Source organism: Streptomyces sp. NPDC055189, from assembly GCF_053606765.1.
Genome location: NZ_JBSGSG010000075.1, coordinates 1 through 47867, shown reverse-complemented (window position 1 = coordinate 47867; position 47867 = coordinate 1). Strand labels below are relative to the sequence as shown.

At 69.7% G+C, this 47867-nt stretch carries 47 protein-coding genes and 2 tRNA genes; 29 read left to right on the top strand and 20 right to left on the bottom strand.

Annotated features, from left to right (window positions below; genetic code table 11):
* Positions 1 to 81: 81 nt before the first annotated feature.
* Entirely contained in the window at positions 82 to 411 is a 330-nt protein-coding gene (locus tag ACWFR3_RS36050) for a DUF6344 domain-containing protein (RefSeq protein ID WP_453738911.1), read from the bottom strand.
* Between the two features lie 337 nt (positions 412 to 748).
* Here ACWFR3_RS36050 and ACWFR3_RS36045 point away from each other — a divergent pair, with 337 nt between their 5' ends.
* Complete coding sequence (locus ACWFR3_RS36045; RefSeq protein WP_003999697.1) at positions 749 to 877, top strand: DLW-39 family protein; 129 nt, start codon at positions 749 to 751, stop codon at positions 875 to 877.
* Between the two features lie 187 nt (positions 878 to 1064).
* The gene (locus tag ACWFR3_RS36040; RefSeq protein ID WP_453738910.1) at positions 1065 to 2402 is read left to right on the top strand and encodes a hypothetical protein; all 1338 of its coding nucleotides are present in this window, start codon (positions 1065 to 1067) and stop codon (positions 2400 to 2402) included.
* A 37-nt stretch (positions 2403 to 2439) separates the two neighbouring features.
* Here ACWFR3_RS36040 and ACWFR3_RS36035 read toward each other — a convergent pair whose 3' ends face one another.
* A complete protein-coding gene (locus ACWFR3_RS36035; RefSeq protein ID WP_453738909.1) occupies positions 2440 to 3831 on the bottom strand; it encodes a serine/threonine-protein kinase in 1392 nt (463 codons plus the stop codon).
* Positions 3832 to 3880: 49 nt separating this feature from the next.
* Positions 3881 to 4429, bottom strand: coding sequence for a helix-turn-helix domain-containing protein (locus tag ACWFR3_RS36030; RefSeq protein ID WP_453738908.1), 549 nt, complete (start codon positions 4427 to 4429; stop codon positions 3881 to 3883).
* Positions 4430 to 4612: 183 nt separating this feature from the next.
* Between ACWFR3_RS36030 and ACWFR3_RS36025 the strand changes: the two genes are divergently transcribed.
* Positions 4613 to 4685, top strand: a tRNA-Ala gene (locus tag ACWFR3_RS36025).
* A gap of 92 nt (positions 4686 to 4777) precedes the next feature.
* Here the strand turns inward: ACWFR3_RS36025 and ACWFR3_RS36020 are convergent.
* Positions 4778 to 5500, bottom strand: a complete 723-nt coding sequence (locus tag ACWFR3_RS36020; protein WP_453738907.1) for a DUF5324 family protein — start codon at positions 5498 to 5500, stop codon at positions 4778 to 4780.
* Positions 5501 to 5760: 260 nt separating this feature from the next.
* Between ACWFR3_RS36020 and ACWFR3_RS36015 the strand changes: the two genes are divergently transcribed.
* Both ACWFR3_RS36015 and ACWFR3_RS36010 read left to right on the top strand, forming a co-directional pair.
* Complete coding sequence (locus ACWFR3_RS36015) at positions 5761 to 6294, top strand: peptidylprolyl isomerase (protein WP_453738906.1); 534 nt, start codon at positions 5761 to 5763, stop codon at positions 6292 to 6294.
* 117 nt (positions 6295 to 6411) lie between these two features.
* A complete protein-coding gene (locus ACWFR3_RS36010; protein ID WP_453738905.1) occupies positions 6412 to 7305 on the top strand; it encodes a rhomboid family intramembrane serine protease in 894 nt (297 codons plus the stop codon).
* Positions 7306 to 7584: 279 nt separating this feature from the next.
* Here ACWFR3_RS36010 and crgA read toward each other — a convergent pair whose 3' ends face one another.
* A complete protein-coding gene (gene crgA / locus ACWFR3_RS36005) occupies positions 7585 to 7839 on the bottom strand; it encodes a cell division protein CrgA (RefSeq protein ID WP_160506128.1) in 255 nt (84 codons plus the stop codon).
* A 92-nt stretch (positions 7840 to 7931) separates the two neighbouring features.
* On the opposite strand from crgA, the gene ACWFR3_RS36000 reads away from it, so the two are divergent.
* The 6 genes from ACWFR3_RS36000 to ACWFR3_RS35975 are packed head-to-tail and all read left to right on the top strand — an operon-like array spanning position 7932 to position 12386.
* The gene (locus ACWFR3_RS36000) at positions 7932 to 8702 is read left to right on the top strand and encodes a DUF881 domain-containing protein (RefSeq protein WP_453738904.1); all 771 of its coding nucleotides are present in this window, start codon (positions 7932 to 7934) and stop codon (positions 8700 to 8702) included.
* A gap of 22 nt (positions 8703 to 8724) precedes the next feature.
* Positions 8725 to 9417 carry a class E sortase gene (locus tag ACWFR3_RS35995; protein ID WP_453738903.1) on the top strand — a complete coding sequence of 231 codons (693 nt, stop codon included), beginning with the start codon at positions 8725 to 8727 and terminating at the stop codon, positions 9415 to 9417.
* A gap of 31 nt (positions 9418 to 9448) precedes the next feature.
* Positions 9449 to 9610: a hypothetical protein gene (locus ACWFR3_RS35990; RefSeq protein ID WP_383284977.1), complete on the top strand. Its 162-nt coding sequence runs from the start codon at positions 9449 to 9451 to the stop codon at positions 9608 to 9610.
* A complete protein-coding gene (locus tag ACWFR3_RS35985; RefSeq protein WP_453738902.1) occupies positions 9607 to 10260 on the top strand; it encodes an aminodeoxychorismate/anthranilate synthase component II in 654 nt (217 codons plus the stop codon). Before ACWFR3_RS35990 ends, ACWFR3_RS35985 begins: the two co-directional genes overlap by 4 nt.
* Positions 10257 to 11603, top strand: a complete 1347-nt coding sequence (locus ACWFR3_RS35980; RefSeq protein WP_453738901.1) for a class E sortase — start codon at positions 10257 to 10259, stop codon at positions 11601 to 11603. Before ACWFR3_RS35985 ends, ACWFR3_RS35980 begins: the two co-directional genes overlap by 4 nt.
* Positions 11604 to 11627: 24 nt before the next feature.
* The gene (locus ACWFR3_RS35975; protein WP_453738900.1) at positions 11628 to 12386 is read left to right on the top strand and encodes a class E sortase; all 759 of its coding nucleotides are present in this window, start codon (positions 11628 to 11630) and stop codon (positions 12384 to 12386) included.
* Between the two features lie 251 nt (positions 12387 to 12637).
* Here ACWFR3_RS35975 and ACWFR3_RS35970 read toward each other — a convergent pair whose 3' ends face one another.
* The 7 genes from ACWFR3_RS35970 to ACWFR3_RS35940 form a co-directional block, all read right to left on the bottom strand.
* On the bottom strand, positions 12638 to 12976 hold the full coding sequence (locus ACWFR3_RS35970) for a peptidase inhibitor family I36 protein (RefSeq protein WP_453738899.1): 339 nt from the start codon (positions 12974 to 12976) through the stop codon (positions 12638 to 12640).
* 194 nt (positions 12977 to 13170) lie between these two features.
* Complete coding sequence (gene pknB, locus ACWFR3_RS35965) at positions 13171 to 15159, bottom strand: Stk1 family PASTA domain-containing Ser/Thr kinase (RefSeq protein WP_453738898.1); 1989 nt, start codon at positions 15157 to 15159, stop codon at positions 13171 to 13173.
* Between the two features lie 168 nt (positions 15160 to 15327).
* Positions 15328 to 16785, bottom strand: a complete 1458-nt coding sequence (locus tag ACWFR3_RS35960) for a peptidoglycan D,D-transpeptidase FtsI family protein (protein WP_453738897.1) — start codon at positions 16783 to 16785, stop codon at positions 15328 to 15330.
* On the bottom strand, positions 16782 to 18206 hold the full coding sequence (locus tag ACWFR3_RS35955; RefSeq protein WP_453738896.1) for an FtsW/RodA/SpoVE family cell cycle protein: 1425 nt from the start codon (positions 18204 to 18206) through the stop codon (positions 16782 to 16784). Before ACWFR3_RS35955 ends, ACWFR3_RS35960 begins: the two co-directional genes overlap by 4 nt.
* 26 nt (positions 18207 to 18232) lie before the next feature.
* Complete coding sequence (locus tag ACWFR3_RS35950) at positions 18233 to 19771, bottom strand: Stp1/IreP family PP2C-type Ser/Thr phosphatase (RefSeq protein WP_453738895.1); 1539 nt, start codon at positions 19769 to 19771, stop codon at positions 18233 to 18235.
* 120 nt (positions 19772 to 19891) lie between these two features.
* Complete coding sequence (locus tag ACWFR3_RS35945; protein WP_453738894.1) at positions 19892 to 20416, bottom strand: FHA domain-containing protein FhaB/FipA; 525 nt, start codon at positions 20414 to 20416, stop codon at positions 19892 to 19894.
* 10 nt (positions 20417 to 20426) lie between these two features.
* Complete coding sequence (locus ACWFR3_RS35940; RefSeq protein WP_453738893.1) at positions 20427 to 21326, bottom strand: FhaA domain-containing protein; 900 nt, start codon at positions 21324 to 21326, stop codon at positions 20427 to 20429.
* A 413-nt stretch (positions 21327 to 21739) separates the two neighbouring features.
* On the opposite strand from ACWFR3_RS35940, the gene ACWFR3_RS35935 reads away from it, so the two are divergent.
* The 4 genes from ACWFR3_RS35935 (at position 21740) to ACWFR3_RS35920 (ending at position 25044) form a co-directional block, all read left to right on the top strand.
* Positions 21740 to 21826, top strand: a tRNA-Leu gene (locus ACWFR3_RS35935).
* A gap of 258 nt (positions 21827 to 22084) precedes the next feature.
* Entirely contained in the window at positions 22085 to 23572 is a 1488-nt protein-coding gene (locus ACWFR3_RS35930) for a DUF2252 domain-containing protein (protein WP_453738892.1), read from the top strand.
* A 153-nt stretch (positions 23573 to 23725) separates the two neighbouring features.
* Positions 23726 to 24610: a hypothetical protein gene (locus tag ACWFR3_RS35925; RefSeq protein WP_453738891.1), complete on the top strand. Its 885-nt coding sequence runs from the start codon at positions 23726 to 23728 to the stop codon at positions 24608 to 24610.
* Positions 24611 to 24696: 86 nt separating this feature from the next.
* Complete coding sequence (locus ACWFR3_RS35920) at positions 24697 to 25044, top strand: rhodanese-like domain-containing protein (RefSeq protein ID WP_453738890.1); 348 nt, start codon at positions 24697 to 24699, stop codon at positions 25042 to 25044.
* Positions 25045 to 25087: 43 nt separating this feature from the next.
* On the opposite strand, the gene ACWFR3_RS35915 is transcribed toward ACWFR3_RS35920, so the two are convergent.
* The 6 genes from ACWFR3_RS35915 to paaA all read right to left on the bottom strand — a co-directional run bounded on the left by ACWFR3_RS35915 (position 25088) and on the right by paaA (position 29994).
* A complete protein-coding gene (locus ACWFR3_RS35915) occupies positions 25088 to 26221 on the bottom strand; it encodes an acyl-CoA dehydrogenase family protein (protein WP_453738889.1) in 1134 nt (377 codons plus the stop codon).
* A 162-nt stretch (positions 26222 to 26383) separates the two neighbouring features.
* Positions 26384 to 27460 (bottom strand): 2Fe-2S iron-sulfur cluster-binding protein, encoded by a 1077-nt coding sequence (locus tag ACWFR3_RS35910; protein WP_453738888.1) that lies wholly within the window; start codon positions 27458 to 27460, stop codon positions 26384 to 26386.
* Complete coding sequence (gene paaD, locus ACWFR3_RS35905; RefSeq protein ID WP_453738887.1) at positions 27460 to 27969, bottom strand: 1,2-phenylacetyl-CoA epoxidase subunit PaaD; 510 nt, start codon at positions 27967 to 27969, stop codon at positions 27460 to 27462. Before paaD ends, ACWFR3_RS35910 begins: the two co-directional genes overlap by 1 nt.
* Entirely contained in the window at positions 27963 to 28712 is a 750-nt protein-coding gene (gene paaC, locus ACWFR3_RS35900) for a 1,2-phenylacetyl-CoA epoxidase subunit PaaC (protein WP_453738886.1), read from the bottom strand. Before paaC ends, paaD begins: the two co-directional genes overlap by 7 nt.
* Positions 28709 to 28999 carry a 1,2-phenylacetyl-CoA epoxidase subunit PaaB gene (gene paaB / locus ACWFR3_RS35895; RefSeq protein ID WP_453738885.1) on the bottom strand — a complete coding sequence of 97 codons (291 nt, stop codon included), beginning with the start codon at positions 28997 to 28999 and terminating at the stop codon, positions 28709 to 28711. The genes paaC and paaB overlap by 4 nt, the downstream gene beginning before the upstream one ends.
* A complete protein-coding gene (gene paaA / locus ACWFR3_RS35890) occupies positions 28996 to 29994 on the bottom strand; it encodes a 1,2-phenylacetyl-CoA epoxidase subunit PaaA (protein ID WP_453738884.1) in 999 nt (332 codons plus the stop codon). The genes paaB and paaA overlap by 4 nt, the downstream gene beginning before the upstream one ends.
* A gap of 225 nt (positions 29995 to 30219) precedes the next feature.
* Between paaA and ACWFR3_RS35885 the strand changes: the two genes are divergently transcribed.
* Genes ACWFR3_RS35885 through ACWFR3_RS35875 form a run of 3 tightly spaced genes read left to right on the top strand, consistent with a single transcriptional unit; the run spans position 30220 to position 33102 of the window.
* Positions 30220 to 31074, top strand: a complete 855-nt coding sequence (locus ACWFR3_RS35885) for a DUF5819 family protein (RefSeq protein ID WP_453738883.1) — start codon at positions 30220 to 30222, stop codon at positions 31072 to 31074.
* A complete protein-coding gene (locus tag ACWFR3_RS35880; RefSeq protein ID WP_453738882.1) occupies positions 31071 to 32306 on the top strand; it encodes an HTTM domain-containing protein in 1236 nt (411 codons plus the stop codon). The genes ACWFR3_RS35885 and ACWFR3_RS35880 overlap by 4 nt, the downstream gene beginning before the upstream one ends.
* A 16-nt stretch (positions 32307 to 32322) precedes the next feature.
* Positions 32323 to 33102 carry a TrmH family RNA methyltransferase gene (locus ACWFR3_RS35875; protein ID WP_453738881.1) on the top strand — a complete coding sequence of 260 codons (780 nt, stop codon included), beginning with the start codon at positions 32323 to 32325 and terminating at the stop codon, positions 33100 to 33102.
* A 15-nt stretch (positions 33103 to 33117) separates the two neighbouring features.
* Here ACWFR3_RS35875 and paaN read toward each other — a convergent pair whose 3' ends face one another.
* Positions 33118 to 34809 (bottom strand): phenylacetic acid degradation protein PaaN, encoded by a 1692-nt coding sequence (paaN, locus tag ACWFR3_RS35870; RefSeq protein WP_453738880.1) that lies wholly within the window; start codon positions 34807 to 34809, stop codon positions 33118 to 33120.
* Between the two features lie 195 nt (positions 34810 to 35004).
* Between paaN and ACWFR3_RS35865 the strand changes: the two genes are divergently transcribed.
* Positions 35005 to 36522: a 3-hydroxyacyl-CoA dehydrogenase gene (locus tag ACWFR3_RS35865; protein WP_453738879.1), complete on the top strand. Its 1518-nt coding sequence runs from the start codon at positions 35005 to 35007 to the stop codon at positions 36520 to 36522.
* Positions 36519 to 37112, top strand: a complete 594-nt coding sequence (locus ACWFR3_RS35860) for a TetR/AcrR family transcriptional regulator (protein WP_453738878.1) — start codon at positions 36519 to 36521, stop codon at positions 37110 to 37112. Before ACWFR3_RS35865 ends, ACWFR3_RS35860 begins: the two co-directional genes overlap by 4 nt.
* Before the next feature lie 4 nt (positions 37113 to 37116).
* Here ACWFR3_RS35860 and ACWFR3_RS35855 read toward each other — a convergent pair whose 3' ends face one another.
* Positions 37117 to 37665, bottom strand: a complete 549-nt coding sequence (locus tag ACWFR3_RS35855) for an Lrp/AsnC family transcriptional regulator (RefSeq protein ID WP_453738877.1) — start codon at positions 37663 to 37665, stop codon at positions 37117 to 37119.
* Positions 37666 to 37854: 189 nt separating this feature from the next.
* Here ACWFR3_RS35855 and pdhA point away from each other — a divergent pair, with 189 nt between their 5' ends.
* From pdhA to ACWFR3_RS35810, 9 genes are all read left to right on the top strand, one after another.
* Positions 37855 to 39009 carry a pyruvate dehydrogenase (acetyl-transferring) E1 component subunit alpha gene (gene pdhA / locus ACWFR3_RS35850; protein ID WP_453738876.1) on the top strand — a complete coding sequence of 385 codons (1155 nt, stop codon included), beginning with the start codon at positions 37855 to 37857 and terminating at the stop codon, positions 39007 to 39009.
* Positions 39006 to 40034: an alpha-ketoacid dehydrogenase subunit beta gene (locus ACWFR3_RS35845; RefSeq protein WP_453738875.1), complete on the top strand. Its 1029-nt coding sequence runs from the start codon at positions 39006 to 39008 to the stop codon at positions 40032 to 40034. Before pdhA ends, ACWFR3_RS35845 begins: the two co-directional genes overlap by 4 nt.
* Positions 40034 to 41551 (top strand): 2-oxo acid dehydrogenase subunit E2, encoded by a 1518-nt coding sequence (locus ACWFR3_RS35840; protein WP_453738874.1) that lies wholly within the window; start codon positions 40034 to 40036, stop codon positions 41549 to 41551. The genes ACWFR3_RS35845 and ACWFR3_RS35840 overlap by 1 nt, the downstream gene beginning before the upstream one ends.
* A gap of 219 nt (positions 41552 to 41770) precedes the next feature.
* Positions 41771 to 42883 carry an NTP transferase domain-containing protein gene (locus ACWFR3_RS35835; protein ID WP_453738873.1) on the top strand — a complete coding sequence of 371 codons (1113 nt, stop codon included), beginning with the start codon at positions 41771 to 41773 and terminating at the stop codon, positions 42881 to 42883.
* Positions 42880 to 44448 carry a molybdopterin molybdotransferase MoeA gene (locus tag ACWFR3_RS35830; RefSeq protein WP_453738872.1) on the top strand — a complete coding sequence of 523 codons (1569 nt, stop codon included), beginning with the start codon at positions 42880 to 42882 and terminating at the stop codon, positions 44446 to 44448. Before ACWFR3_RS35835 ends, ACWFR3_RS35830 begins: the two co-directional genes overlap by 4 nt.
* On the top strand, positions 44436 to 45557 hold the full coding sequence (locus ACWFR3_RS35825; RefSeq protein WP_453738871.1) for a potassium channel family protein: 1122 nt from the start codon (positions 44436 to 44438) through the stop codon (positions 45555 to 45557). The genes ACWFR3_RS35830 and ACWFR3_RS35825 overlap by 13 nt, the downstream gene beginning before the upstream one ends.
* A gap of 39 nt (positions 45558 to 45596) precedes the next feature.
* Positions 45597 to 46574: an NAD(P)H-quinone oxidoreductase gene (locus tag ACWFR3_RS35820; protein ID WP_453738870.1), complete on the top strand. Its 978-nt coding sequence runs from the start codon at positions 45597 to 45599 to the stop codon at positions 46572 to 46574.
* Positions 46575 to 46952: 378 nt separating this feature from the next.
* On the top strand, positions 46953 to 47174 hold the full coding sequence (locus ACWFR3_RS35815) for a hypothetical protein (RefSeq protein ID WP_453738869.1): 222 nt from the start codon (positions 46953 to 46955) through the stop codon (positions 47172 to 47174).
* An 87-nt stretch (positions 47175 to 47261) separates the two neighbouring features.
* Entirely contained in the window at positions 47262 to 47807 is a 546-nt protein-coding gene (locus tag ACWFR3_RS35810) for a bacterial proteasome activator family protein (protein WP_453738868.1), read from the top strand.
* Positions 47808 to 47867 lie beyond the last annotated feature (60 nt).

Here is a 47867-nt window from a genome sequence, read left to right as displayed (position 1 = left end):
CCCCCAACCCATCGGTTGGGGGTCTTCTTCGTGTCTGTGGGGTGCCCTGGGGGACTGCGACCGAGCCGGCCGGGGCCGTGACTACGGCTCCGCGGCGAGCCCGCCCGGATGGGCCTCGGCCTCGATCGCCGTCTCCGTGTCGTCCGTGGGGAGGTGGCGGCAGCTGGGCGATGACCCGTGTGCCTCGGCGCGGATGCGCTGCTTCATCGTGGGCGGCAGGGACCGTTCGTACGCTGCTGCCCAGTAGGCCGCCAGCGGTGCCGTCATGGCCGGCGCGCTCTCGCATGTTTCCGTGGCCTGCTGCGCGGGCGTGGCCGCCGCTGCCGTCGTGGTGAATCCCAGCGTGGCGAAGAGTGCGAGGAAGGCGGTGATGAGCGTGGTCCACAGCTTCATGGCCTTGGAGCCGGTCATGGCGTCTCACTTTCGGGTTGGGCGATTTGCGTACTTTCCTCATGATGTGTATGTGGGGCCGAGAGTGGGGGACCGACGCTCGTGGCGCGTCGATGTTCAGATGAACACCACCCGAATGGCCTTAAAAGGCTCCTGAGGGGCCCGGGAGAGGCCCGGGTGAGGTCAGGAGCCTCGAACGTGTCAGCGGGCCGTGAGGCGCCAAAGGGGCGGCGACGCCCGATTCGACTGCTGTGTTCGGGGCGGGAGTTGGGGTGGATCCAGGTCACCGATCGGTATCGATCGGTGTGTATAGTCGGGCGCCAGAGGTCCCTTACGTCAAGAAAGACGAGGTCGCGCGGTGAAGAAGCTTCTCCTGGTCGCACTGGCCGCCATCGGCGGGCTCCTCGTGTACCGCCAGATCCAGGCGGATCGCGCCGAGCAGGATCTGTGGACGGAGGCGACTGACTCCGTGCCCACGGGTTCGTGAGTACAGACAACAGTCTCGTCACAGGGCCCCGGCCGCTTCTGCGGTCGGGGCCCTGTGCTGTCCGGATCTCTTTGTCTCCTCGCTCTTGCGTGTGCAAGTCATCGCCTTGCGTGAGCAAAGGTTGTTGAGTGTCCGCACGGGCATGAGTGGGCGGGACGGCTGTGGCATCGGGGAGGGGTGGCACGTAATGGGGCGGCTGTGCGGAGGCCGGGCGGCGCTGGCCGCGGGAGCGGCGCTGTGTGTGGTGATGGCACTGCCGGGGGCGGCCACGGCGGCGGGCACGCCGAGCCCGTACGCCTTCGACGACCGGGCCGTGCCGGTCGAAGGCGCGAAGAGCAGCACGGGCAGCGCGAAACTCACGCCCGGAACGACGTACAAGAGCTCCCTCGCGCGCGGAGGCAAGCTCTACTACCAGCTTCAACTCGATGCCAGAGAGACCGTCTACGTCTCGGCCACCGCCGTACCCGGCCTGGATTCACGGGTTGTCTACGGAGACGGCGTCGAGGTGTCCTTGCAGGACGCGAACGGCAACAGGTGCAACTCCCAGGACGCCCGATTCGGTACGTCGCAGAGCCCGCGGCCCGTCACCGCCTGGGCGGTACGGGAGGTCGGCCCCGCCGAGAACCGGTGCAAGGCGGCCGGCACGTACTACGTGGTGGTCGAGCGGAACAGCCGGCCCGGATCCAGTACGGAGACGTGGGACACGGAGCTCCGGGTCGTCTCGGAGCCGGGAGTGGCCAAGGGCGCCTCTACGGTGCCCCCCGAAACGTGGAACTCCGCCTCGCCCACGCCACCCGCCGGTGAGCGAAGGGAACGCAGGGGCGGCACGGGCTTCAACGACGCGCGTGCGCTGCGGACGGGCGCCTGGGGGGACCGGATCGAGCCCGGCCAGACGCTCTTCTACCGCGTGCCGGTCGACTGGGGGCAGCAGATCTCCGCCAGCGCCGAGCTGGGCAGTACGAGCGGTGGCGAGGACGAGTACATCCCCGCGGCGCTGGTCATGTCACTGTCCAATCCGGTGCGCGCACGCGTCGACGAAACGGATACGGCCTACGACGGCAAGCAGAGCTCGACCGCGCTGGACCCCATGGCGCCCGTCGCGTACGAGAACCGCTACTCCCCGATCGACGGCGTGACCGGGACGCGGGTCGCCGGGTGGTACTACCTCGCGGTCCATCTCAGTCCGAAGGTCGCCGGGCAGTTCGGCGAGGGGGCGCTGGATCTGACGCTGCGGGTGGGCGTCGAGGGCACTGCGAAGGAGGCGCCCGCCTATATGGGGGCGGCGCGGCCCGCGGATCTGTTCGGCGTCACGGGGCGGGACGAGGATGCCGCGGAGCGGGGGCTGACGGCTGCAGGGAGCGGGGGCGCGGGTGCCAGTGGGGGCGACAGCGGTGACGGCGGCGGTCGCAGTGGCAGTGGTAGGGGCGTCATGAAGGTGGTCGCCGCCGGCGGGTTCGGCTCCGGGGCCTTGCTGCTGGCGATCCTGGGCGTGTGGACGCTGGTCGGGCGGCGGCGGGCGGCCTGATTCGGGTCCGTTCGACCTCGGTCCGGGTCCGGACCGATCAGGTCTGCGTCAGGGCCCAGAAGCCCACCGCGAAGCACACCAGCGCCGCCAGCAGCATCGGGATCGCCACCTTCGCGGGCGGTCCCGTTCGCTTCTGCCGTCGTCGCCGCGTAACCGGCCGGCTCTGGAGCGGAACCTGTGGGGCTTGGGCGGTGTATGGATAAGTAGGGGCGGACACGCGGTGCGCCCCTGGCATCACGGAGTGTGCCGACTCGTAGGTCTGTAACTGACCGAAGGCCTGCGCCGGGACGTGGACCGGGACCTCGACCGGGACCGGGGCCTCGACCGGGACCTGATTCGGGATCGGAGTCGGCGCCTCGTAGGGGGCGGGGACATGCGGGAACTGAGCGGGGAGCGGGGGTGGCGTCGCCGGTTGCGGCGGCGGAGCCGGAGTCCGCGGCGGAGTGGGCGGGACGCTTCCCGTCTGCGGCGCGGAGAGAGGTGGGGGCGGTACGGACGGTGGTGCGGAGGGTACGGAGGGGGGAGCGAAGTCCGGCTGCGGCGGGGCCGTGAGAGGGCCGTCGGGGCCGAAACCCTTTGGCAGTGGGCCCAGTTGGTCGTAGATCTCGATGATCTCGTCGTCGGGGCCCGGCTCGGGCAGCATCTCGACGACCGAATTCAGCTCCCTGCGCGCGTTCGTGGCCTTGCCGAACCGCGCCCGCGGGTCCGGCTGGAGCAGCATGGCGACGAACTGCCACAGCGGCTCCGGCACGCCCTGTGGCGCGCCTGGCGTGCCGTGCGCGGCGAAATGCTCGATCAGGGCCTGGGCGTCCGGCTTGGCGCCCTCCAGCAGATGCAGGGCCACCAGGCCGACGGCGAAGAGATCGGCGGCGAAGTCCGGCTCGGCACCCATCAATTGCTCGGGAGCGAAGTACCCGGGCGTCCCCACCACATAGTCGGTCGCGGTCAGCCGCGGCTCGCCCTTCCGCATCGAGATGCCGAAGTCGGAGAGCCGCAGATGCGGACGCGCGTTGCCGGTGACCTCGAGCAGGATGTTGGCCGGTTTGATGTCACGGTGCACGACCCCCTCGGCGTGCACCGCCGCGAGGCCGGAGAGCAGCTGGTCCAGGAGCGTGCAGACCATGCGGGGCGGCAGCGCGCCGTAGTCCGCGATCACGTGAGCCAGCGAGCCGCCGGCGACCAGGGCCATGGTGAACAGGACCTTGTCGTCGTCGGCGGCCCAACTGGCGGGCGCGAGCACATGGGGGTGGTCGATCCGGAGCGCTTGTTCCCGCACGAAGCGCAGCAGCGCGTGTGCGTCGCTCTGTTGCAGGACCTTGGCGGCCACATACCGGCGCCGCCGGTGATCCCAGGCGCGCCAGACCGCTCCGACTCCCCCGTGGCCGATCGGGTCGACCAGTTCGTAGCGGCCGGCGAAGACCTCACCCATGGTCGCGCATTGCTTCCTCTCCGGGCCGCCCGGTGGCCCGGCCGGCGGCTCAGCTCTGGTGCGCCTCGTAGTGGGCGACCGCGTCACCGGTGCGTCCGGCTCCGTATACCCGGAGGAACTCTGCCAGTTCCGGGTGGGTCGGGGCGAGGGCGTCCGCGGCATCGATGATGTCGCCCGCCGCCGCGACGGAGCGCAACAGTGACTGGATCTCGCGCACCACACGCTTCACCGTGGGCGCACTCGAAGTCGGCAGCGCCTGCGTGGTGTTGGTCAGGACGGAGCCGCCCTGGGCCTTCCTGATCTCGTCCATGCGGTCGGTGGCCTCGGCGGCGCTCACGCTGCCGTCGGCGACCTGGCCCGCCAGCCCCTGAAGGAGCTGCACGCGCTGGACGACCGCAGGGTTGCCGATTTTGGCGCGCTGCCCGCTCATCAGCTGGGACAGCATGGGCGCGGACAGACCGAGGACGCTGGCGAGGCGTGCCTGGTTGAGGCCCAGATCATCGATGAGACGGCGGAAGAGCGCCCCCAGCGGCTCTCCGTACCAGTTCCGTTGGAGCTCTCGCGCTCTCGCGGTCGTTTCTTGCTGTGCGGCGTCCATTGCGTCTCCCCATCGCTTCCCCAAAAAACCGTGGTTCGCTGCCGCGAACCACGCCGAGCATCTTACGGAGCGTGGTCGTTCACCGGGACCCCCAATCCTTTTGCGAGATCTGGGGGGTGACCCGGTACTCTGGTCTGCGTTGCCCACCGGAGCGATATTCTTCCGGATGGGTGCACCGTTTTCGGGGCCTTAGCTCAGTTGGTAGAGCGCTGCCTTTGCAAGGCAGATGTCAGGAGTTCGAATCTCCTAGGCTCCACAGAAACGCCGTAGGGCGGGACCACCTCAGAGGTGGTCCCGCCCTACGGCGTTGTTCGGGCTTTCGCGCAGGTCAGTGCAGGTCAGTGCACGTCAGCGCAGGTCGTCGCGCTCCGACGCCTCGGTCTCGGCCTGCTTGGCCTGGACCTCGGGGTCGAGGGAGGCCTGACCGCTGCCGTCGACCGAAGTCAGCGGCGTGCTGTCGGGGACCTCCGTGGCGGCCGGCGGCTCGACGAGCCAGTCCGGGTTGGCCTGCTTGTCCCACCACTTCCAGGCGGCGACCGCCCCGCCGGCCACGATGCCCAGGACGATGAGGCCCTTGGCCACGCGCCCGGCACGAGCCCGGCGGTTGTGCTTACGGGTCAGCCGTCGGATCTCCTTGGGAGAGACCTCGCCGCGCAGGGCGGACAGCGCCGCGGACCCGCGGGACGCCGCCTCCTCACGGACGGGCTGGGCCGCGGCCACGGCACTCTCGATCCGCGGCTTCGAATAGTCGGCGGCCTGCCGGGCGGCCTCGCGGGCCTGCCCGGCCGCCTTGCGGGTACGGACGGCGGCTTCGTGCGCGGCGTGGTCGACCTTCGGCGGCACGTGCGCACGGGCCTGCTCGATGCGCGGCCCCACGTGAGCGCCGTACTGGACACGGGCCTGTTCGGCGGCCTGCGACACCTTGGGCGCGAGCCGTGCGCGGGATTCGTGCGCGTAATGGACGGCCTGGTCCTTGGCCGTGCCGGCGTAGGGGGCCACCGCCTCCGCGGCATGCCGCACGCTGTCCCTCGCCGAACCGGTCGCGGCGCGCACGCTGTCGATGCGGGTCACGGGATCCTCCTCCTCGGTGGCTTATAGGTATGTCACCTTTCCACCCTTTACCGGATCATGCCTTCCAGGTGACTCCGAGGCACGAGAGGGCGGGCATCCGGGTGCATCCGGGTGCCATGAATTTGATCAAATCGGTACAAGGAGAGTTCTTCGCCGACAATGCCACGGATCGTCGCGGCGCGCTCCCACTCGGTGACTACTCGTCCCAATCCGGTCCGTGGGAGTATCAGGACGTCACAGAAGACAACGGAAGGCAGACCGTGGCCGAGCAGCTCTACGCCACCCTGAAGACCAACCGCGGCGACATCGAGGTGCTCCTGCACCCCAACCACACGCCGAAGACGGTCAAGAACTTCGTCGAGCTCGCTCAGGGCGAGCGCGAGTGGGTCAACCCGGAGACCGGCAAGAAGTCCACGGGCCGGCTCTACGACGGCACGATCTTCCACCGCGTCATCAGCGGCTTCATGATCCAGGGCGGCGACCCGCTGGGCAACGGCACGGGCGGTCCGGGCTACGAGTTCGAGGACGAGTTCCACCCCGACCTCGCCTTCGACAAGCCCTACCTGCTCGCCATGGCCAACGCGGGCCCGGGCACCAACGGCTCCCAGTTCTTCGTGACGGTCTCCCCGACCGCCTGGCTCACCCGCAAGCACACCATCTTCGGTGAGGTCACGGACCCGGCGAGCCAAAAGGTCGTCGACGAGATCGCGGCCACGCAGACCAACCCGCGCACGGACCGCCCGGTGAACGACGTGGTCATCGAGTCGGTCGTCATCGAAACCCGCGGCGCCTGACACCGGCGCACCCCGCGAGGGAACCAAACCGCCCCGCCCATCCGTAAGGAAGGGCGGGGCGGTGCGTTCGCACGCGTGGGCGTAGCTGTGCCTTCGTACGGACATTGAGGGGACCCCATGGACCAGGCACCCGGCAGCCCGCAGGGGCCACAGGACGCATCGAACCTGCCCGGCTGCTACCGGCATCCGGACCGCGAGACGGGCATCAGCTGCACCCGCTGCGAACGCCCGATCTGTCCGGAGTGCATGATCAGCGCCTCGGTCGGCTTCCACTGCCCCGAGTGCGTGCGCGAGGGCTCGGGCACCGGACACTCACCCGCGGCGAACCAGCCGCGCACCATCGCGGGCGGTTCGATCGCCGCCGACCCGCGCCTGGTCACCAAGATCCTGCTCGCGATAAACGTCTTCGTGTTCATCGCGATCAGCGTGAACAAGGAACTCGTCGGTGATCTCTTCCTGATCGGCGAATGGCCGCCCTACCCGTACGCGCCGACCGAGGGCGTCGCCGAAGGCCAGTGGTACCGCCTGGTGACGTCGATGTTCGCGCACCAGGAGATCTGGCACATCGCGTTCAACATGCTGGGTCTGTGGTGGCTCGGCGGTCCGCTGGAAGCCGCGCTCGGCCGCGCCCGCTATCTCGCGCTCTACGTCCTCTCGGGCCTGGCCGGCAGCGCGCTCACCTATTTCCTGGTCGGTCCGAGCGACCCCTCGCTCGGGGCCTCCGGAGCGATCTTTGGTCTGCTCGGCGCCACCGCGGTCCTGATGCGGCGCCTGAACTACGACATGCGCCCGGTCATCGCGCTGCTCGCGCTGAACATGCTCTTCACGTTCACCTGGCCCGACATCGCCTGGCAGGCGCACGTCGGCGGTCTGGTCGCCGGTGTCGCGATCGCGTACGGGATGGTGCACGCGCCCCGCGAGCGGCGGGAGCTCGTGCAGTGGGGGACCTGTGCCGTGGTGTTGATCGTGGTCCTGGCGGCTGTGCTCATCAGGACCGCTCAGCTCGGCTGACGGTCATTGTTGTCGTCCGATGGTCACGGTTGTCCACAGCGTGTGCCCATGCTTGTGCATTCTGTGGGGAACAACAGTGCCCCTTGTCGCTGACCTGGGTTTCCCCAGGAAGCGCAAGGGGCCTGTGAGGGCTTGCATGTCGATCAGCCAGTCATACCGGCGTCAACGTTCGGGAAGTTATCCACAGATCGTCTTTCTTTTCCCCAGCCGAGGCCGGGATGTGGATAGCGCTGTGGATAACTCAGGGCAAGGCTTGCGCGCGGCCCTGTGGGAACCGCGCTACTTCCACTGGGTGGAGACGCCGAACCCCGCGGCGATGAAGCCGAAGCCGACCACGATGTTCCAGTTGCCCAGCGGGTCGATCGGCAGCTTGCCGTCGGTGACGTAGAAGACGACGATCCAGGCGAGCCCGATGAGGAACATCGCTAGCATCACCGGTGCCACCCAGCTACGGCTGGTCAGCTTGATGTTCGTCGCCTTCTTCGCGGGCGGCGTGTAATCGTCGGCCTTCTTGCGGATCCGTGACTTCGGCACGAGGGTCTCTCCTGTCGATACGGGGAGCTGAGCCCTCCCCCGGGCGTCCGTTAGCGTAGTGCTTCCGCGGCGCTGAAGGAGATAAGGGTACGTTGAGCAATTCTGCCGACTCCCCCGCAGGTCCGGGTCGACGTCCTCGCTGGCGGCCGGTCCGGCTGCTCACGGCCGCCGTTTTCGCGCTCGCGGGCCTCATCTTCTTCACCAGCTTCAACACGGCCAAGGGCACGAACATCCGCACCGACGCCTCTCTGCTGAAGCTCTCCGACCTGATCGAGGAGCGCAGCCACAAGAACGGCAAGCTCGACGAGTCCAACGGCACCCTGCGCGACGACGTCGAGTCCCTGGCCGAGCGCGACAACGGCGGCACCAAGGCCGACGACGCGCGGCTCAAGGCACTGGAGAAGAACGCGGGCACCAAGAAGCTCAGCGGTGAGGCCGTCTCCGTCACCCTCGCCGACGCCCCGCCGAACGCCACCGCCAAGCTCCCCGGCTACCCCGAGCCCCAGCCCAACGACCTGGTCATCCACCAGCAGGACCTCCAGGCCGTGGTCAACGCGCTCTGGCAGGGCGGCGCCGAGGGCATCAAGGTCATGGACCAGCGGCTCATCTCCACCAGCGCCGTGCGCTGCGTGGGAAACACCCTGATCCTCCAGGGCCGCGTCTACTCGCCGCCGTACAAGGTGACGGCGGTCGGCGACCCCGAGAAGCTCAAGACGGCGCTCGCCGCGTCTCCGGAGATCCAGAACTACATGCTGTACGTGAACGCGTACGGCCTCGGCTGGAAAGTCGATGACGACGGGGCGATGACTCTTCCCGGCTACTCGGGCACAGTGGATCTCCACTACGCGAAGCCCGTGGAGTAAGCCGCTGGGGGAGCCTGTGTCGGTGCGAGTGCTCGTCAGGACGTTCAGCGAACTGTGCATCACCGTCGGCACGCTGATCGTGCTCTTCGTGGTGTACGTCCTGTTCTGGACCGGCGTGAAGGCCGACAACGCCATGGACAGCCAGATCGACACGCTCCAGGACCAGTGGGCGCAGGGTTCGGTGCCCGCGCGCACGGACGGCGAGTCCTCGGAGGCGTCGTCCCCGAAGAAGCCTGCCCCCTACGAGGACGGCAAGCCCTTCGCCGTCATGTACATCCCGCGGTTTGGTTTCACGTGGAACAAGCCGGTGCTCGAGGGCACGGGGACCGACATCCTTAAGAAGGGGCTCGGTCACTACGGGGACACCGCGCAGCTCGGCCAGCGCGGCAACTTCTCCGTGGCCGGCCACCGCCGCACCTACGGAGACCCGTTCAAGGACTTCCCGAAGCTGCGCCCGAACGACCCCGTGATCCTGACCGACGGCACCACGTGGTTCACGTACCGCATCGACAAGAAGCCCTACAAGACGCTGCCCGGCGACACCGGCGTCATCGACGCGGTTCCGCGCAAGTCGGGGTTCGATGGTCCAGGCCGTTACCTCACACTTACGACCTGTGAGCCAGAGTGGGGCCACAGCCACCGGTTGATCGTCTGGGCGCACCTCGATGCCACCCAGCCCGTCGAGGCCGGGAAACCAGAGGCACTGCGCCGTTAGTCTGGTGCCGTACGGCTACGGAAGGGACGGCATGTACGGCTGGATCTGGCGGCATCTGCCGGGAAACGCATGGGTGAGGGCGCTGCTTTCGCTGATGCTCGTCTTCGCTGTGGTCTACGTGCTCTTCCAGTACGTCTTCCCCTGGGCCGAGCCGCTGCTCCCCTTCAACGATGTGACGGTGGACGGCCAGTGAGTACCGACGGACGCCCGACCCGCATCCTCGTCGTCGACAACTACGACAGCTTCGTCTTCAACCTCGTCCAGTACCTGTACCAGCTGGGTGCGGAGTGCGAGGTCGTGCGCAACGACGAGGTCGAGCTGCGCCACGCGCAGGACGGCTTCGACGGCGTCCTGCTGTCGCCCGGACCCGGCACGCCCGAGCAGGCAGGCGTCTGCGTGGACATGGTGCGGCACTGCGCCGGCACCGGGGTGCCCGTGTTCGGCGTCTGCCTCGGCATGCAGTCGATGGCGGTGGCGTACGGCGGAGTGGTGGACCGCGCGCCGGAGTTGCTGCACGGCAAGACGTCTCCCGTGGTGCACGAGGGCAAGGGCGTCTTCGCCGGCCTTCCGTCGCCGTTCATCGCGACGCGTTACCACTCGCTCGCTGCCGAGCCGGCCACGGTTCCGGCCGAGCTCGAGGTGACCGCGCGTACGCAGGACGGCATCATCATGGGCCTGCGCCACCGTGAACTGCCGGTCGAGGGCGTGCAGTTCCACCCCGAGTCGGTGCTCACCGAGCACGGCCACCACATGCTCGCCAACTGGCTGGTGGAGTGCGGGGACGCCGGGGCGGTCGGTCGGTCGAGTGGTCTTGCCCCGGTGGTGGGCAGGGCCACGGCGTGACCGCCTTGCGCCCCGAGCGCGATTCCTCAGGCCTGCCGTACGACGACCAGTACGCGTCGTACGGGGAGCAGGGGGCGTCCGAGGAGCTCGGGGCGTTCGAGGCGGCCGTGGACCACCTCGCCGACCCGCTGACCGATCCGCTGCCGGGTCAGCACCCTTCGCCGTGGTTCCGCAGCGGGCCCGCCGAGCCGGAGCCGCAGCCGACCCCGCAGCCGGAGCAGCGGCAGGAGCAGGAGTGGTACGACCCCGCGGGGTACGCCCGCGACTGGCAAGGGGTGCGGGAGCCGACGTACGAGGAGCTGTACGGCGCGTACGCCCCGCAGCAGCCGACTCCGGCGTACGAACCGATACCGGAGGCCGTGCAGCCGCAGCCACGCCCCCAGCCGCCGGTGGACGACGAGACGGTAGGGCTGCGGACGGCGGACACGCGCCGAATAGTCGATCCACACTCCGATCCGCACTCTGAATCACACTCTGAATCACACTCCGAATCGCACTCCGAATCGGACCCCGAGCAGGAGCGCCCCCCGGAGCGCCCCGCGGAGGGTGGCCGGGCCGCCCGCCGCAAAGCTGCCAAGAAGGGCGCTCCCCGCGCCGCCACAGGCTCTGCGGGAGCATCGGCCGCCCCTCTCTCCCGCGTGGAGGCCCGCCGCGCCGAGCGCGCCCGCAGGCCCTCCGCCGGCGCCGTGCTGAGCCGGGGCATCGGTGAACTGTTCATCACCGTGGGCGTGCTGATGCTGCTCTTCGTCACGTACCAGCTGTGGTGGACGAACATCCGCGCCCATCAGCAGGCCAACGGCGCCGCCAGCGACCTCCAGGAGGAGTGGGCGAAGGGCAAGGGCAAGCCGGGCGCCTTCGAGCCGGGACAGGGCTTCGCGCTCCTTCACATCCCCCGCCTCGACGTGGTCGTGCCGATCGCCGAGGGCATCGACAAGTCGAAGGTCCTGGACCGCGGCATGGTCGGCCACTACAACGAGGGCGGCACCAAGACGCCCATGCCGGACGCCAAGAAGGGCAACTTCGCGGTCGCCGGGCATCGCAACACCCATGGTGAGCCGTTCCGGTACATCAACCAGCTCGAACCGGGCGATCCCATCATCGTGGAGACGCAGGACAAGTACTTCGTCTACAAGATGGCGAGCATCCTGCCGCAGACCCAGCCCAGCAACACCTCGGTGATCGGTCCTGTCCCTCCGGGGTCGGGCTTCACCAAAGAGGGCCGGTACATCACACTGACCACCTGCACCCCGGAATTCACGAGTAAGTATCGAATGATCGTCTGGGGCAAGATGGTCGAGGAACGACCGCGCAGCAAGGGCAAACCGAGCGCGCTCGTCAATTAGAACGGTGAGAACGGGGCGGAACCAGTGGCAGCCACGACCGACAACGACGAGGAGCAGACCGAGGAGCGGTCCGAGGAGCAGGCCGAAAAGCCCGCGCCCTCCCGCACACCACGGCCACGGGGACGCGGCCCCATCGCCGCGGCGGTCAGCGTCTTCGGCGAACTCCTCATCACCGCGGGCCTGGTGCTCGGCCTCTTCGTCGTCTACTCCCTGTGGTGGACCAACGTCGTCGCGGACCGCGAGGCGCACAAGCAGGGCGACAAGGTGCGCGACCGCTGGGCGGGCGGCCCGGGGGCACTGAACACCAAGGACGGCATCGGCTTCCTCCACGTCCCCGCGATGGGCGGCGAAATCCTGGTCACCAAGGGCACGAGCAGCAAGGTGCTCAACCACGGTGTCGCCGGTTACTACGAGGACCCGATCAAGTCGGCTCTCCCGCAGGACAAGGAAGGCAACTTCACGCTGGCCGCGCACCGCGACGGGCACGGCGCGAAGTTCCACAAGATCGACAAGATCAAGAAGGGCGACGCGATCGTCTTCGAGTCCCGGGACAAGTGGTACGTCTACAAGGTGTACTCGACGCTCCCGGAGACGTCGAAGTACAACGTGAACGTCCTGAACCCGGTCCCGAAGGAATCGGGCGCGAAGAAGCCGGGCCGCTACATCACCCTGACGACGTGCACGCCGGTCTACACGTCCAACTACCGCTACGTGGTCTGGGGCGAGCTGGAGCGCGTCGAAAAGGTCGACAACAAGCGCACGCCGCCGGCCGAGCTTGGCTGAAGGCAACACGATGTGGAAGGCCCGTAGTCGCAACATCCTCTTGCGACTACGGGCCTTCCACCGCCTTCGTGACGCTACCTCAGTGTCGCCCGTGTCCTGTTACGGCGTCCCAGATCTCCGACTGCCGTCACCTCGGCGTGAACTACCCTGTGGGCGTGCCGAGGCATGGAACGAAGGTGGACAACGCCCGACTGGGGGGACAGAAAATTATTCACCGAATCCCCGAGTCGCAGAATCCATGGGGTGGGGAGCTAAAGCCTCTTGTAGCTGTGAACAGCGAAGCCCGATTGAGCATCCAGATTGGTAAAATCCCAATACGAGTCGTAATGGGTGTCCGACGCGCAATTCTTATCCGGATAGTATCGGACCTTGTGGTCGTTCTTATGCTCCACTGACCGCACCCGGACGTCGAGGTAGCATGTTCCTTTATGGAGTCCCGAAGTCGTCTTCTGGCCTGCATAGTTCTTCCCTGACCAGGTGCACATCTTAGATGAGCAGGACGGGGCTGCATAGGCAGAGTTTGCGACGCCGACGACGAGGGTCCCGGAAAATACAGTCGCGAGTAGCGCCGTGGTGATCTTCTTGTTCATTATCCCCCTAGGTTGAGGTGACAGTTATTGATTTGGTCGTGTCACCTACCTCAATAATGCCAGAGAAGCGTAGCACGAGGGGAGATTGCTCTCCTAGTGGAGGCTGGATTCCTCTATTCTTTGACGGAATACAGTGCAGCCCTGACCTGCTTTAAGTGAGCGGGCCAGGGCCTGTATCTCGTGCGTCGTTGGGGTCAGTCCTCCTCGTTACGGGAGAAGCCCATGCCGCCTTCGATGAGACCGCCTCCGTTGCCCCCGCCGTTGTCGCCGTTGTTCCCGCCTGCCGTGGTCAGGTTGACCGCGCTGCCGGGTTCGGCCTCTTCGTTGGCGGAGGGCTGGGAGAGGACCACGAGGGCGTTGTCGTCCTGCGGGCCGGTGATGGTGCCGACCGTCAGACCCGCGTCCTCGATGGCCTTGCGGGCGTCCTTGAGCTTCTGGCCGGCGAGGGTGGGCACGGTGGCCTTCTCGGGGGCCTTGGCGACCTTCAGCGTGACCGTGGAGTTCGGGTCGGCCTCGGTCTGCGGGGCGAGGCTCTGCGAGAAGACCTTGCCGGGGTCGACGTCGGCGTTCTCTTCTTCCTCGCACGTACCGACGAGGTCGTTGCTCTCCAGTTGGGCCTTGGCCTCGTCGCAGGTCTTGCCGGAGACGTCGGGGACCACGGACTTGGCGGCCTCCTTGGCTACCTCAAGGGTGATCTTGCTGCCCTTCTCCACCTCGGTACCGAAGACCGGGTCCGAGTCGAGGACCTCGTCCGGCGTACCGGAGGACTCCACAGGCTTGATGTTCACGTCGAACTGGTACTTGTCGCTCTGGAGCTTGTCCGTGGCGGCTTCGACGTCCAGGCCGACGACCTTCGGCACCGCGACCTTCCGCGCCCCCGTGGACACCGTCACGCTGATCGTGTCGCCCTTGGTGACCGTGGCGTTCGCGCCCGGGTCCTGGGCGCAGATCTCGCCCTTCGGGTACTTCTCGCACGGCTTGTGCTCGGAGTCGTCGAGCACGAGATCCACGTTCTTGGCCGACTTCTTGGCGTCGGCGAGCTTCTCGCCGACGAAGTTGGGGGCCTTGATCGAATCGCTGCCGCCGCCCCCGGTGAAGGCCCACTTCCCGATCAGGATCGCGCCCACCAGGACAAGGAGACCCGCGACCACCAGGAGGATCGTGGAGGTGTTGCTCTTCTTCGGGCGGCGGCGCGAGTGGTCGTCGTAGCCGTCGTCCGGGCCGACCGGCGGCATCATCGACGTCTGGCCGCCGCCGTTCTGCGGGCGCAGCATCGCCGTCTGCTGGTCGTCCGGGTGGCCGCCGTAGCCGACCGCGCCCATGGCGGCGGTCGCCTGGACGGGCTGGCCGTCGAGGCAGGCCTCGATGTCGGCGCGCATCTCGTCGGCCGACTGGTAGCGGTAGTCCGGGTCCTTGGTGAGGGCCTTCAGGACGATGGCGTCCATCTCCGGCGTGATCTCGCCGTCGAAGACGCTGGGGGCCTGCGGCTCTTCCCGTACATGCTGGTAGGCCACCGCGACCGGGGAGTCGCCCACGAACGGCGGGCGCACCGTGAGGAGTTCGTAGAGCAGGCAGCCCGTCGAGTAGAGGTCGCTTCGCGCGTCCACCTGCTCGCCCTTGGCCTGCTCCGGCGAGAGGTACTGCGCGGTGCCGATGACCGCCGCCGTCTGCGTCATCGTCATCCCGGAGTCGCCCATGGCGCGGGCGATGCCGAAGTCCATGACCTTGACCTGGCCGTTGCGCGTCAGCATGACGTTCGCGGGCTTGATGTCGCGGTGGACGATGCCGTTGCGGTGCGAGTACTCCAGAGCCTGGAGGATGCCGATGGTCATCTCCATGGCGCGCTCGGGCAGCAGCTTGCGCCCGGAGTGCAGCAGCTCACGCAGGGTGGACCCGTCGACGTACTCCATCACGATGTACGGGATGGAGACCCCGTCCACGTAGTCCTCGCCGGTGTCATAGACCGCGACGATCGCAGGATGGTTGAGCGAGGCGGCCGACTGGGCCTCACGGCGGAACCGGGCCTGGAACGACGGATCACGCGCGAGGTCGACCCGCAGCGTCTTCACCGCCACGGTGCGTCCGAGGCGGGTGTCGTGCGCGAGGTAAACCTCCGCCATCCCGCCTCGGCCGAGCACCTGGCCCAGCTCGTACCGCCCGCCGAGGCGACGCGGCTCTTCCATAGCTATTCCAGCCCTCTCCGTCAGTCCTGACCGCACCCTTGTGTGGTCCGGCGGTGTGCTGTCCGGGCATACCGTACCCGGCTCGCCTTACGAGACCCGGCCGCCACCGTCACCCGATACAGGACCGGTATCGCAACGTGCACTGATGTGAAGAAGCCGTGACGCGGGTCACTTCTTGCTGTCGAGAACCGCCTGCATCACGCTCTTGGCGATGGGGGCGGCCAGACCGCCACCGGAGATGTCGTCGCGGCCCGCCTTGCTGTCCTCGACGACGACGGCGACGGCCACCGGCGAACCGGAGTCGGTCTTGGCGTAGCTGATGAACCAGGCGTAGGGGTTCTCGCTGTTGTCGACGCCGTGCTGGGCCGTACCGGTCTTGCCGCCGACGGTCACGTCGGGGATCTTGGCGTTCGTGCCGGTGCCGTCGTTGACGACCGTCTCCATCATGTCCTGGAGCTTCTGCGCGTTCTCCTCGGAGAGCGGCCGGCTCATCTCCTTGGGCGAGTGCTTCTCGATCACGTCCAGGTTCGGCGCCTGCAGCTCGTCGACCATGTACGGCTCCATCAGCTTGCCGTCATTGGCGATGGCCGAGGCGACCATGGCCATCTGCAGCGGCGTCGCGGCCGTCTCGAACTGGCCGATGGAGGAGAGCGCAGTCTGCGGCCTGTCCATCTTCTCGGGGAAGACGGATGCGTTCGAGCGGACCGGCACGAACTGCTCCGCGTTGAAGCCGAACTTCTCGGCCGTCTCGGTCATCTTGTCCTTGCCGAGGTCCGAGCCGATCTTGCCGAAGACGGTGTTGCAGGACACCCGCAGTGCCTCACGCAGCGAGGCGTTCTTGCAGGGGATGTTGCCCTCGTTCGGCAGCGGCTGTGTGGTGTCGGGCATCGTCCAGGGCAGCGGGGACTTGGTGGGCGCGTCGATGTCGTCGTACAGACCGTGCTCCAGGGCCGCCGCGGCGGTCACCGCCTTGAAGGTGGAGCCCGGCGGGTACGTCTCGCGCAGCGCGCGGTTGAGCATCGGCTTGTCTTTGTCCTTGTCCAGCTTCTGGAAGGCCTTGCCGTCCGCACCGGCGAAGGTGGAGGGGTCGTACGACGGCGCGGAGGCCAGCGCCAGGATCGCGCCCGTGGACGGGTCGATCGCGGCGACCGCACCCTTGCCGAGGCCCTTGAGGCCGTTGTACGCGGCCTTCTGCGCGGAGGTGTTGAGGGTCGTGACGACGTTGCCGCCCTCCTTCTTCTCGCCGGTCAGCATGTCCAGGCTGCGGCGGAAGAAGAGACGGTCGTCGTTACCGGTCAGGATGCCGTCCTCGATGGACTCCAGCTGGGTCGCGCCTACGCTCTGCGACGCGAAGCCGGTGACCGGGGACCACATGGAGCCGTTCGAGTACGTCCGCTGGTACTTGAGGTCGTTGCCGTCGCCCGACTCCTTGGAGCCGGTGACCGGCTTGCCGTTCACGATGATGTTGCCGCGCGGGGTGGCGTAGCGCTCGATGGTGACGCGGCGGTTCTTCTCGTCCTTGGCGAGAGTGTCCGCCTGGACGTACTGGAGCCAGTTGTCCCGGACGATCAGGGCAAGGATGAGGAACCCGCAGAAGACCGCGATCCGGCGCAGGGGCTTGTTCACGGTCGGACCACCTGGGTCATCTCGGCGTCGGGGTTCGGGGCGGGGGCGGGCGCCGGTCGGCGCGCGGTATCGCTGATGCGGATGAGGATTCCGATCAGCGCCCAGTTGGCGATCACCGATGATCCGCCGTACGCGAGGAAGGGCATGGTCATACCGGTCAGCGGGATCAGGCTCATGACGCCGCCGGCGACCACGAAGACCTGGATGGCGAAGGCGCCGGACAGACCGATCGCGAGCAGCTTGCCGAACGGGTCGCGGGCGGCGAGGGCGGTGCGCACACCGCGTTCCACGATCAGGCCGTAGATCATCAGGATCGCCATGATTCCGGCGAGGCCGAGCTCCTCGCCGAAGGTGGCGAGGATGAAGTCCGAGTTGGCGGCGAACTTGATGAGGTCGGAGTTGCCCTGGCCGAGGCCGGTCCCGAGCGTGCCGCCGGAGCCGAAGGCCCACAGGGCCTGCATGGCCTGCTCGGAGTGGCCGACCACACCGTCCTGGCTCAGCGTGTACTCGCGCATGGGGTCGAGCCACGCGTCGACGCGCTGCTTGACGTGCGGCTCGAAGGAGGCGACGCCGACCGCGCCGACCGCGGACATCAGCAGACCGAACACGATCCAGCTGGTGCGCTCCGTGGCGACGTAGAGCATGACGACGAACATGCCGAAGAACAGCAGGGACGTACCGAGGTCCGTCTCGAAGACCAGGATCAGGATCGAGATGATCCAGACGACCACGATGGGGCCCAGGTCACGGCCACGCGGCAGGTACAGGCCCATGAAGCGGCGGCTGGCCAGGGCCAGGGCGTCGCGCTTCACCATGAGATAGCCCGCGAAGAAGATCGCGATGACGATCTTCGCGAACTCACCGGGCTGGATGGAGAAACCGCCGACGCGGATCCAGATCTTGGCGCCGAACACGTTCATGCCGAGGCCGGGGACCAGGGGCAGCAGCAGCAGGATGATGGCGCCGACCATCGAAATGTACGTATAGCGCTGCAGGACGCGGTGGTCCTTGAGGAAGATGAGGACGCCGACGAACAGGGCGATGCCGATCGCGGAGTACATCAGCTGGTTCGGCGCCGCGGCACTGAAGTTGGGCAGCTGTTGCAGCCGCTTCGACTGGTCGAGTCGCCAGATGACGACCAGACCGAGGCCGTTGAGCAGCGTCGCCAGGGGCAGCAGCAGCGGATCGGCGTACGGCGCGAACTTGCGCACCACGAAGTGCGAGATGCCGGCGAGGAGACCGAGCCCCGCCCCGTACCCGAGCATGCCTGTGGGCAGTTCGCCGTCGATCGCCAGGCCTACGTTGATGTAGGCGAACAGCGGGATGACGACGGCGAACGCGAGGAGCGCGAGCTCGGTGTTGCGCCTGCTCGGCGCCCCGATCGCGCCGATGGTCGACGTATGTGTAGTGCTACTGCTCATGGCGTGCAAAGGCCCCCAACGGCTGCTTACTGCTTACCGCACAGTGGGACCAGCTTCTCCTCGTCCTCGGAGAAGCTGGGGCCGGGTGTGGGAGTCGGTGCGGTCTTGGACTTGTTCTTGTCGGTCGTGTCGTTCTTGTCGTTCTTGTCCGCCGGGTCGGTCGGATCGTCGGTGGGAGCCTTGGCGGCCAGGCCGGTCGTGCCGCCCGCCTCGCCCTCGCCGGGCTTGGCGTTCTCCCGCTCGGCCTTGCGGCGCTCGGCTTCCTTCTCGCAGGCCGAAGCCTGCAGACCCAGCTCCTCGATCTTGCTCTTGGCGTCGTCGCGGTTGCCCTCGGCGATGGTCGCCTCGACCTGCTTGCGCTGGTACGGCGGCAGGTACTTGAGTTCGATCTTGGGGTAGTCCTCTTCGACCTTCGACAGGCTGACCCACGCGAGGTCCTGGTCGATGCCGCGGTACAGAGCGACGTTGTTCTCGTTCGTGCCTACGAAGTACTGGGTCTGGGTCCAGCGGTAGCCGCCGTACAGGCCGCCGCCGATGACCGCCAGGGCGAGCACGGTGTAGAGCGATCTCTTGAGCCACTTGCGGCCGCCGCCGCGCTTCACGAAGTCCTCGTCGCTGTACGCGCCGAAGTTCGACTCGGGAACGTACCCCGTCGTGTCACCGCTGCCGGGCGGCCCGAAGCCGCCTCCGGAGGGCTGCGGCGGCACCGGACGGCCGAGGCCGGACGCGCGGCCCGCAGGGGTCTGCATGGCGCCGTCGTCCTGCGCCTGGAGCTGGTTCTCGGCGACCGCGCCGACGACCACGGGGGTGTCGGAGAGCTGTCCCGCGAGGGTGTCGCCACTGTCGATGTCCAGGACATCGGCGACGATCACCGTGATGTTGTCGGGGCCGCCGCCGCGCAGCGCGAGCTGGATGAGCTCCTGCACGGTCTCCTGGGGGCCCTGGTAGCTCGCGAGGGTGTCTTCCATCGTCTGGTGCGAGACGACGCCGGAGAGACCGTCCGAGCAGATCAAGTAGCGGTCGCCGGAGCGGACTTCACGGATGGAGAGGTCCGGTTCGACGTGCTCACCACTGCCGAGCGCGCGCATCAGCAAGGAGCGCTGCGGGTGGGTGGTGGCTTCTTCCTCGGTGATCCGGCCCTCGTCGACGAGACGCTGCACCCAGGTGTGGTCCTGGGTGATCTGCGTCAGGACGCCGTCCCGCAGGAGGTAGGCACGTGAGTCGCCGACGTGCACGAGGCCGAGGCGCTGACCCGTCCACAGCAGGGCGGTCAGGGTGGTCCCCATGCCCTCGAGCTGGGGGTCCTCCTCGACCATCAGGCGCAGTTGGTCGTTGGCCCGCTGCACGGCGGTGCCGAGCGACGTGAGGATGTCCGATCCCGGTACGTCGTCGTCGAGGGTGACGAGCGTCGAGATCACCTCGGAGCTCGCCACCTCACCCGCGGCCTGGCCCCCCATGCCGTCGGCGATCGCGAGGAGACGCGGACCGGCATAGCCGGAGTCCTCGTTCCCCTCCCGGATCATGCCTTTGTGCGATCCGGCGGCGAAGCGCAAAGACAGACTCATGCGCACCTCGCCCGTCGGCTCCGGGTACATCCGCACGGTGCCCACCCTCCGGTCGGGAGCGCGCTGGCGTCCAGTGTGTGGACCGCGTCGGCTCGCTCGCTCCGCTCGCTCATTGTCGTACTACTTCCGCAGCTCGATGACGGTCTTGCCGATGCGGATCGGCGCGCCCAGCGGAACGGGCGTCGGGGTGGTGAGTCGGGTCCGGTCCAGATACGTGCCGTTGGTGGACCCGAGATCCTCGACGATCCACTGGCCGTCACGGTCCGGGTAGATCCTGGCATGCCTGCTTGACGCGTAGTCGTCGTCGAGCACGATCGTCGAATCGTGTGCCCTGCCCAGCGAGATCGTCTGGCCCTGCAGGGCGACCGTCGTGCCCGCCAGGATCCCTTCGGATACGACCAGCTTGCTGGGGGCGCCACGGCGCTGCCGCCCGCCGCCCTGCTGCTGGCGCTGGGGAGGCGGTGTTGCCGCCTGCTGTTGCTGGCGTGCGGCCTGCTGCGGTCGCGCGTTCTCACGGCGCGAGCCGCGCTGTGTGACGCGCGTACCGAACAGGTCGCTGCGGATGACCTGGACGGCCACGATCACGAACAGCCACAGAACGGCTAGGAAACCCAGCCGCATGACCGTCAGGGTCAGCTCTGACATTGCCCCCGCTTCACCCTTCGGCTTGCCGGTAAACGATGGTGGTTTGGCCCACGACGATCCGCGAGCCGTCGCGGAGCGTAGCGCGGGTGGTGTGCTGCCCGTCTACCACGATGCCGTTGGTAGACCCGAGATCCTGGATCGTCGAGGGCGTTCCGGTCCGGATCTCACAGTGCCGGCGCGATACGCCGGGGTCGTCGATCCGCACATCGGCGTCGGTGCTGCGTCCCAGCACCAGCGTCGGGCGGGAGATCTGATGGCGATTGCCGTTGATCTCGATCCAGCGCCGCACCTGCGCACCCGGAAGAGGCCCTGCGCCGGGCCCCGCGCCTTGCCCCTGGGGGCGGCTCGGTGCCGGTGAGGCCCCGCCGGGACGGCCGCCGGGCGGCGGCGAGGCGGGCATGGGGGGAGGCGCGCTGGAGGGCTGTGGGTAGCCGTAGCCGCCGCCTGCGCCGCCCGCGGGGGGGCCGGCGGGCCGCTGGCCGGCACCGCCGGGGCCCGAGGGGCCGCCGGGAGCGCGCTCCGGGCTCTGCGAGGTGCTGGACGCGAGCGTGCGGCTGCGCACTCGGTACAGACCCGTGTCGAGATCCTCGGCCTTCTCCAGGTGGACCTTGATGGGGCCCATGAAGCTGTACCGCTGCTGCTTGGCGTACTCGCGGACCATCCCGGAGAGCTCGTCGCCGAGCTGCCCGGAGTAGGGGCTCAGGCGCTCGAAGTCGGGCGCGCTGAGCTCCACGATGAAGTCATTGGGAACGACGGTCCGCTCGCGGTTCCAGATCGTCGCGTTGTTGTCGCACTCGCGCTGCAGGGCGCCGGCGATCTCGACGGGCTGGACCTCGGACTTGAACACCTTGGCGAAGGTGCCGTTGACGAGACCTTCGAGTCGCTGCTCGAACTTCTTCATGACTCCCATGGGGCACCTCCTCCGTCGTAGTCATCCTGGTACTGCTTACTGATCGTATCCACGCGCCGGGAAATCGGCTGGTTCCCCCTGTCCGCCCAGTCGATGAGTGTCGCCTCTCACAAGGCATGCCCGCACCAGGGTTCCGGGATCCTTCCGGGTTCCTCTCAGGCTCCTCTACCAGGGATCGTAGAGGGGGCCTCAAACCAGTGTCCCGCACCCGAGTGCGGAGCTTCGCCGTGTACGGCGGAAGTCGGTCGGTCCTGCCCTCATCTCTACGGATCACCTGGGCAGGTGCCCCCGAATACGGATGTGAATCCACCCTCTCCAGCGTGCTAATCTTCTGGATGTCGGAAGGCGCCCGCACCAAACAGTGTTCGCACACAGTGTTTGCACGGCGGTGAGGGACCCAGGGCAACACCCATGCGCGGGTGGCGGAATAGGCAGACGCGCTGGATTCAGGTTCCAGTGCCCGAAAGGGCGTGGGGGTTCAACTCCCCCCTCGCGCACCATGTGGAGCGGGTCTCCACCAGGATGAAAGTCCTGGTGGGGGCCCGCTTCTCGTTGTGCCGGGGCGGCTCTTGCTCGGGTCCTGGTGGCGGGGTGCTTGGTGCGGTGATGTATGTCACTGGCGGCTGTTCGGGGCGCCGGGTTGTCCACAGGCTGTGGGTTGTCCACAGGCGCTGACGCCTTTCGGCGCCCGGCGGTACCTTCATGCCAGGTGAGGCCCAGAAGGGCCTGCCTGTGCGGTCCGGACGGTGGGGGTGGTCATGGCGGGGATCAGCGGTGCGCGGCTGCCGTACGTGGAGGGGTTCGCGGAGTGGGGGGCGCGGGGGCCGGCGGGGGCTGCGGGGGCTGCGGGGTCGGGGGCTCCGGAGGCGTCGGGGGTTTCAGGGGCTTCGGGGGGTTCGCCGAAGCGGGAGGGGAAGGCGCTGCGGGCGCGCGTCAGCCGTGCCTCGCACGAGTGGTTCGTTGAGGACGACGACCGCCCCGGCCCGGTCGAGGCCGTGGAGGAGACCAACCGCAGCAGGCTCCCCGAGCTGACGCCGATCCGCGTGGGCAGGATGGCCGCTTCCCCCTTCGCCTTCATGCGCGGCGCCGCCGGTCTGATGGCGTACGACCTCGCGCGCACCCCTGTCACGGGGATAGGCGCCCAGATATGCGGTGACGCGCACGCGGCGAACTTCGGCCTGTACGCGGACGCGCGGGGCGGGCTCGTCATGGACCTGAACGACTTCGACGAGACGGGGCACGGGCCCTGGGAGTGGGACGTGAAGCGGCTCGCGGCCTCCCTCGTGCTCGCGGGGCGCGAGGCCGGGGCGAGCGAGGACGCCTGCAAGGAAGCGGCGTTCGACGCGGTGGGGGCGTACCGCCGCACGATGCGGCTGCTCGCGAAGCTGCCCGCGCTCGACGCGTGGAACGCCATCGCGGACGAGGAGTTGGTCTCGCACACGGACGCGCGGGATCTGCTCGGGACCCTGGAGAGCGTCTCCGAGAAGGCCCGGCACAACACGAGCGCCCGGTTCGCCGCCAAGTCGACCGAGCGGGTCGAGGGCGAGGGCGGCTGCGCGGCGCGGCGGCGCTTCGTCGACGCGCCTCCGGTGCTGCGTCGGATACCGGACGCGGAGGCTGCCGAGGTCGCCCGCGCGCTCGAGGAGTACGTGAGCACGCTGTCCGAGGACCGGCTGCCGCTGGTCGCGCGGTACGCGATACAGGACGTGGCGTTCCGCGTCGTGGGTACGGGGAGCGTGGGCCTGCGGTCCTACGTCGTGCTGCTCCTCGACCACCGGGGCGAGCCGCTGGTGCTCCAGGTCAAGGAGGCGCGGCCCTCCGTACTGCTTCCGCATCTGCCCACGGCGGGCTTCGAGGTGCCTGAGGTCGCGCACGAGGGGCATCGGGTGGTGCTCGGGCAGAAGCGGATGCAGGTGGTCAGCGACTTCCTGCTGGGGTGGACGACGGTGGCCGGGCGGGCCTTCCAGGTACGGCAGTTCAGGAACCGCAAGGGCAGCGTGGACCCGGCGGCACTGGCCGCCGACCAGATCGACGACTACGGCCGGATGACCGGAGCCCTGCTTGCCCGCGCGCACGCGCACAGTGCCGACCCGCGGCTGATCGCGGGGTATGTCGGAAAGAACGAAGAGCTGGACACGGCGGTGTCGGCGTTCGCGGTGGCGTACGCGAACCGTACGGAGGCGGATCACGGCGAGCTGGTGCGTGCGGTCAAGGAGGGGCGGGTGGCTGCGGAGGCGGGGGTGTGAGGAGAGGGACGCGCCGGGGTGCGCGGTGGGGGTGCCGTGCTGTGAGGGCTGTGTCCGGTTGTGCCGGGGTGTGGGGGCGCCGCGCGGGCGGGGCTGTGACGGGTGGGGATGCCGTGCGGGCGGGGCTGTGGCGTGGTGGCCTACGCTGGACGGGTGACGACCCCGGAAGCCGAGCCGACGCTGCCCCAGACGCCTGATCCCGATCCTGATCCCGGGACCGCTGGTCGTGAAGCTCCTGACGGGGCGGCGGGGCAGGATGGCGCCGCGCGGCCCGAGGAGCGGCTTGAGAAGGCGGTCCGGGCGGCCGAGCAGGCGCTGATCGAGTACGAGATCGCCGTCGAGACGTTCCGGGTCGAGGTGGAGAACTTCTCCCGGCTCCATCACCAGAAGCTCGGCCCGATGTACGCACGCCTCGACGAGCTGGACGCGGAGATCGCCGAGGCCCTCGCGGCCCGCAGCGGTGACCCGGAGGACCGGCGCAAGGCGGACGAGGCGCGGGCGCGGGTCATGCCGATGCCGGGCGTCGAAGAGCTGTTCCACGGCTGGATGGACGGTGACGGCCTCTATCCGGAAGCCGCCGCGATGCTGACCGATCAGTCGGTGCGGCCGCCGCAGCGGGTGCGGCCCAGCGACGAGGCCCGCAAGCTCTACCGCGAGCTCGTCCGCAAATCCCACCCCGACCTGGCCCAGGACGACCAGGAGCGCGGCCGCCGGGATGAGTTCATCACGCGGGTGAACGCCGCCTATGCCCGTGGTGACGAGGCCTTGCTGCGGGAGCTGTCCGATGAGTGGGCCGCGGGGCCGGTGCCCGAGCAGCGGTGGCCGAACAAGAGCGAAGAGCTCTACGCACGCCTCGAGTGGCTCTCCCAGCGCAAGGAACTGCTCACCCTGGTCGCCCGGGAGCTGGAGGAAGGGGCGATCGGCGCGATGCTGCGGATGGCGCCGGACGATCCGGACCAGCTCCTGGACGAGATCGCCGAGCAGCTCCTTGCGCAGGTCACCGAGCGCGAGGCCGAGCTCGCGCGGCTGAGCTCTTAGCCGGGCTTGCGCGGCTGAGCGCTTGGCCGGGCTTCTGCGGCTGACCTCTTAGTTGACCCCTCGGGCCGTCGGGTAGCGTCAGGGACATGGCTTTCGGATCTCACGTGCCCACGGTCGGTGTCGACGACCTCGCGAGCGGCGACTTTCTCCTTGACGTCCGTGAGGACGAGGAATGGCAGGCGGGCCACGCCGCGGGTGCGTTGCACATCCCGATGAGCGAGTTCGTCTCGCGCTTCGGCGAGTTGACGGAGGCCGCGCCGCAGGACGGCAAGGTCAACGTCATCTGCCGGGTCGGCGGACGGTCGGCGCAGGTCGCCATGTACCTCGTCCAGCAGGGGATCGACGCCGTGAACGTCGACGGCGGCATGCAGAGCTGGGAGGCCGCGGGCCGGCCCGTCGTCGACGACAAGGGCCAGCCGGGCACCGTGGTCTAGTTCGGCCCGAGCCTTTGAGGGCTGCTGCTTCAGCTCTGCTGCCTCAGCCGAGGGGGTGGGCGGCGAGCAGGTCGCCCAGGATCTCCTCGTGCGCCGCTGCCGGGCCGAGGGACAGCTCGAGCTGCTTGGCCCACGCGTGATAGCGGTGCAGGGGGTAGTCGGTGTCGGAGCCGAAGCCGCCGTGCAGGTGCTGGGCCGTCTGTACGACCCTGCGTACCCCGTCCGACGCCCAGATCTTGGCGACGGACACATCGCCCGTGGCGGGCAGGGCGCCGCTCGCACCGGTGCCGATGCGCCAGGCGGCCTGCCAGAGGGTGACCTCCATCGCGCGCAGGTCGATGTAACGGTCGGCCGCCTGCACCGCCACGGCCTGGAAGGTGGCCACGGGGAAGCCGAACTGCTCGCGCTTTCCGGTGTATTCGCTGGTCATGCTCAGCACCGCTTCGCCGAGGCCGAGCGCGAGGGCACAGGTCCCGGTGGTGAGCAGATCGCGCAGCCACTCCCAGGCGCCGTCGGCCTCGATGACGTCGGAGCCGGCGATTCGTACCGAACTCAGGCTGAGCTCGCCGAGGCGCTCACCGCTCGTGGACACCTGCTCGGCGAGACCGAGGCCCTCGTGGACGCGGGGGACCAGGGCGAGGACGGACCTGCCGGCGGATGTGTGGGCGGGCACGACGATGTGGTCGGCGGTCTGCGCCCAGGGCACGGCTGTCTGCGTGCCGTCGAGCAGCCAGCCGTCGCCGTCCTGCCGGGCGGTGACGGAGAGTTCGGCGGGGTCGTGCCCGCTGCGGCCGTTCGCCGCGACGGTCAGGACGAGCTCTCCCCGGCCGGCCTTCGGCAGGATGCGCTGCTTCAGCTCCGCGCTGCCGTACGTCCGCACGGCGTACGCGGCTGCGCTGCTCTCCAGGAGCGGGACCCGGGCGAGCTTCTTCGCCGATTCGCGCAGGACCAGGCAGAGCGCGGTGGCGTCCAGGCCCGCACCGCCGTGCTCGGGGTCGAGGAGCAGGCTCAGGAGGTCGGCTCCGGCGAGCTTGGCCCACAGCGCGCGGTCGAAGTCCTCGGCGACGGCGCCCGGCACGAGGGCGGGGCTCGGCACTCCGTCGGCGGCGACGGAGGCGAAGACCGCCTTCGCCGCCTCGACGGCCGCCTGCTGTTCCTCGGTGAAGGTGAAGTCCACTGCTTGTCCTCCCGTGCACCGGCCCGACGGCTCTGTATCTGAGGCGCCTGCTGTCTCTGAGGCGCCCGCTGTTACGCCCACTGTTTCTGACGGGTCGTCAAGATAGAACAGGTTCTATGGGAAGGGAACAGCGCCGGGGCGGGCAGTACGGGTACGGGCGTCTCAGCGGTCGAAGTCCAGCTCCACCGTGTCCGTGGCCGGATGCGACTGGCACGCGAGCACGTACCCCGCCTCTGTCTCTTCCGGCTCCAGCGCGAAGTTGCGGTTCATCCGCACCTCGCCCGAGACCCGGAAGGCCCGGCAGGTCCCGCACACGCCGCCCTTGCAGGCGTACGGAGCGTCCGCGCGGTTGCGCAGAACCGTGTCGAGGAGGGACTCCCCGTCCTGGACCGGCCAGGTGCCGGAGCGGCCGTCGAGCGTCACCGTCACGGTGCTGTTCGCGGGGGCGGCCGAGGTGGTGGCGGGCGCCGGTGAGGTGAGGCCGTCGTCCACGTGGAATATCTCCTCGTGGATGCGCTCGCGCGGCACGCCCAGGCGGCGCAGGGTCTTCTCCGCTCCCTGGACCAGGCCGAAGGGGCCGCACAGGAACCAGCCCGCCACCTCGTCGACGGGCAGGAGCGCGGGCAGCAGGCTGCCGAGCCGCTCCTCGTCGAGCCGTCCGGAGTCGAGCCCCGATTGCTGCTCCTCGCGGGAGAGCACCGTGACCAGCTGGAACCGCTCGGGCCAGCGGTCCTTGAGGTCGGCGACCTCCTCCAGGAACATCGTCGAGGCGGCGCTGCGGTCGCTGCGGACGAGGCAGAACGTGGCGCTCGGGTCGCGCTCCAGGAGCGTCGTGACGATGGAGAGCACCGGAGTGATCCCACTGCCGCCGACCACTGCCGCATAGCGTCCGGGCGCCGGTTCGAGCGTGAAGCGGCCGGCCGGGGTCATCACATCGAGCTCATCGCCGACGGCGACTTCCTTCAGGGCGTAGGTCGAGAAGGCGCCGCCCTCCACGAAGCGCACCCCGACCCGCAGGGTCTCCGGTTCTGAAGGGCGCTCGGGGTGGGGCGCCGGGGCGCAGATCGAGTACGTACGCCGGATCTCGGTGCCGTCTACGAAGCGGCGGACGGCGAGGTGCTGGCCCGGTGCGTACCGGAACTCCTCGCGCAGTGCGGGCGGCACAGCGAAGGTCAGCGCCACGGAGTCGTCGGTGAGCTGCTCGACGGCCGCTACCCGGAGCTGGTGGAAGCGTGCCATCACAACTCCTTGAAGTGGTCGAACGGTTCACGGCAGGAGACGCATCGGCGCAGGGCCTTGCAGGCCGTCGACGAGAAGCGGCTGAGCAGCTCGGTGTCGGTCGAGCCGCAGTGCGGGCAGCGGACCGAGAGGGTGAGCGGTATCGGCCCGGCGCCGCTGCCGGGTCCGTCGACGCTGTGCGGGCGCGGGGGCGCGATGCCGAACTCCGCCAGCTTGCGACGGCCCTCGGCGCTGATGTCGTCCGTCGACCAGGCGGGGGAGAGCACGGTGTGCACGGAGACCTCCGCCATGCCGCGCTCGCGCAGGACCTGCTCGATGTCGGCCGTCATGGCCTCTATGGCCGGGCAGCCGGTGTACGTGGGGGTCAGCTCGACGTCGACCTTGCCGATGCCGCGGACACGGACCCCGCGCAGCACCCCGAGCTCGGCCAGCGTGATGACCGGCAGCTCCGGGTCGGGCACGGAACCCGCGAGGGCGAGGAGCTCATCCTCGAGCGCGGTGGTCACCATGACGCCCCCGGATGGCTGCGGTGCAGATGCTGCATCTCGGCGATCATCCGCCCGAAGGACTCGGTGTGCAGGCCCTGGCGCCCCGCGCCCGCCGCCCAGGCCCCTTCCTGCGGGCCGGTGGGCACGGTCAGGGTCGCCTTCTCGATGACGGCGGTCACCGAGGCCGTCCAGCTCTCACGCAGCGCCGGCCAGTCGACGCCCGGGGAGCCATCCACGCCGTCGAGGCCCTCCACGGGCTGGAACATCTCTCCGGTGAACCGCCAGAGCGCGTCGAGTCCGCGCTCCATCCGCTCATGGCTCTCCGGTGTCCCGTCGCCGAGCCGCAGCGTCCACTGCTCCGCGTGGTCCTGGTGGTAGGCGACTTCCTTGACCGCCTTCGCCGCCAGCGGGGCGAACGTGCTGTCGCCGCTCGCCAGCTGGCCGTACAACAGGGTTTGGTAGGTGGAGAAGTAGAGCTGGCGGGCGATGGTGTGGGCGAAGTCGCCGTTCGGCTGCTCGACCAGCTGGAGGTTGCGGAAGGCGCGCTCCTCGCGGAGATAGGCCAGCTCGTCCTCGTCCCCCGCCAGGGAGAGCAGGACGCGTGCCTGGCCGAGCAGGTCGAGGGCGATGTTCGCCAGGGCGACCTCTTCTTCGAGGACGGGCGCGTGGCCCGCCCACTCCCCGAGGCGGTGCGAGAGCACCAGTGCGTCATCGCCCAGGGCGAGGGCGGCGGCGGTGGCCGTCGGGGTCAGTGGCGTGGTCACAGGTGCTTCACCCCCTCCGGGATGTCGTAGAACGTCGGGTGGCGATAGGGCTTGTCGCCCGCCGGTTCGAAGAAGGAGTCCTTCTCGTCGGGCGAGGAGGCGGTGATCTGAGCGGACGGGACGACCCAGATCGAGACGCCCTCGCTTCGGCGGGTGTACAGATCGCGGGCGTTGCGCAGGGCCATCTCCGCGTCCGGTGCGTGCAGGCTGCCCGCGTGGGTGTGGGAGAGACCGCGACGGGAGCGCACGAAGACCTCCCACAGCGGCCAGTCGGTCGAGCTGCTCATGCCTTCGCCTCCCCGTGCTTGGCGGCGAACGCCGCTGCTGCCTCGCGCACCCAGGCGCCTTCCTCGTGTGCGTTCCTGCGCTGGGTGATCCGTTGTTCGTTGCAGGGGCCGTTGCCCTTGAGGACCGCCCAGAACTCCGTCCAGTCGATCGGGCCGAAGTCGTGATGCCCCCGCTCCTCGTTCCACACGAGGTCCGGGTCGGGGAGCGTCAGGCCGAGAGACTCGGCCTGGGGGACGCAGATGTCCACGAAGCGCTGGCGCAGCTCGTCGTTCGAGTGGCGCTTGATCTTCCAGGTCATCGACTGCTCGGAGTGCGACGACTCGTCGTCGGGTGGACCGAACATCATCAGGGACGGCCACCACCAGCGGTCCACCGCGTCCTGCGCCATCGCGTGCTGGGCCTCGGTGCCCCGGCTGAGGGCGAGCAGCGATTCGTACCCCTGGCGCTGGTGGAACGACTCCTCCTTGCAGACGCGGATCATCGCGCGGGCATAGGGGCCGTACGAACAGCGGCACAGGGGGACCTGGTTCGTGATCGCCGCGCCGTCCACCAGCCAGCCGATCGCGCCGACGTCGGCCCAGGTCAGCGTCGGGTAGTTGAAGATCGACGAGTACTTCTGGCGGCCCGAGTGCAGCTTGTCGAGCAGCTCGTCACGGCTGGCGCCGAGAGTCTCGGCGGCGCTGTACAGATACAGGCCGTGGCCGGCCTCGTCCTGCACCTTGGCCATCAGGATCGCCTTGCGCCGCAGGGACGGGGCGCGCGTGATCCAGTTGGCTTCGGGCTGCATGCCGATGATCTCGGAGTGGGCGTGCTGCGCTATCTGCCTGACCAGTGAGGCGCGATAGGCGTCGGGCATCCAGTCGCGCGGCTCGATGCGCTCGTCGGCCGCGACCGCGGCGTCGAAGGCCGATGTGTGCGCCGCTGTGCGTGCGGCGTCGGCCGCTGCCCGGTCCGCTTCGGACCGGGCCGTCTGATGCTCGGCTGCTGTCGCCATCGCGGTCCCCCTCGACCTTTAGCTAGCTACCGACCGATCGTTCGGTTCGTCGAGTTCAATGGTGCGGCTCAGCGCCATAAGGTGTCAACCCTGTGGATAACTTCACGGACGCTGTGCCTGGCGCGCAGGCATGAGTACCGTTCCGGTGCGAAGCGGGCGGCAGAGCGTCCTGTGACGGGCAGGCCGACGTGCGCACCACCGTGCGGGAACGGGAATCGGGGCGGAATGGACGCGAACGACAACAACGCCAACGAGTCGCCGCCCCTACCCTCCGGCGCTGTTTCCCTGCCCTCCGACGCCGTGCCCCCGCCCTCCGACGCCGTTGCCGACACCGAGACCGACACCGACACCGTCGCCGACGCCCCGCCGCCGACCACCGGCATTCCGGCCGCGCCCACGGCCCCGCCCCGCAGCGGCCTCGCCGCCCTCTCCCCGCGCCATCAGGTGGCGGGCGTGCTCGCGCTGGTGCTCATCGCCGTCACGGCCTGCGTCCACGTCGGGATGCTCTTCCTCCACGTCGCCCCCTCGAACACCGTCACCAAGCAGCACGGGCAGGCCGTCGACGACTGGATCTATCCCGAGTTCGAGCAGAACTGGAAGCTCTTCGCGCCCAACCCGATGCAGCAGAACATCGCGGTGCAGGCCCGCGCCCAGTTCCGTACGGACAGCGGGACCAACGGAACCACCGGTTGGTACGACCTCTCCGCGAGCGACGGCGCCGCCATCGACGGCAATCTGCTGCCCAGCCACACGCAGCAGAACGAACTGCGCAGGGCCTGGGACTTCTACGTCGGCGCGCACGACGCGCAGAATCGTCCCAGCGGCCTGCGCGGACAGCTCTCGGAGCGCTACATCCGCCGCATCGTGGTGATGCGCGTCGACCGTGAGGAGGCCGGGGGCCCCGGAGCCACCATCGAGCGCGTCCAGGTCCGCTCCAGGACCACGAACGTGCCGCCCCCCGAGTGGAGCGACGAGAAGGTCAGCAGCAAACCGGTGCTCCGCCAGCTGCCGTGGTGGTCCGTGACGCCCGACGACATGCCCCTGGGCAAGGCCCCGAAGCCCGAGGGGGACGCCCGGTGAACCGCTTCGGCTCCCAGCTCGGGCGCGGCATCGAGCGAGTCACCGCATCCGCACTCGGCCCCTACCAGACCGCGGTGGTCCGTATCGGATTCGCCGCCACCTGGCTGCTCTTCCTGCTGCGCGAACTCCCCCACCGCCGCGAGCTGTACGGGCCCGACAGCCCGTGGAACTGGGACATGGCCCAGCAGCTCATCGCGGAGAACGACGCCTTCACGGCCCTGATGTGGTCCGACGGACGCATCTGGTTCGAGGTCGTCTACGCGCTCGCCGTCCTGAGCAGCGCTCTGCTGATGCTCGGCTGGCGCACGCGCACGATGTCCGTGCTCTTCATGATCGGCGTGCTCTCGCTGCAGAACCGCTCCATCTTCATGGGCGACGGCGGCGACAACGTCATCCACCTCATGGCCACCTATCTGGTGTTCACGCGATGCGGACAGGTCTGGTCGCTCGACGCCCGCCGAGCGGCACGCGCGCGTAGGGCTTCGGTCCGGCTGGAGGAGACGGCGGAGCCCGTCGACAAGGTCGGGCCGGTGCTGTGGTGGGTCCTCGGGCTGGGACTCTCCGTGGTGACGTTCATGGGAGAGCTCAGCGGAGGCTGGCTGCTGGTCTTCTGGGGGCTGTGGCTGGCGCACGGCCTGTGGTGGGCCGTCGGACGGCGCGCGCCCGACGGCGAAGCGCGCAGGCTGCTCGACGTGATCGTGAAGATCGCGCACAACGCCGCACTGCTGGTGATCATGGTCGAGGCGTGTCTGATCTACGCGACGGCCGGCTGGTACAAGATCCAGGGCAGCCGCTGGCAGGACGGCACGGCCATCTACTACCCGCTGCGTCTGGACTACTTCTCCCCCTGGCCGGCGCTCTCCGACCTGCTCGCCTCGCACGGCCTCATGGTGATGCTCGTGACGTACGGGACGGTCGCCGTGCAGGTCGCCTTCCCCTTCACCCTCTTCAACAGGCGGGTCAAGAACGTCCTGCTTGCCGCCATGATCTGCGAGCACGCGGTCATCGCCGTCATCCTCGGCCTGCCGTTCTTCTCGCTCGCGATGATCGCGGCCGACGCCGTGTTCCTGCCGACGTCGTTCCTGAAGCGCGTCGGCGGGTGGGTCGCCCGCGCGCGTGGAGCGCTGTTCGCGCGATTCCCGCGCCGCCGCACGGTGCCGGGGCAGCGCACGCAGGACGCGGAACCGGCCGGGGAAGCCGCCGAGCACGCGCGCGTAGGCTTCCCCTCATGAACGGGACGTACGCGGGATGAACGGGACGCACCAGCGTGATCCGGACGATGCCGTGCGTGCCTGGCGAGGGATCGCCGACACCTCCGTGCTGCTCGACGGCTTCCACGCCGTCAAGCACGCACTGCGCTTCGGAGCACCGATCCCCTCGGCTCTGACCAGCGACAGGGCCGCCGTCCTCGCCCTCGCCGACGACCTGGCACCGGACGTGCGCGACGCCCTGGACGAGCTCCTCGTGCAAGTGCCCGACGGCACCCTGCGTGCCCTCGTGCCGCGTCTGCACCCCACCGGGGTGGCCGCCCTCGCGGTACGCCCTTCTCGGCCGGCCAACCTCGATGTGCTGGCCCGCATGCCCAGGACCGCACCGGTCGTCGTCCTCGACGACCCCCGCAATCTGGGCAACGCGGGGGCCGTGATCCGGCTCGCCGCGGGCTTCGGCGCGACGGGCGTCGTCACGACCGGCACGCTCGATCCGTGGCACCCCACGGTCGTACGCGGTGGTGCCGGACTGCACTTCGCCACGGCCGTCGAGCGGATGGACGTCCCCGAGCTGCCGCCGGGGCCGGTGTTCGCGCTCGACGCGGAGGGCGAGGACATCCGCGGCCTCAAGCTGCCCGACGATGCCGTGCTGGCCTTCGGGTCCGAGCGCAGCGGCCTTTCCGCGCAGCTGCGGGAGCGCGCCGACCACCTGGTGTCGCTGCCGATGAGGCCCCAGGTCTCCAGCTACAACCTGGCGACCAGTGTCGGGATGACGCTCTTCCACTGGTCGGCGGGCAGGCCTCCGGGCGCGGAGGCCTGAACCCGCCGCCTGACGTCAGGCGTCCCTGCGCACCTCCACCACGCGGAAGCGGTTGGCCACGAACGCGCCGTCGCACAGTGCGGCGTTCGCAGCAGGGTTGCCGCCCGAGCCGTGGAAGTCCGAGAACGCGGCCGTCTGGTTCACATAGACGCCGCCCGTGAGGTTCAAGGAGAGCTGGGCGCACTCCTCCAGGCAGGTCTCCTCCACGGCGCCCGAGACCTCGTCCGACGTCGTGTACGCGCCGACCGTCATCGCGCCCTTGTCGCGCACCGTGCGGCGCAGCAACTCCACGGCGTCCGCCGACGAGTCGACCGCGACGGCGAAGGAGACGGGACCGAAGCACTCGTTCAGATAGACCGCCTCGGCGTCCGGCTTCGCGCCGTCCAGCTTGACGATCACCGGGGTGCGGACCACGGCGCCGGGGAACTCCGGGTTGCTGATCTCCCGTGAGGGGAGAGCCACTTCGCCGAGTCCGGTGGCGGCCTCCAGGCGGGACTTCACGTCCGGGTTCACCAGGGCGCCCAGGATGCCGTTCGCCCGGGCGTCGTCGCCGAGCAGGCCGTTCACCGATGCGGCGAGGTCGGTGACCACCTCGTCGTACGACTTGGCTCCGGCGTCCGTCGTGATGCCGTCACGGGGGATCAGGAGGTTCTGCGGGGTCGTGCACATCTGGCCGCTGTACAGCGACAGGGAGAAGGCCAGGTTGGCCAGCATTCCCTTGTAGTTGTCCGTCGAGTCGACGACGACCGTGTTCACGCCGGCCTTTTCCGTGTAGACCTGCGCCTGGCGGGCGTTGGCCTCCAGCCAGTCGCCGAAGGCAGTCGAGCCCGTGTAGTCGATGATCTTGACCTCGGGGCGGACGGCGAGAGTCTTGGCGATGCCCTCGTCCGGCCGCTCGGCGGCCAGACACACCAGGTTCGGGTCGAATCCCGCGTCGCTGAGGACCTCGCGCGCGATGCGCACCGTCAGCGCGAGCGGCAGCACCGCGCGCGGGTGGGGCTTGACCAGGACGGGGTTGCCGGTGGCCAGGGAGGCGAAGAGGCCCGGATAGCCGTTCCACGTCGGGAAGGTGTTGCAGCCGATCAGGAGCGCGATGCCGCGCGCCACGGGCGTGAAGCGCTTGTTCAGACCGATCGGGTCGCGCTTGCCCTGCGGCTTGGACCACTCGGCGGCGTCAGGGGTACGCGCCTGCTCGACGTACGCATACGCCACCGCTTCGAGGCCCCGGTCCTGGGCGTGCGGTCCGCCCGCCTGGAAAGCCATCATGAAGGCCTGGCCGCTGGTGTGCATGACCGCGTGCGCCATCTCGTGCGTGCGCGCGCTGATGCGCTGCAGGATCTCCAGACAGACCATCGCGCGCACTTCCGCGCCCGCGTCGCGCCAGGCCCGCATTCCGGCGCGCATCGCGGGCAGCAGCGTGTCGATGTCCGGGTGGGGGTACGTGATGCCCAGCTCAGGGCCGTACGGCGAGACTTCCGCGCCTGTCCAGTCGTCCGTGCCCGGCTGGTCGAGGTCGAAGCGGCTTCCCTGGAGGGCGTCGAAGGCGGCTTTGCCCTCGGGCAGGCTCAGACTGCCGTTCTCTCCATAGGCCTTGGGGTGCTCGGGGTGCGGCGACCAGTACGCGCGTGTGCGGATCGTCTCCAGCGCCTGGTCGAGTGTGGGCCGGTGTGTGGCGATCAGCTGGTGCGCGGTGAGTTCGGCGGCCATATCGGACCAACTCCTCGTCGAGCCGGCTCTTCGTCGAGCCGGCGAGCTGGGCAGGGCAGTGGGCAGGAACAGACGGACAGAGCTAGAGTAACCGAACGATCGGTCGGGACAAGGGGGTCCGCCGAACCTGTGGACAACTTCTCGCCGGACACCCCGCGCCTTCCGGCGGACATCTCGTGCGGGAGGATCGCGAGCATGACAGCACTCGAGCTCAGCAGCCCCGTTGCCGTGGTCGGCACCGGCACCATGGGGCAGGGCATCGCCCAGGTCGCCCTGCTGGCGGGCCACCCCGTGCGGCTGTACGACGCCGTGGAGGGGCAGGCGAAGAACGCGGCCGCCGCGATCGGCGCCCGCCTTGACCGGCTCGTCGAGAAGGGCAGGCTCACGGCCGACGACCGGTCCGCCGCGGGAGCCGGGCTCACGCCGGTCGACAGCCTCGCCGAGCTGGCAGGGTGCGGACTCGTCATCGAGGCGATCCTGGAACAACTGCCCGTCAAACAGCGCCTCTTCGAAGAGCTGGAAGGGATCGTCGGCGAGGACTGCCTTCTCGCCACCAACACGTCCTCCCTCTCCGTCACCGCCATCGCGGGCACGCTCGGGAAGCCCGGCCGGTTCGTCGGCCTGCACTTCTTCAACCCCGCTCCGCTCCTCCCTCTCGTCGAGGTCGTCAGCGGCTTCGCGACCGACGAATCGGCCGCCACGCGCGCGTACGAGACGGCGCGGGCCTGGGGCAAGACGCCGGTGCGCAGCGCGGACACCCCCGGCTTCATCGTCAACCGGATAGCCCGACCCTTCTACGCCGAGGCGCTGCGCCTCCACGAGGAGCGGGCCGCCGACCCGGCCACCATCGACGCCGTCCTGCGCGAATCCGGCGGCTTCAAGATGGGCCCCTTCGAGCTGACCGACCTCATCGGCCAGGACGTGAACGAGGCCGTCACCCGCTCCGTGTGGGAGTCCTTCTTCCAGGACCCCAAGTTCACGCCGTCACTGGCCCAGCGCCGCCTCGTCGAATCACGCCGCCTCGGCCGCAAGTCCGGGCAGGGCTGGTACGCCTACGGGGAGGACGCATCGCGCCCCGAGCCCCACACGGCGGAGCCCGCACCGGCCCCCGCGTCTGTCGCGGTGCACGGGGAGCTGTTCCAGGCTGACGCCCTCGTCGGGCTGATCCGTGACGCCGGGATCGACGTCGCGCACAAGGAGCCCATCGACCCCGACTACGCGGGCTGGATCGAACTGCCCAGCGGCGTGCGGCTGTTCCTGGCCGACGGTGCCGCCGCGCAGGACGCCGACACTTCGGTGATCCACTTCGATCTCGCGCTCGACTACCGCTCCGCGACCAGGATCGCCCTGGCGCCCGCCGTCACGGTGGGCGAGGACCAGCTCCAGGAAGCCGTGGGCCTCTTCCAGGCGCTCGGCAAGCAGGTCAGCGTCATCGCCGATGTGCCGGGGATGATCGTGGCCCGTACCGTCGCCATGCTCGTCGACTTCGCCCGGGACGCCGTCGCGCGCGGTGTCGCAGGCCAGGAGGACATCGACACGGCGATGCGCCTGGGCGTCAACTACCCGCGCGGACCGATCGCGTGGGGCGAGGAGCTCGGCGCGCACTGGGCCATTGACACCCTGGACCGCCTGCACCTGGAGTACCCCACCGGCCGCTACGCGCCCTCTCAGGGGCTGCGCCGCGCGGCAGCGCGAGAGGACCTCACCGCATGACCACCACCAGGCGCGACACGTACACCCCGGAGACCCTCCTGACGGTGGCGGTCCGGGTCTTCAACGATCGCGGTTACGACGGCACCTCCATGGAGCACCTCTCCAAGGCGGCCGGTATCTCCAAGTCTTCGATCTACCACCACGTGACGGGCAAGGAGGAGCTGCTGCGCCGCGCGGTGAGCCGCGCGCTCGACGGGCTCTTCGGGATCCTCGCCGAGGAGCACGCGCGCGTGGGCACCGCCGTGCAGCGCCTCGAGCACGTCACGCGGCGCACCGTCGAGGTGCTGATCGCCGAACTGCCCTACGTGACGCTGCTGCTGCGCGTGCGCGGCAACACGGACACCGAGCGGTGGGCCATGGAGCGGCGCAGGGAGTTCGACCAGCAGGTGGCCGATCTGCTCAAGGAGGCCGTCGCCGACGGCGATCTGCGCTCGGACGTCGAACTGCGCCTGGCCACCCGGCTGCTCTTCGGCATGATCAACTCCATCGTGGAGTGGTACCGGCCGGACGCCCGCGGTGCCTCGTCGGGCGAGCAGGTGGCCGACGCCGTCGTCCAGATGGCCTTCGCCGGACTGCGCAGCGGGAGCTGACGGGTCAGCTCTCCGGATCGAGGTCGTCCTCCTCGAAGACCAGCAACGTACGCGTGCTGAGCACTTCGGGGATGGACTGCAGCCGGGTGAGGACCAGCTCGCGCAGCGCGCGGTTGTCCGGCGTGTGCACCAGGAGCAGCACGTCGAAGTCACCGCTGACCAGTGCGATGTGAGAGGCGCCGGGCAGTGTGCGCAAGTGCTCACGCACCGTGCGCCAGGTGTTCTGGACGATCTTGAGCGTGATGTATGCGGAGGCGCCCTGACCTGCGCGTTCATGGTTTATCCGGGCGCCGAAGCCGCGTATCACACCGTCGTCTATGAGCCGGTTGATGCGCGCGTACGCGTTGGCCCGTGACACATGGACGCGCTCGGCCACGGCCCGTATCGACGCGCGCCCGTCCGAGTGCAGGATGTGCAGGATGTCGCGGTCGATCGAGTCCAGCGGGCGGGGCAGGGCCTCCTGGCGGTTGCCGGACCGGCTTTCCGGACGATCACCGGGCCGGCCCTCCGGACGATCGCCGTCCCGCCCGTCGGCCATTCGTTCAGATGCCATGTCCCCCCGCCTCCCTACCATGGACGTACTGCATCCATCCCAGGCTGTGGAGAACCGTTTGTCCACAGCCTGGAGGTGCCTGTAGCCAAAATGTGCCGACGACCGAACAATCGGTAGGTGAGGCGCCTCACACGGTCGCGCCTCATTGCCGCTCCCCCGAGGAGATCGCTTCCACATGGAGGTGCCGACATGACGGTCATGGAGCAGCGGGGCGTCTACCGGCCCACCCCGCCACCCGCATGGCAGCTCAGGACGGATCCCGCGCCGCTGCTGCCCGACGCGCAGCCGTACCGCGTCCTGGGCACGGAAGCCGCGGGCAAGGCCGACGAGGAGCTCCTGGGCCGCCTGTACGCACAGCTGGTGCGCGGCCGGCGGTACAACACGCAGGCGACGGCCCTCACCAAGCAGGGCAGGCTGGCCGTCTACCCCTCCAGCACCGGTCAGGAGGCGTGCGAGGTGGCCGCCGCGCTCGTCCTGGAGGAGCGGGACTGGCTCTTCCCCAGCTACCGGGACACGCTCGCCGCGGTGGCCCGCGGCCTCGACCCCGTCCAGGCGCTGACCCTGCTGCGCGGCGACTGGCACACCGGGTACGACCCGCGCGAGCACCGCATAGCGCCCTTGTGCACCCCTCTGGCGACCCAGCTCCCGCACGCCGTGGGGCTCGCGCACGCCGCCCGCCTGAAGGGAGACGACGTGGTGGCGCTCGCCATGGTCGGCGACGGCGGCACCAGTGAGGGCGACTTCCACGAGGCGCTGAACTTCGCGGCCGTCTGGCAGGCGCCCGTCGTCTTCCTGGTGCAGAACAACGGCTTCGCGATCTCCGTGCCGCTCGACAAGCAGACGGCCGCCCCGTCCCTGGCCCACAAGGCCGTCGGGTACGGAATGCCGGGACGTCTGGTGGACGGCAACGACGCCGCGGCGGTGCACGAGGTGCTGAGCGAAGCGGTGTCCCGCGCACGTGAGGGCGGCGGCCCCACGCTCGTCGAAGCGGTGACGTACCGCATGGAGGCCCACACGAACGCCGATGACGCCACGCGCTACCGCGGGGACGCCGAGGTCGAGGCCTGGCGCGACCACGACCCGATCCTGCTCCTGGAGCGGGAGCTGACCGAGCGCGGTCTCCTCGACGAGGAGCGGACGCGGGCAGCCCGCGACGACGCCGAGGCCATGGCGGCCGACCTGCGCGAACGCATGAACCAGGACGCCGAGCTCGACCCCATGGACCTCTTCGGCCATGTGTACGCCGAGCAGACCACCCAGCTGCGCGAGCAGGCGGCCCAGTTGCGGGCCGAGCTCGAAGCAGCGGACGAGAACGACGCGGACGGCGAGGAGAGCACGCGATGAGCACGGTCGCGGCGGAACGGGCCGCCAAGAAGGCGGCCAAACCCGCCACCATGGCGCAGGCGCTCGGGCGCGCGCTGCGTGACTCCCTGGCTGAGGACCCGTCCGTGCACGTCCTCGGAGAGGACGTCGGGGCGCTCGGCGGGGTCTTCCGGGTCACCGACGGGCTCACCAAGGAGTTCGGCGAGGACCGCTGTACGGACACGCCCCTCGCCGAGGCGGGCATCCTGGGGACGGCCGTCGGCATGGCGATGTACGGGCTGCGTCCCGTCGTCGAGATGCAGTTCGACGCGTTCGCCTACCCCGCCTTCGAGCAGCTGATCTCCCACGTGGCGAAGATGCGCAACCGCACGCGGGGCGCGATGCCGCTGCCCATCACGGTGCGCGTGCCCTACGGCGGCGGCATCGGCGGCGTCGAGCACCACAGCGACTCCTCCGAGGCGTACTACATGGCGACTCCGGGGCTCCATGTCGTCACGCCCGCCACGGTCGCCGACGCCTACGGCCTGCTGCGGGCCTCCATCGCCTCCGACGACCCGGTCGTCTTCCTGGAGCCGAAGCGCCTCTACTGGTCCAAGGCCGACTGGAACCCGGAAGCGCCGCAGGCCGTTGAACCCATAGGCAAGGCAGTGGTGCGGCGCACCGGGCGCAGCGCCACCCTCCTCACGTACGGGCCGTCCGTGCCCGTCTGCATGGAGGCAGCCGAGGCGGCGGTCGCCGAGGGGTGGGACCTCGAAGTCGTCGACCTGCGCTCCCTGGTGCCCTTCGACGACGAGACGGTGGCCGCCTCCGTACGGCGGACCGGGCGCGCGGTCGTCGTGCACGAGTCGAACGGATTCGGCGGCCCCGGCGGGGAGATCGCGGCCCGCGTCACCGAGCGGTGCTTCCACCACCTGGAGGCGCCGGTCCTGCGCGTCGCCGGGTTCGACATCCCGTATCCGCCGCCGATGCTCGAGCGGCACCATCTGCCGGGCGTGGACCGGATCCTGGACGCGGTCGCGCGGTTGCAGTGGGAGGCGGACAGCTGATGGCACAGGTGCTTGAGTTCAAGCTGCCCGATCTCGGTGAGGGGCTCACGGAGGCGGAGATCACCCGCTGGCTCGTGCAGGTCGGCGATGTCGTCGCCGTGGACCAGCCCGTCGTCGAGGTGGAGACGGCCAAGGCGATGGTCGAGGTGCCCTGCCCGTACGGAGGCGTGGTGACGGCCCGCTTCGGTGAAGAGGGTCAGGAACTGCCGGTGGGAGCAGCGCTGCTGACGGTTGCCGTCGGCGCTTCGGCCGGCCACTCGGACGCGGCTCCGGAAGAGCCGGCGGAGCGGGCCCTGCAGGCGGCTGCCGCCGAGGAGTCCTCCGGCAACGTCCTGGTCGGGTACGGCACGGCTGCGGCGCCCGCGCGGCGCAGGAGGGTGCGGTCGGCGGGGCCTGCCACACAGGTCGCCCCGAAGCCTGCGCCCAAGCCTGCATCGCAGCCCGGCGGGCAGCCCGTTGCGCAGCCCGCCTCGCAGCCCGTTGCGCAGGAGAAGCCCTCACAGCCGCGGAGTCCCGCCGGGCTGTCCGAGGCCGCTGGTCGGGGCACACTCGCTGGTCGGGGCACTCTCCCGCCCGTGGACGGCCCGATACCGGTGATCTCGCCCCTCGTACGGAAGCTGGCCCGGGAGAACGGCGTGGAGCTCCGGGAGCTGGCGGGCTCGGGCCCGGACGGGCTGATCATGCGGGTCGACGTGGAGCGGGTCATCGCGGCGGAACTGACGTCCGTGAACGGCGGCGCGGCGGCTGCGCGGACGCCTGCGCCCGCACCGGTGGCATCCGTGAGCGAGGAGGCGCGCGACACCTCGGCGGGGGCGGAGGTCCGCCATCCGCTGACCGGCATCAGGGGCCTCGTCGCGGACAAGATGTCCCGCAGCAGGCGTGAGATACCGGAGGCCACCTGTTGGGTCGACGCCGACGCGACCGAACTGCTCGCGGCGCGCACCGCGATGAATTCCGCCGTGAAGGCGGGCGGCGGCGGGCAGAAGATCTCGCTGCTCGCGCTGTTCGCCCGTATCAGTGTGGCCGCCCTGGCCCGCTATCCGATGCTCAACTCCACCGTGGACATGGAAGCGCGCGAGGTGGTGCAGCTCGCCGACGTGCACCTCGGCTTCGCCGCGCAGACCGACCGCGGTCTGGTCGTCCCCGTGGTCCGCGCCGCGAACACACGGACCACCGACGAGGTCAACACCGAGCTGATCCGGCTCACGGAGGCGGCGCGGGACGGGAAGCTGACGCCGGCGCAACTGACGGGCGGCACGTTCACGCTGAACAACTACGGGGTGTTCGGGGTCGACGGCTCCACGCCGATCATCAACCACCCCGAGGCGGCCATGCTCGGCGTGGGCCGGATCGTGCCCAAGCCGTGGGTGCACCAGGGGGAGTTGGCGGTGCGGCACGTCGTGCAGCTCTCGCTCACCTTCGACCACCGGGTGTGCGACGGCGGCACGGCGGGCGGGTTCCTGCGGTTCGTGGCGGACTGCGTGGAGCAGCCCGCGGTGCTGCTGCGGGCGGTGTGAGGAGGGCCGGGGCTGTGGCGTGGGGGTGAGCAGAGGCGCTGCGGGATGAGGGCCGGGGCTCGGTGTGGGGAGGCGCGGGGCGCGATGTGGGGCAGCGGTGCGTCGTGGCGCGGGGTGCGGTGTGGGGAGGTGTGGGGCAGCGGTGCGAGTCACGGCACGGTGATGTGAGTCGCCGTACAGAGGGGTGGCATTGATCCTTCGTGCGCCCATACTCGGGGGATGACCGCGCAGAGGGCTCCGGGTGGCGCCGTATCCGCCGCCTCGAACGCCGCTCCCATCGATGCCTCGAACGCCGCTCCCACCGTCGCCTCGAACGATGCCGCGCCCGACGATCGGTACGAAGCTCCGTACGACGCCGTCGTGCTCGCGGGAGGCGGCGCCAGACGGCTCGGCGGTGCGGACAAGCCCGGCGTGCGGGTGGGTGGCCGGGCGCTGCTCGACCGAGTGCTCGGCGCCTGTTCCGCGGCGGGGACCACGGTGGTCGTCGCAGGGCCCCGCCCGACCGCGCGCCCCGTCGTGTGGGCGAGGGAGGAACCCGCCGGGGCGGGGCCGCTCGCCGCGCTCGACGCGGGGCTGCGGCGCACGGGGGCGGCGCAGGTGGCGGTGCTCTCCGCCGATCTGCCGTTCCTGGAGGAGCGGACGGTCCGGAGTCTGCTCGCCGCGCTGCGCGAGAGTGGCGCGGACGGTGCGGTGCTCACAGACCCAGGCGGTCGGGACCAGCCGCTGGTCGCTGCCTACCGCAGTGCCTCGCTGAAGCGTGAGATGGCGCTGCTCGCCGCCGAGCACGACGGCCTGACGGGGCTTCCGCTGCGATCGCTCACCGCGAGGCTCGAACTCACCAGGGTCGCCGACCCTCTCGCGTCCTTCGACTGCGACACCTGGGACGACATCGCCGCCGCGCGGGCGCGGATCAGGGAGCATGGGCACGTGTTGGATGAATGGATTTCCGCAGTCAAGGACGAACTGGGCATCGAGCTCGACGTCGACACCGGCCTTCTGCTCGACCTCGCCCGCGACGCCGCACACGGCGTGGCCAGGCCTGCGGCTCCGCTGACCACCTTCCTGGTGGGGTACGCGGCGGCGCGGGCCGCGGAGGGCGGCGGGCCCGAGGCGGTGGCCGAAGCCACCCGCAAGGCGGCGGCGCTGGCCACGCGGTGGGCGGAGGAGGGCGGCTCCGACGCGGGGCCCGGCGGGACTGCCGTGCCCGGCGAGAAGCCGGATGCCGCGCCCGACGTGACGCCACCGGGTGCCGTGCCTGACGTGGCCCCGCAGGCTGCTCTCCCCGATCCGGGGCAGGAAGCGCGGGACGACATGCGGCCGGACGCCGGATGAGTGGGAGGCCCGCGCCGGACGCCGAGCTCGACGAGGCTCTCGCTTTGGTGAACGACGACCATGACCGCAGGACCGGCAGGCGGGCCGGCGGTGCGTCCGTCGGTGACGGCGAGCCTCGGTGCGCGTCGGCTGCCCAGGGTGACTCGGGTGACTCGGGTGACTCAAGTGACCCGGCGCACGAAGCCCAGCCCCAACCTCCGTCCGGGGCTGGGGCACCCGCCCCGGCCGAGCCCACCGCGCCCACCGCACCCGCCTCGAGTGACCCCACCGGTCACACCACCCCATGGCCCGCCGCCCGCATCGCCGCCGGGCGTGCCCCCGGGAGCAATCCCGCCACGCACACCGCCGTCCCTCTGGGGCAAGCGCTGGGTCTCGTCCTTGCCGCGCCCCTCGTCGCCCTCACCGATCTGCCCTCCTTCGACACCTCCGCGATGGACGGCTGGGTCGTCGCCGGGCCAGGTCCCTGGGATGTCCGGGCCGAGGGGATTCTTGCCGGGCACGGGCGGCCGGACCCGCTCTCCGACGGCGAGGCCATGCGGATCGCGACCGGGGCGCGGATTCCGCAGGAGGCCACCGCCGTCATCCGCAGCGAGCACGGACTCATCGACGACAAGGGACGGCTGCATCCCCGGCGTGACGTCACGCACGGGCAGGACATCCGGCCGCGCGGTCAGGAGTGCCGTTCCGGCGATCAGCTCCTGCCGTCCGGCACCCAGGTGACCCCGGCGGTGCTCGGCCTCGCGGCAGCCGCCGGGTATGACGAGCTGTCCGTTGTCCCCCGCCCCAGGGCCGAAGTGCTGATCCTGGGCGACGAGTTGCTGACCGACGGGCTCCCCCACGAGGGCCTCATCCGCGACGCGCTCGGGCCGATGCTGCCGCCCTGGCTGCGCTCGCTCGGCGCGGAAGTCATCGCTGTGCGCAGGCTCGGTGACGACGCTGAGGCGCTCCATCAGGCGATCACCACCTCGACCGCCGATCTCGTCGTCACCACCGGCGGCACCGCCTCCGGCCCGGTCGACCACGTCCACCCCATCCTGCGCCGCATCGGTGCCGAACTCCTCGTGGACGGCGTCGCCGTGCGCCCCGGGCACCCCATGCTGCTGGCCCGCATCCGCTCCGACCAGCACCTTGTCGGCCTGCCCGGCAATCCGCTCGCGGCGGTATCCGGCCTGCTGACCCTGGCCGAGCCCTTGCTGCGTATGCTCTCGGGGCGCCTCGCGCCGTCGCCGTACACCGCTGTGCTGCGCGAGGACGTGCACGGGCACCCGCACGACACGCGGCTCGTCCCCGTCACCCTCCGCGCCGATCATGCCGTGCCGCTGCATTACAACGGCCCGGCCATGCTGCGCGGGATCGCGGTGGCCGACGGGCTCGCGGTCGTTCCGCCGGGTGGCGGGCGACAGGGCCAGGAGCTGGAGGTCCTCGACCTGCCGTGGGCATGGGCCTTGCCGGAAGCAGCAGCGACAGGAGCGGACACGGACACGGGTATGGGCATGGGCGCGAGCACGGGCGTGGACCCAGGTGCGGACACGGGCGCGGGCACGGCCGGGGAGTGTTTCACGTGAAACTTCCCGGACACGACGCCATCGCCCGCCATCCCGACGAACATCTGGTGACCCACCGGATCAAGCTGCCCCGTCGGGTCGTCGAGCGGCCCCTGCTGCAGGTCGGTAAGCGGCTCCTCATGGCGCTCGCGGTGCTCGCCCTGACGACTTTCATCGTCTACATCGACCGCAGCGGCTACCACGACAACTCGGACGACCGGCTCGACTTCCTCGACGCCGCCTACTACTCCACCGTCACGCTCTCCACCACCGGTTACGGCGACATCGTCCCGTACAGCGACAGCGCGCGGCTCTGCAACATTCTCCTGATCACGCCGCTGCGCGTGCTCTTCCTGATCATCCTGGTCGGCACCACACTCGAAGTGCTCACGGAACGTACGCGCGAGGAATGGCGTCTGAACCGCTGGAGGTCCAACTTGCGTGAACACACCGTCGTCGTCGGCTTCGGTACCAAGGGTCGCTCCGCGATCCAGACCGTGTGCGCGACCGGTCTGAAGCCCGAGCAGATCGTGGTGGTCGACCCGAGCGCGAAGGTGGTGGATGCCGCCACCGCGGAGGGTTACGCGGGCGTCATCGGCGACGCGACGCGCAGCGATGTACTGCTCCGTGCCGAGGTGCAGCGCGCCCGGCAGATCATCATCGCGACCCAGCGCGACGACACCGCGGTCCTGGTCACGCTGACCGCCCGGCAGATGAACCGCGGGGCGAAGATCGTGGCCGCGGTGCGCGAGGAGGAGAACGCGCCGCTGCTTCGTCAGTCCGGCGCCGACGCGGTGATCACCAGCGCCAGCGCGGCGGGACGCCTGCTCGGCCTCTCCGTGCTCAGCCCCAGCGCGGGCATGGTCATGGAGGACCTGATCCAGCAGGGCAGCGGGCTCGATCTCGTGGAGCGGCCGGTCATAAAGGCCGAGGTGGGGATGGGCGTCCGCGAGACGGACGACCTCGTTGTGAGCGTCGTGCGCGGGCATCGGGTGCTCGGATACGACGATCCTGCCGTCGGAAAGCTGCAGTTGATGGACCGTCTGATCACCATCGTCCGGGCCACCCCGACGTCGCCCATGGCCCCCGACGCCCGCTCGAACCCGCCACGCGGCGGCCTGCGGACGTAGTCGGGTCGGCTGGAATCTGCAGAGAGTAGCCTCGCCCGCATGCATGCGATCACGATCCCCGAAGCCGGTGGACCCGAAGCGCTCGTATGGGCCGAGGTCCCCGATCCCGTACCCGGTGAGGGTGAGGTGCTGGTCGATGTCGTGGCCAGCGCCGTGAACCGCGCCGACCTGCTTCAGCGCCAGGGCTTCTACAACCCCCCGCCCGGCTCGTCCCCCTATCCGGGCCTGGAGTGCGCGGGCCGCGTCACCGACATCGGCCCCGGCGTCTCCGGCTGGCAGATCGGTGACGAGGTGTGCGCGCTGCTCGCCGGCGGCGGGTACGCCGAGCAGGTCGTCGTCCCCGCCGGTCAGCTGCTGCCCGTGCCCGACGGCGTCGACCTCGTCACGGCGGCGGCGCTGCCCGAGGTGACGTCGACGGTCTGGTCCAACGTCTTCATGATTTCCCACCTCCGCCCCGGCGAGACGTTCCTCGTGCACGGCGGCTCCAGCGGCATCGGCACCATGGCGATCCAGCTGGCGAAGGCCGTCGGCGCGACGGTGGCGGTCACGGCGGGCAGCAAGGTGAAGCTCGACTTCTGCCGTGAGCTGGGCGCGGACATCCTCATCAACTACCGCGAGCAGGACTTCGTCGAGGAGATCAAGAGCGCCACGGACGGGGCGGGCGCGGACGTCATCCTCGACAACATGGGCGCCAAGTACCTGGACCGGAACGTGCAGTCCCTCGCGACCAGCGGCCGTCTCGCGATCATCGGCATGCAGGGCGGCGTCAAGGGCGAACTGAACATCGCCACGCTCCTGAACAAGCGCGCCGCAGTCACCGCGACCTCGCTGCGCGGCCGGCCCGCCGAGGAGAAGGCGACGATCGTCGCGGCGGTGCGCGAGCATGTGTGGCCGCTTCTTGGCGCGGGCCACGTACGCCCGATCGTCGACCGGACGGTGCCGATGAGTGACGCGGCGGCCGCCCATCGCGTACTGGAGGAGAGCTCGCACATCGGGAAGGTGCTGCTCGTCCGCTGACGCGGGGCCACGGCCTAAAGCCCTGCCGCTGCCGGGATACCGAGACGGTCAAGATGCCGGAGTTGTGTCGCTATGTGACGCTTGATGCAGCTCCAGTGATCTTTCTTGATCTTGGCGACCCGGTAGCGGGAGGGGGCCAGTGCGATGTCTGCGGTGAGTGCGGTGACTCCATGGCTTCGCCCCTTGTTGATCCTGACGGTGCTCCTCGCCGTCACACCCGCCTCGCCCGTATCCGTCGTATCTCTCGCATCCCTCACGCCCCTGTCGTACGCCGCTGATCCCACCCCCGGCGGGACCCGTGCGGGAAGCGCTCCCGGTGAGGGCCGGGCCCGGCCGGGGCGTGCGGATCCGGTACCGCCGCCACCCCCGGCTCCGTCGGTGTCCGTACCGCTCAGCAAGCCGCCGCCCTCCGTCGATCAGGCGGACAAGGATGCGGACGAGGCTGACGAGGCGGACGGGCGGACCACCGCCTCCGACGCCACCCGCAGAACCGCCGCCGAACCCGCCTTCCCCGGCCTGCGCGTCCTGCCGCTCGGCAGTGGACTCGTCCTGATCGGCCTCGGTCTCGGCTTCCTCGCCGTGCGACTGCGCCGCGGCTGAACACGACCGGCCCCCGCGTACACGGTGGATCAGCGGCAAATGGGGGCACCACCGATGTGTGATGTACGTGTGCGAGAGAATGGCGGCATGGAGATGCCGAGGAACGAACGGTCGCCCGAGAGCCCCCAGGTCCTGGTTGTCGGACAGGACGGAATGGCGCTCGGCGGAGGCGGAGACGACGAATCCCGCGAGGTCCCGGTGACGGACATGGTCGAGCAACCGGCGAAGGTCATGCGCATCGGCAGCATGATCAAGCAGCTGCTCGAGGAGGTGCGGGCGGCACCTCTCGACGAGGCGAGCCGAGTGCGGCTCAAGGAGATCCACGCCAGTTCGGTCAAGGAGCTGGAGGACGGCCTCGCCCCCGAGCTCGTCGAGGAACTGGAACGTCTCTCCCTGCCCTTCACCGACGAAGGAGTGCCCAGCGACGCCGAGCTGCGCATCGCGCAGGCCCAGCTCGTGGGCTGGCTCGAAGGGCTCTTCCACGGGATCCAGACGGCTCTCTTCGCGCAGCAGATGGCGGCGCGGGCGCAGCTCGAATCGATGCGGCGCGCGTTGCCGCCCGGTGCGGGCGGCGGCGAGGAGGAAGAGGACGGCGGCGGCATCGCGGGACGGTCCGGGGGACCGTACCTGTAGGCGATAGCCGGATACGACTGAATACGACGATGCGAAGGGCCCGGTCACGAGGTGACCGGG

Excerpts from the sequence above, each read along its gene's own strand:
- ACWFR3_RS35830 (WP_453738872.1), top strand. The coding sequence starts at position 42,880 with ATGAGTGGGAGGCCCGCGCCGGACGCCGAGCTCGACGAGGCTCTCGCT.
- pknB (WP_453738898.1), bottom strand. The coding sequence starts at position 15,159 with ATGGAAGAGCCGCGTCGCCTCGGCGGGCGGTACGAGCTGGGCCAGGTG.
- ACWFR3_RS35970 (WP_453738899.1), bottom strand. The coding sequence starts at position 12,976 with ATGAACAAGAAGATCACCACGGCGCTACTCGCGACTGTATTTTCCGGG.
- ACWFR3_RS35940 (WP_453738893.1), bottom strand. The coding sequence starts at position 21,326 with ATGGGAGTCATGAAGAAGTTCGAGCAGCGACTCGAAGGTCTCGTCAAC.
- ACWFR3_RS36010 (WP_453738905.1), top strand. The coding sequence starts at position 6,412 with ATGGACCAGGCACCCGGCAGCCCGCAGGGGCCACAGGACGCATCGAAC.
- ACWFR3_RS36050 (WP_453738911.1), bottom strand. The coding sequence starts at position 411 with ATGACCGGCTCCAAGGCCATGAAGCTGTGGACCACGCTCATCACCGCC.
- ACWFR3_RS35990 (WP_383284977.1), top strand. The coding sequence starts at position 9,449 with ATGTACGGCTGGATCTGGCGGCATCTGCCGGGAAACGCATGGGTGAGG.
- ACWFR3_RS36040 (WP_453738910.1), top strand. The coding sequence starts at position 1,065 with ATGGGGCGGCTGTGCGGAGGCCGGGCGGCGCTGGCCGCGGGAGCGGCG.
- paaA (WP_453738884.1), bottom strand. The coding sequence starts at position 29,994 with ATGGCGACAGCAGCCGAGCATCAGACGGCCCGGTCCGAAGCGGACCGG.
- paaN (WP_453738880.1), bottom strand. The coding sequence starts at position 34,809 with ATGGCCGCCGAACTCACCGCGCACCAGCTGATCGCCACACACCGGCCC.
- ACWFR3_RS35810 (WP_453738868.1), top strand. The coding sequence starts at position 47,262 with ATGGAGATGCCGAGGAACGAACGGTCGCCCGAGAGCCCCCAGGTCCTG.
- ACWFR3_RS35865 (WP_453738879.1), top strand. The coding sequence starts at position 35,005 with ATGACAGCACTCGAGCTCAGCAGCCCCGTTGCCGTGGTCGGCACCGGC.
- ACWFR3_RS35930 (WP_453738892.1), top strand. The coding sequence starts at position 22,085 with ATGGCGGGGATCAGCGGTGCGCGGCTGCCGTACGTGGAGGGGTTCGCG.
- paaB (WP_453738885.1), bottom strand. The coding sequence starts at position 28,999 with ATGAGCAGCTCGACCGACTGGCCGCTGTGGGAGGTCTTCGTGCGCTCC.
- ACWFR3_RS35860 (WP_453738878.1), top strand. The coding sequence starts at position 36,519 with ATGACCACCACCAGGCGCGACACGTACACCCCGGAGACCCTCCTGACG.
- ACWFR3_RS35855 (WP_453738877.1), bottom strand. The coding sequence starts at position 37,665 with ATGGCATCTGAACGAATGGCCGACGGGCGGGACGGCGATCGTCCGGAG.
- ACWFR3_RS35840 (WP_453738874.1), top strand. The coding sequence starts at position 40,034 with ATGGCACAGGTGCTTGAGTTCAAGCTGCCCGATCTCGGTGAGGGGCTC.
- ACWFR3_RS35835 (WP_453738873.1), top strand. The coding sequence starts at position 41,771 with ATGACCGCGCAGAGGGCTCCGGGTGGCGCCGTATCCGCCGCCTCGAAC.
- ACWFR3_RS36035 (WP_453738909.1), bottom strand. The coding sequence starts at position 3,831 with ATGGGTGAGGTCTTCGCCGGCCGCTACGAACTGGTCGACCCGATCGGC.
- ACWFR3_RS35950 (WP_453738895.1), bottom strand. The coding sequence starts at position 19,771 with ATGAGTCTGTCTTTGCGCTTCGCCGCCGGATCGCACAAAGGCATGATC.
- paaD (WP_453738887.1), bottom strand. The coding sequence starts at position 27,969 with ATGGTGACCACCGCGCTCGAGGATGAGCTCCTCGCCCTCGCGGGTTCC.
- ACWFR3_RS36030 (WP_453738908.1), bottom strand. The coding sequence starts at position 4,429 with ATGGACGCCGCACAGCAAGAAACGACCGCGAGAGCGCGAGAGCTCCAA.
- pdhA (WP_453738876.1), top strand. The coding sequence starts at position 37,855 with ATGACGGTCATGGAGCAGCGGGGCGTCTACCGGCCCACCCCGCCACCC.
- ACWFR3_RS35920 (WP_453738890.1), top strand. The coding sequence starts at position 24,697 with ATGGCTTTCGGATCTCACGTGCCCACGGTCGGTGTCGACGACCTCGCG.
- ACWFR3_RS35875 (WP_453738881.1), top strand. The coding sequence starts at position 32,323 with ATGAACGGGACGCACCAGCGTGATCCGGACGATGCCGTGCGTGCCTGG.
- ACWFR3_RS35845 (WP_453738875.1), top strand. The coding sequence starts at position 39,006 with ATGAGCACGGTCGCGGCGGAACGGGCCGCCAAGAAGGCGGCCAAACCC.
- ACWFR3_RS35910 (WP_453738888.1), bottom strand. The coding sequence starts at position 27,460 with ATGGCACGCTTCCACCAGCTCCGGGTAGCGGCCGTCGAGCAGCTCACC.
- ACWFR3_RS35885 (WP_453738883.1), top strand. The coding sequence starts at position 30,220 with ATGGACGCGAACGACAACAACGCCAACGAGTCGCCGCCCCTACCCTCC.
- ACWFR3_RS35945 (WP_453738894.1), bottom strand. The coding sequence starts at position 20,416 with ATGTCAGAGCTGACCCTGACGGTCATGCGGCTGGGTTTCCTAGCCGTT.
- ACWFR3_RS35955 (WP_453738896.1), bottom strand. The coding sequence starts at position 18,206 with ATGAGCAGTAGCACTACACATACGTCGACCATCGGCGCGATCGGGGCG.
- ACWFR3_RS35820 (WP_453738870.1), top strand. The coding sequence starts at position 45,597 with ATGCATGCGATCACGATCCCCGAAGCCGGTGGACCCGAAGCGCTCGTA.